Source organism: Pseudomonas sp. NPDC088414, assembly GCF_044753325.1.
GTDB lineage: Bacteria > Pseudomonadota > Gammaproteobacteria > Pseudomonadales > Pseudomonadaceae > Aquipseudomonas.
Genome location: NZ_JBIVMY010000005.1, coordinates 168,282 through 225,952, shown reverse-complemented (window position 1 = coordinate 225,952; position 57,671 = coordinate 168,282). Strand labels below are relative to the sequence as shown.

39 protein-coding genes, 1 tRNA gene and 1 pseudogene (1 of these 41 only partly in view) are annotated in these 57,671 nt (G+C 61.7%); 36 read left to right on the top strand and 5 right to left on the bottom strand.

Features of this window, described 5'->3' with window-relative positions; translation table 11 throughout:
• Positions 1 to 15,663, bottom strand: the 5' portion of a protein-coding gene (locus ACIP8I_RS08600) for a LapA family giant adhesin (protein ID WP_400760216.1). 573 nt of this gene lie to the left of the window's left edge; only the first 15,663 of its 16,236 coding nucleotides appear in the window; the start codon lies at positions 15,661 to 15,663; its stop codon lies beyond the left edge, outside the window.
• A gap of 357 nt (positions 15,664 to 16,020) precedes the next feature.
• Here ACIP8I_RS08600 and ACIP8I_RS08595 point away from each other — a divergent pair, with 357 nt between their 5' ends.
• The 12 genes from ACIP8I_RS08595 (at position 16,021) to ACIP8I_RS08540 (ending at position 32,291) form a co-directional block, all read left to right on the top strand.
• On the top strand, positions 16,021 to 17,373 hold the full coding sequence (locus ACIP8I_RS08595) for a TolC family outer membrane protein (RefSeq protein WP_007961502.1): 1,353 nt from the start codon (positions 16,021 to 16,023) through the stop codon (positions 17,371 to 17,373).
• A 42-nt stretch (positions 17,374 to 17,415) separates the two neighbouring features.
• A complete protein-coding gene (locus ACIP8I_RS08590) occupies positions 17,416 to 19,572 on the top strand; it encodes a type I secretion system permease/ATPase (RefSeq protein WP_135294692.1) in 2,157 nt (718 codons plus the stop codon).
• Positions 19,562 to 20,929, top strand: coding sequence for an HlyD family type I secretion periplasmic adaptor subunit (locus tag ACIP8I_RS08585; RefSeq protein WP_027611115.1), 1,368 nt, complete (start codon positions 19,562 to 19,564; stop codon positions 20,927 to 20,929). Before ACIP8I_RS08590 ends, ACIP8I_RS08585 begins: the two co-directional genes overlap by 11 nt.
• A gap of 370 nt (positions 20,930 to 21,299) precedes the next feature.
• Complete coding sequence (locus ACIP8I_RS08580) at positions 21,300 to 22,196, top strand: TauD/TfdA dioxygenase family protein (RefSeq protein WP_400760214.1); 897 nt, start codon at positions 21,300 to 21,302, stop codon at positions 22,194 to 22,196.
• 18 nt (positions 22,197 to 22,214) lie between these two features.
• A complete protein-coding gene (locus tag ACIP8I_RS08575; protein ID WP_400760211.1) occupies positions 22,215 to 23,240 on the top strand; it encodes an ABC transporter substrate-binding protein in 1,026 nt (341 codons plus the stop codon).
• A gap of 5 nt (positions 23,241 to 23,245) precedes the next feature.
• On the top strand, positions 23,246 to 24,106 hold the full coding sequence (locus ACIP8I_RS08570; protein WP_367082346.1) for an ABC transporter ATP-binding protein: 861 nt from the start codon (positions 23,246 to 23,248) through the stop codon (positions 24,104 to 24,106).
• Positions 24,107 to 24,126: 20 nt separating this feature from the next.
• Positions 24,127 to 24,993, top strand: coding sequence for an ABC transporter permease (locus ACIP8I_RS08565; protein WP_400760209.1), 867 nt, complete (start codon positions 24,127 to 24,129; stop codon positions 24,991 to 24,993).
• 196 nt (positions 24,994 to 25,189) lie between these two features.
• Positions 25,190 to 26,107 carry a LysR family transcriptional regulator gene (locus tag ACIP8I_RS08560; protein WP_400760207.1) on the top strand — a complete coding sequence of 306 codons (918 nt, stop codon included), beginning with the start codon at positions 25,190 to 25,192 and terminating at the stop codon, positions 26,105 to 26,107.
• A gap of 220 nt (positions 26,108 to 26,327) precedes the next feature.
• Positions 26,328 to 27,866, top strand: coding sequence for an MFS transporter (locus ACIP8I_RS08555; RefSeq protein ID WP_400760204.1), 1,539 nt, complete (start codon positions 26,328 to 26,330; stop codon positions 27,864 to 27,866).
• Positions 27,867 to 27,892: 26 nt separating this feature from the next.
• Positions 27,893 to 28,963 (top strand): HlyD family secretion protein, encoded by a 1,071-nt coding sequence (locus ACIP8I_RS08550; RefSeq protein ID WP_400760202.1) that lies wholly within the window; start codon positions 27,893 to 27,895, stop codon positions 28,961 to 28,963.
• Positions 28,960 to 30,534 (top strand): efflux transporter outer membrane subunit, encoded by a 1,575-nt coding sequence (locus tag ACIP8I_RS08545; protein WP_400760201.1) that lies wholly within the window; start codon positions 28,960 to 28,962, stop codon positions 30,532 to 30,534. Before ACIP8I_RS08550 ends, ACIP8I_RS08545 begins: the two co-directional genes overlap by 4 nt.
• Positions 30,535 to 30,695: 161 nt before the next feature.
• On the top strand, positions 30,696 to 32,291 hold the full coding sequence (locus ACIP8I_RS08540; RefSeq protein WP_183784471.1) for a glycosyltransferase family 39 protein: 1,596 nt from the start codon (positions 30,696 to 30,698) through the stop codon (positions 32,289 to 32,291).
• An 8-nt stretch (positions 32,292 to 32,299) separates the two neighbouring features.
• Here the strand turns inward: ACIP8I_RS08540 and ACIP8I_RS08535 are convergent, their stop codons facing one another.
• Together ACIP8I_RS08535 and ACIP8I_RS08530 are read right to left on the bottom strand one after the other, a co-directional pair.
• The gene (locus tag ACIP8I_RS08535; protein ID WP_003220464.1) at positions 32,300 to 33,058 is read right to left on the bottom strand and encodes a slipin family protein; all 759 of its coding nucleotides are present in this window, start codon (positions 33,056 to 33,058) and stop codon (positions 32,300 to 32,302) included.
• Between the two features lie 2 nt (positions 33,059 to 33,060).
• Positions 33,061 to 33,612: an NfeD family protein gene (locus tag ACIP8I_RS08530; RefSeq protein ID WP_400760197.1), complete on the bottom strand. Its 552-nt coding sequence runs from the start codon at positions 33,610 to 33,612 to the stop codon at positions 33,061 to 33,063.
• 154 nt (positions 33,613 to 33,766) lie between these two features.
• On the opposite strand from ACIP8I_RS08530, the gene ACIP8I_RS08525 reads away from it, so the two are divergent.
• The 15 genes from ACIP8I_RS08525 to pgaD all read left to right on the top strand — a co-directional run bounded on the left by ACIP8I_RS08525 (position 33,767) and on the right by pgaD (position 49,566).
• Positions 33,767 to 34,228: an aminoacyl-tRNA deacylase gene (locus tag ACIP8I_RS08525; protein WP_027611126.1), complete on the top strand. Its 462-nt coding sequence runs from the start codon at positions 33,767 to 33,769 to the stop codon at positions 34,226 to 34,228.
• Between the two features lie 127 nt (positions 34,229 to 34,355).
• Positions 34,356 to 34,601, top strand: a complete 246-nt coding sequence (locus tag ACIP8I_RS08520; RefSeq protein ID WP_400760194.1) for a DUF2789 domain-containing protein — start codon at positions 34,356 to 34,358, stop codon at positions 34,599 to 34,601.
• 93 nt (positions 34,602 to 34,694) lie between these two features.
• On the top strand, positions 34,695 to 34,940 hold the full coding sequence (locus ACIP8I_RS08515; RefSeq protein WP_204894228.1) for a type II toxin-antitoxin system Phd/YefM family antitoxin: 246 nt from the start codon (positions 34,695 to 34,697) through the stop codon (positions 34,938 to 34,940).
• Positions 34,930 to 35,211 (top strand): type II toxin-antitoxin system RelE/ParE family toxin, encoded by a 282-nt coding sequence (locus ACIP8I_RS08510; RefSeq protein WP_007961475.1) that lies wholly within the window; start codon positions 34,930 to 34,932, stop codon positions 35,209 to 35,211. The genes ACIP8I_RS08515 and ACIP8I_RS08510 overlap by 11 nt, the downstream gene beginning before the upstream one ends.
• Positions 35,212 to 35,355: 144 nt before the next feature.
• On the top strand, positions 35,356 to 35,784 hold the full coding sequence (locus ACIP8I_RS08505) for a MarR family winged helix-turn-helix transcriptional regulator (RefSeq protein ID WP_007961473.1): 429 nt from the start codon (positions 35,356 to 35,358) through the stop codon (positions 35,782 to 35,784).
• Positions 35,781 to 37,844 carry an FUSC family protein gene (locus ACIP8I_RS08500; protein ID WP_400760191.1) on the top strand — a complete coding sequence of 688 codons (2,064 nt, stop codon included), beginning with the start codon at positions 35,781 to 35,783 and terminating at the stop codon, positions 37,842 to 37,844. Before ACIP8I_RS08505 ends, ACIP8I_RS08500 begins: the two co-directional genes overlap by 4 nt.
• Positions 37,841 to 38,050 (top strand): DUF1656 domain-containing protein, encoded by a 210-nt coding sequence (locus ACIP8I_RS08495; protein ID WP_007957657.1) that lies wholly within the window; start codon positions 37,841 to 37,843, stop codon positions 38,048 to 38,050. Before ACIP8I_RS08500 ends, ACIP8I_RS08495 begins: the two co-directional genes overlap by 4 nt.
• Positions 38,047 to 38,949 carry an HlyD family secretion protein gene (locus ACIP8I_RS08490; protein ID WP_108591736.1) on the top strand — a complete coding sequence of 301 codons (903 nt, stop codon included), beginning with the start codon at positions 38,047 to 38,049 and terminating at the stop codon, positions 38,947 to 38,949. The genes ACIP8I_RS08495 and ACIP8I_RS08490 overlap by 4 nt, the downstream gene beginning before the upstream one ends.
• Positions 38,946 to 40,388 (top strand): efflux transporter outer membrane subunit, encoded by a 1,443-nt coding sequence (locus tag ACIP8I_RS08485; RefSeq protein WP_400760188.1) that lies wholly within the window; start codon positions 38,946 to 38,948, stop codon positions 40,386 to 40,388. The genes ACIP8I_RS08490 and ACIP8I_RS08485 overlap by 4 nt, the downstream gene beginning before the upstream one ends.
• A gap of 93 nt (positions 40,389 to 40,481) precedes the next feature.
• Positions 40,482 to 41,117: a hypothetical protein gene (locus ACIP8I_RS08480; protein ID WP_025113416.1), complete on the top strand. Its 636-nt coding sequence runs from the start codon at positions 40,482 to 40,484 to the stop codon at positions 41,115 to 41,117.
• A gap of 315 nt (positions 41,118 to 41,432) precedes the next feature.
• Entirely contained in the window at positions 41,433 to 42,938 is a 1,506-nt protein-coding gene (locus ACIP8I_RS08475; RefSeq protein WP_400760186.1) for a YdgA family protein, read from the top strand.
• Positions 42,939 to 43,185: 247 nt separating this feature from the next.
• Entirely contained in the window at positions 43,186 to 45,669 is a 2,484-nt protein-coding gene (pgaA, locus tag ACIP8I_RS08470) for a poly-beta-1,6 N-acetyl-D-glucosamine export porin PgaA (protein WP_400760184.1), read from the top strand.
• Between the two features lie 12 nt (positions 45,670 to 45,681).
• Complete coding sequence (gene pgaB, locus ACIP8I_RS08465) at positions 45,682 to 47,679, top strand: poly-beta-1,6-N-acetyl-D-glucosamine N-deacetylase PgaB (RefSeq protein ID WP_400760182.1); 1,998 nt, start codon at positions 45,682 to 45,684, stop codon at positions 47,677 to 47,679.
• Position 47,680: 1 nt separating this feature from the next.
• Complete coding sequence (gene pgaC / locus ACIP8I_RS08460) at positions 47,681 to 49,036, top strand: poly-beta-1,6-N-acetyl-D-glucosamine synthase (protein WP_007961454.1); 1,356 nt, start codon at positions 47,681 to 47,683, stop codon at positions 49,034 to 49,036.
• On the top strand, positions 49,033 to 49,566 hold the full coding sequence (gene pgaD / locus ACIP8I_RS08455) for a poly-beta-1,6-N-acetyl-D-glucosamine biosynthesis protein PgaD (RefSeq protein ID WP_400760179.1): 534 nt from the start codon (positions 49,033 to 49,035) through the stop codon (positions 49,564 to 49,566). Before pgaC ends, pgaD begins: the two co-directional genes overlap by 4 nt.
• Positions 49,567 to 49,668: 102 nt before the next feature.
• Here pgaD and ACIP8I_RS08450 read toward each other — a convergent pair whose 3' ends face one another.
• On the bottom strand, positions 49,669 to 51,192 hold the full coding sequence (locus ACIP8I_RS08450; RefSeq protein WP_400760177.1) for an FAD-dependent oxidoreductase: 1,524 nt from the start codon (positions 51,190 to 51,192) through the stop codon (positions 49,669 to 49,671).
• A 139-nt stretch (positions 51,193 to 51,331) separates the two neighbouring features.
• On the opposite strand from ACIP8I_RS08450, the gene ACIP8I_RS08445 reads away from it, so the two are divergent.
• The 5 genes from ACIP8I_RS08445 to ACIP8I_RS08425 all read left to right on the top strand — a co-directional run bounded on the left by ACIP8I_RS08445 (position 51,332) and on the right by ACIP8I_RS08425 (position 55,160).
• On the top strand, positions 51,332 to 51,892 hold the full coding sequence (locus ACIP8I_RS08445) for a YbhB/YbcL family Raf kinase inhibitor-like protein (protein WP_103367783.1): 561 nt from the start codon (positions 51,332 to 51,334) through the stop codon (positions 51,890 to 51,892).
• A gap of 88 nt (positions 51,893 to 51,980) precedes the next feature.
• Complete coding sequence (locus ACIP8I_RS08440; protein ID WP_400760175.1) at positions 51,981 to 53,666, top strand: von Willebrand factor type A domain-containing protein; 1,686 nt, start codon at positions 51,981 to 51,983, stop codon at positions 53,664 to 53,666.
• A 29-nt stretch (positions 53,667 to 53,695) separates the two neighbouring features.
• Complete coding sequence (locus tag ACIP8I_RS08435) at positions 53,696 to 54,277, top strand: RNA polymerase sigma factor (RefSeq protein WP_400760243.1); 582 nt, start codon at positions 53,696 to 53,698, stop codon at positions 54,275 to 54,277.
• Positions 54,274 to 54,873, top strand: a complete 600-nt coding sequence (locus ACIP8I_RS08430; protein ID WP_400760172.1) for a hypothetical protein — start codon at positions 54,274 to 54,276, stop codon at positions 54,871 to 54,873. The genes ACIP8I_RS08435 and ACIP8I_RS08430 overlap by 4 nt, the downstream gene beginning before the upstream one ends.
• A 56-nt stretch (positions 54,874 to 54,929) precedes the next feature.
• Complete coding sequence (locus ACIP8I_RS08425) at positions 54,930 to 55,160, top strand: hypothetical protein (RefSeq protein ID WP_177416184.1); 231 nt, start codon at positions 54,930 to 54,932, stop codon at positions 55,158 to 55,160.
• A gap of 76 nt (positions 55,161 to 55,236) precedes the next feature.
• Here the strand turns inward: ACIP8I_RS08425 and ACIP8I_RS08420 are convergent.
• Positions 55,237 to 55,313: transfer RNA gene (locus tag ACIP8I_RS08420), tRNA-Arg, on the bottom strand.
• A 198-nt stretch (positions 55,314 to 55,511) separates the two neighbouring features.
• On the opposite strand from ACIP8I_RS08420, the gene ACIP8I_RS08415 reads away from it, so the two are divergent.
• From ACIP8I_RS08415 to ACIP8I_RS08400, 4 genes and pseudogenes are all read left to right on the top strand, one after another.
• Positions 55,512 to 55,739, top strand: coding sequence for a RebB family R body protein (locus tag ACIP8I_RS08415; protein WP_400760168.1), 228 nt, complete (start codon positions 55,512 to 55,514; stop codon positions 55,737 to 55,739).
• Positions 55,736 to 56,278: a hypothetical protein gene (locus ACIP8I_RS08410; protein ID WP_367082401.1), complete on the top strand. Its 543-nt coding sequence runs from the start codon at positions 55,736 to 55,738 to the stop codon at positions 56,276 to 56,278. Before ACIP8I_RS08415 ends, ACIP8I_RS08410 begins: the two co-directional genes overlap by 4 nt.
• Before the next feature lie 43 nt (positions 56,279 to 56,321).
• Positions 56,322 to 56,606, top strand: coding sequence for a RebB family R body protein (locus ACIP8I_RS08405; RefSeq protein WP_367082402.1), 285 nt, complete (start codon positions 56,322 to 56,324; stop codon positions 56,604 to 56,606).
• Positions 56,607 to 56,923: 317 nt separating this feature from the next.
• Positions 56,924 to 57,671: pseudogene (locus ACIP8I_RS08400) on the top strand (aldehyde dehydrogenase family protein); the annotation flags it as partial.

Here is a 57,671-nt window from a genome sequence, read left to right as displayed (position 1 = left end):
GTCGACGCCGGTCTGCTGCGCCACGAACGCCTGCATCGCCTGATAACCCTCGCCGGCAATGCCGTTGAAGCTCACCAGATCGCCGAACAGGATGTCGTTGCCGTCGCCACCGCTGACAGTGTCGTTGCCCGGCATTGTCGCTTCGGTGTGGCCGATGATCGAGTTCGCCAGATCCTTCGGATCGATGTTGGTTTGCGGCGAGTGATCCGAGTCATACGGTTTCAGGTCGTTGAGACTGACGCCGCTGTTGATGCCGATTGCCTCGACATTCGACAGACCGCTGAGCAAGGCGAAGCTGCTGGTCGAGTTGTCGGTGGTGGCCGAGCTGGTGCTGCTGCCGCTGCCCGCCAGGCTCGACAGCTCATAAGTGCCGTCGCCCTGGGCGTGAACGGTACCCAGGTTGCTCCAGTTCCAGCTGCCGTTTTTATACGTTTGCAGAACAGCAGCACCGGCGGCACTGATGCTCAGGTAATGCGTGCTGTCGATGTAAGTGCTGAAGGTATCGCCCAGCTTGTAGTTGCTGGTCGTCACCACACTGTCGAACTTCACGCTGCCATACAGCGTCGGGTTGGTCTGCTCGCCGCTCTGGTAGTAGGTCGGCTGGCCGTCGGTAATGAAGTACGTGAGGTTCTTCGCCCCGGTGTTGGCCAGCGCTTCCGTGCTCTGGAAGAAGTTGGCCGTGGTCTTGAACACGTCCTCGTAGTTGGTGCCGCCGCCAGAGGTCATCGAGTCGAGCACGGCTTTGAGCTTGGTCAGCGCGTTCGAGTCGTTGAGGTTCACCGACACCGACTTGTTGACCTGGGTATCGAAGTCCACCAGGAAGATGTTCACCGTGCCCGAGTTGCTGCCGCCCAGGCTCTGCTTGAGGGTGTTGAACACCGACGTCAGCGAGTCCTTGGCCGCGTTGATCGACGAGGTGCTCATGCTGCCCGAGCTGTCGACCATGAACGCGATGTTGTAGTTGGTGCCCGGCACCACGGTCAGACCGCCGATGTCGGCGACCATGATGTCGTTGCCATCGGTGCCGTTGAAGGTGTCGTCGCCAGAGGTACCAACCACGGCGTTGTACACCGCCGGCACCACAGTGACCGGAATCGTTGCGGTGCTGCTGGCCGAGCCGCCGACCATCTCGGTGGAGGTCGAGGTCACGGTCAGGTTGAACTGGCCGTTGTAGTAGGTCGGCGGGGTCACGGTCAGGCTGCCGAGGTTCCAGCCGGTGACGTTGGCTTCGCCGTTGCTTGCGGTGACTGTGAAGGTGTGGCCATGGCCGTCGGAGAGAACCGAGCCGACCGGCGCACCGCTGATCTTCACGCTCAGGGTTTCCGAACCGTCGGTGTCGGTCAGCGCAGTGTTGATCGCCGACAGTTTCACCGTGGTGCCTTCGGCGCCAGTGTTGAGCTTGTAGCCGTCGTAATAGCCTTCGCCGTTCGTGCCGTGCAGGTCGGAGACGGTCACACCGGCATTCACCAGATCCTGCACGCCGGTGTAGATCGGCACGCCGGCGCTGCTCAGGTCGATCGGCGTGCTGCCGTTGACCGACAGGTTGACGTCGTAGCTGCCCGGGCCGCTCTGATTGTGGTGGTAGATGTCCAGAGTGTAGTAACCGCTGGTGGTCGGGGTGAACGAACCACTGATCGCACCGCCCGCGCCCCAGGTACCCGACGCCACGCTCTTGCCGCCAATGGTGATCAGCAGGCTGTCGTCAGCCACGCCGCTGAAGCTGTAGGTCTTGCCGGCTTCCAGATAGATCAGGCCCGAGGTTTTCGACGCGGTGCCGGCGGTCACACTGCCGTCGGACTGCACGTTGGTCACGTTGGTGCTGGAGTTCGGGGTGCCGGCGCCGTCGATCACGTTTTTCAACGTAGTCGAGTCAGCGCCGTTGCCGCTGGTGCCCAGGCCCGACAGGCCGGTCCAGACTTCCTTGACCAGTCCGGTGGACTTCACGCTGTTATCGGCCACGCTCACGGTCGGTGCATCCGCCACTGGCGTGATGTCGATCTTCACGGTGCCGGTGTTGCCCAGCAGCTGGCCGTCGGTTGGCTGGAACTTGATCTGCGCGTAATCGGCCTGGTTGTTGCCCATGCCGGTGCCGCCGTAACCGTTGACGCCCGACTCGTTGGCATCCGGCATGAAGCGCAGCTTGCCGGCGTCGATGTCAGCCTTGCTGAAGGTCTGGTTGTTGGCGACGTCTTTCCAGGTCGAACCGTCCAGATACTGCAGTTTGCCTTCGCCCGGCAGCTGGGTGATTTTGATCCCCAGGCTGCTGGCCGGGCTGTCGACGTCGGTCACACCGAAGGTCGACCAGCCGAGGATCAGCGGCGTGTCTTCGGTGCCGGTGACGTTGACTGGCGCTGCAACCGGCGCATCGTTGACCGCCACCACGTTGACCGTGGTGGTCGCGGTGTTGGAGTAGTTGCCGCCATCGGTCACGGTCACGGTGATGATCCGCGGCACGGTGCTCGGGTCTTCACTGCTGTTGGTGAAGGTGATGTTTTTGATGGCCTGCATGTAGTCGGCCAGCGTCGCGTTGCCCGACAGGGTCAGGGTCACGGTGCCGTTGGTGCTGTTGGCATTGATGGTGATGCCGTTGACGCTGTTGCCGAGGTTCAGCGCATCGCCGTCCTGACGGTTGGTCAGGACGATGGTCGCGCCGGTCAGCATGGTGCTGTCCGGATCGGTGATCGTCAGGTCAGTGTCGGCAATCGACACGCCTGCGCCCGGGGTGTTTTCGGTGAACGTCACCTTGTAGTCGGCACCAGTGGCGCCGCTGGAGTTGTTGGCATCCAGGTCGATGACCGGTGGCGCATCGTTGTCGATGATCGAGGTGCTGACGCTGCCGTTGGTGCTGCTGACGGCCAGATTCTCGAAGTTGCCACCGGTGGCCGAATCGATCTTGACCACGAAGTTCTCGGTGCCTTCGGTGATCTTGTCATCGATGGTGGCGACGTTGAACTGCGCGCTGCTGGCGCCCGCCGGGATCTTCACGGTGTACACGCCGGTGAAGTCCGAACCGTCGGCGGCGGTGCCGCTGTAGACGATTTTCAGGGTCACGTCGGTTTGTGCCGGGTGGGTCAGGCTGACGGTGTAGCTGGCGGTCTGGCCTTCGGTCACCGAGGTGCTGCCGGTGATGCTGACGGTGGTGGTGTCGATGGTATCGGCGACGTTGGTCACGGCCGGTGTCGTGCTCGGTACCAGGTTCTCGAAGTTGCCACCGCTGGCGTTGGTAATGGTCGCCTGCACGCTGCCGGCGTCTTTGTAGACGTCGTCAGCTGGCGCTGGAACGGTCACGGTGCCAGTGGTTTTGCCGGCGTCGATGGTGATCACCGAACCGTTGCTCAGGGTCACGGTCACCGGCGAGCCGGCGGCGTTGCTCAGGGTTGCGGTGTAAGTGATCTGGCCACCCTCGTTCACCGCCGGGGTCGCGGACAGCGACAGGTTGGTGGTGTCGATGGTGTCGGTCACGGTGGTGCTGACCGGTGTTTTGTCGGCTACGAGGTTTTCGTAGTTGCCGCCGGTCACGTTGCTGATCGAGTTGGTCAACGGCGCGTGGCCGGTCAGCGCGTCATTCGGCGCGATGCTGGTCACGGTGCCGGTGGTTTTGCCGATGTCGATGGTGATGGTCTGGCCGTTGGCCAGAGTCACCACGACTGGCGAACCAGTGACCGGTGCGCCGACGGTGGCGGTGTAGGTGACGGTGCCACCTTCGGCCACGGTGCCCGTGGCGGTGAGTTTCACGCCAGTGGTGTCGATGGTGTCGGTGACGCTGGTCACGGCTGGCGTGGTGCTTGGCACCAGGTTTTCGAAGCTGCCACCGGTCGCGGACTTGATCGTTGCCTGCACGGTGCCGGCGTCTTTGTAGACGTCGTCGGCTGGGGCAGGGACGGTCACGGTACCGGTGGTTTTACCGGCGTCGATGGTGATCACGGCGCCGTTCGACAGAGTCACGGTGACTGGCGAACCAGCGGCGTTGGTCAGGGTGGCGGTGTAAACGATCGATCCACCTTCGGCCACGGTGCCGGTCGCGGACAGCGACAGGTTGGTGGTGTCGATGGTGTCGGTGATCGTGGTGCTGACCGGGGTCTTGTCGGCCACCAGGTTTTCGTAATTGCCGCCGCTGACGTTGGTGATGGTGTTGGTCAGCGGTGCATGGCCGGTCAGTGCATCGTTCGGTGCGGTGGTGGTTGCCGTGCCGGTGGTTTTGCCGATGTCGATGGTGATGGTCTGGCCGTTGGCCAGAGTTACCACGACTGGCGAACCTGTGACTGGCGCACCGACGGTGGCGGTGTAGACGACGTTGCCGCCTTCAGCCGCTGTACCGGTGGCAGACAACTTCACGGTAGTGGTGTCGATGGTGTCGGTGACACTGGTCACGGCCGGCACGGTACTCGGCACCAGATTTTCGAAGTTGCCACCGTTGGCGTTGGTGATCGTGGCCTGAACGGTGCCGGCGTCCTTGTAGACGTCGTCGGCCGGAGCAGGGACGGTCACGGTGCCGGTGGTTTTGCCCGCGTCGATGGTGATCACGGCGCCGTTCGACAGAGTCACGGTGACTGGCGAACCAGCAGCGTTGGTCAGGGTCGCGGTGTAGATGATCGAACCGCCCTCGGCGACCGTGTTGGTGGCGCTCAGGGTCAGGTTGGTGGTGTCGACGGTATCGGTCACGGTGGTGCTGACCGGAGTCTTGTCGGCCACCAGATTTTCGTAGTTGCCGCCGGTCACGTTGGTGATCGAGTTGGTCAACGGTGCATGGCCGGTCAGCGCATCGTTCGGTGCGATGCTGGTCACGGTGCCGGTGGTTTTACCGATGTCGATGGTGATGGTCTGGCCGTTGGCCAGGGTCACGACGACAGGCGAGCCGGTCACAGGCGCACCGACAGTCGCGGTGTAGGTGACGGTGCCACCCTCGGCCACGGTGCCCGTGGCGGTGAGTTTCACGCCAGTGGTGTCGATGGTGTCGGTGACGCTGGTCACGGCTGGCGTGGTGCTTGGCACCAGGTTCTCGAAGCTGCCACCCGTGGCGGATTTGATCGTTGCCTGCACGGTGCCGGCGTCTTTGTAGACGTCATCGGCTGGCGCTGGAACGGTCACGGTGCCCGTGGTTTTGCCCGCGTCGATGGTGATCACGGCGCCGTTGCTCAACGTCACGGTAACCGGCGAGCCGGCAGCGTTGGTCAGCGTTGCGGTGTAAATAATCGAGCCACCTTCGGCCACGGTGCCTGTCGCGCTCAGGGACAGGTTGGTGGTGTCGATGGTGTCGGTCACGGTGGTGCTGACCGGAGTCTTGTCGGCCACCAGATTTTCGTAGTTGCCGCCGCTGACGTTGGTGATGGCGTTGGTCAGTGGCGCATGACCGGTCAACACGTCGTTCGGTGCGGCGGTGGTCACGGTGCCGGTGGTTTTGCCCACTTCGATGGTGATGTTCTGGCCGTTGGCCAGAGTCACGGTCACTGGCGAACCGGTTACCGGCGCACCAACGGTCGCGGTGTAGGTGACGGTGCCACCTTCAGCAGCAGACTCGGTCGCGGTCAGTTTGACCGTGGTGGTGTCGATGGTGTCGGTGACGCTGGTCACGGCCGGGGTGTTGCTGGTCACCAGGTTTTCGAAATTGCCGCCAGTCGCGGTCTTGATCGTGGCCTCAACGGTGCCCGCGTCTTTGTAGACGTCATCAGCCGGTGCCGGAACGGTCACGGTGCCGGTGGTTTTACCGGCGTCGATGGTGATCACGGCGCCGTTGCTCAACGTCACGGTAACCGGCGAGCCGGCAGCGTTGGTCAGCGTCGCGGTGTAAACGATCGAGCCGCCTTCAGCCACAGTACCGGTCGCGGACAGCGACAGGTTGGTGGTGTCGACGGTATCGGTGACCGTGGTATTGACCGGGGTCTTGTCGGCAACGAGGTTTTCGTAGTTGCCACCGCTGACGTTGGTGATGGCGTTGGTCAAAGGCGCATGGCCGGTCAGCGCATCGTTCGGTGCAGTGGTAGTGACGGTGCCGGTGGTTTTGCCGACTTCGATGGTGATGTTCTGACCATTAGCCAGAGTTACCACGACTGGCGAGCCAGTCACTGGCGCACCAACGGTCGCGGTGTAGGTGACGGTGCCACCTTCGGCAGCAGACTCGGTCGCGGTCAGCTTGACCGTGGTGGTATCGATGGTGTCGGTGACCTGAGTCACAGCCGGCACGGTGCTCGGGACCAGGTTTTCGAAGTTGCCACCGGTAGCGTTGGTGATCGTTGCCTGAACGGTGCCGGCGTCTTTGTACACGTCATCGGCAGGTGCCGGAACGGTCACGGTGCCAGTGGTTTTACCGGCTTCGATGGTGATCACGGCGCCGTTCGACAGAGTTACGGTGACTGGCGAGCCAGCGGCGTTGGTCAAGGTCGCGGTGTAGATGATCGAACCACCCTCGGCCACCGAGTTGGTAGCGCTCAGGGACAGGTTGGTGGTGTCGACTGTATCGGTAACGTTGGTCGAAACCGGGGTTTTGTCGGCGACCAGATTCTCGTAGTTGCCACCGGTCACGTTAGTGATGGCGTTGGTCAACGGCGCATGGCCGGTCAGCGCATCGTTCGGTGCGATGGTGGTTACGGTGCCGGTGGTTTTACCCACTTCGATGGTGATGTTCTGACCGTTGGCCAGAGTCACGGTCACTGGCGAACCGGTTACCGGTGCACCGACGGTTGCGGTGTAGGTGACGGTGCCACCTTCGGCAGCAGACTCGGTCGCGGTCAGTTTGACCGTGGTGGTGTCGATGGTGTCGGTGACGTTGGTGACGGCTGGAACGGTACTCGGCACCAGGTTTTCGAAGTTGCCACCGGTGGCGGTCGAAATGGTCGCTTCGACTTTGCCAGCGTCTTTGTAAACGTCGTCCGCCGGCGCTGGAACAGTCACGGTGCCGGTGGTTTTACCCGCGTCGATGGTGATCACCGCGCCATTGCTCAAGGTCACGGTGACTGGTGAGCCTGCAGCGTTGGTCAGGGTCGCGGTGTAAACGATCGAGCCGCCTTCGGCCACGGTGCCGGTCGCGGACAGCGACAGGTTGGTGGTGTCGACGGTGTCGGTGACGTTAGTGCTGACCGGGGTTTTGTCAGCCACGAGGTTTTCGTAGTTGCCACCAGTCACACCGGTGATCGAGTTGGTCAGCGGCGCATGACCGGTCAGCGCATCGTTCGGTGCGGTGGTGGTCACGGTGCCAGTGGTCTTGCCGACTTCGATGGTGATGTTCTGGCCGTTGGCCAGGGTCACCACGACCGGCGAACCGGTGACTGGTGCGCCAACAGTGGCGGTATAGGTGACGGTGCCGCCTTCGGTCACCGAGGTATCGGCAGTCAGCTTGACGGTCGAGGTGTCGATGGTGTCGGTGACTTCGGTGACAGCCGGCACGGTACTCGGCACCAGGTTTTCGAAGTTGCCACCGGTGGCGGTGGAGATGGTTGTCTCGACTTTACCGGCATCTTTGTAAACGTCGTCCGCCGGAGCTGGAACAGTCACGGTGCCGGTGGTTTTGCCGGCCTCGATGGTGATGACTGCGCCGTTGCTCAACGTCACGGTAACCGGCGAACCGGCAGCGTTGGTCAGAGTCGCGGTGTAAACGATAGAGCCACCTTCGGCCACGGTGCCGGTCGCGGACAGCGACAGGTTAGTGGTGTCGACGGTGTCGGTGACATTGGTCGAAACCGGCGTTTTATCCGCCACGAGGTTTTCGTAGTTGCCGCCGCTGACTTCGGTGATGGCGTTGGTCAGCGGTGCATGACCGGTCAGCGCATCGTTCGGTGCGGTGGTGGTCACGGTGCCGGTGGTTTTGCCGACTTCGATGGTGATGTTCTGACCGTTGGCCAGGGTCACGACCACAGGCGAACCGGTTACCGGAGCACCGACAGTCGCGGTGTAGGTGACGGTGCCACCTTCCGCAGCAGACTCGGTCGCGGTCAGTTTCACTGTGGTGGTGTCGATGGTATCGGTAACGTTGGTGACGGCCGGAACAGTGCTCGGCACCAGGTTTTCGAAGTTGCCACCGGTAGCGCTGGAAATGGTCGCTTCGACTTTGCCGGCATCTTTGTACACGTCATCGGCAGGGGCCGGCACGGTCACGGTGCCAGTGGTTTTACCCGCTTCAATAGTGATCACCGCGCCGTTGGACAGGGTCACGGTAACGGGTGAGCCTGCAGCGTTGGTCAGGGTCGCGGTGTAAACAATCGAGCCGCCCTCAGCCACGGTGCCGGTCGCGCTCAGCGACAGGTTGGTGGTGTCGACGGTATCGGTGACATTGGTCGAAACCGGTGTTTTATCCGCCACGAGGTTTTCGTAGTTGCCGCCAGTGACACCGGTGATCGCGTTGGTCAGCGGAGCATGGCCGGTCAGCGCATCGTTTGGTGCGGTGGTGGTCACGGTGCCGGTGGTTTTGCCGACTTCGATGGTAATGTTCTGACCGTTCGCCAAAGTCACTACGACCGGCGAGCCGGTCACTGGCGCGCCGACAGTTGCGGTGTAAGTGACGGTGCCACCTTCAGCGGCGGACTCTGTCGCGGTCAGTTTGACCGTGGTGGTGTCGATGGTGTCGGTCACGTTGGTGACGGCCGGAACAGTGCTCGGCACCAGGTTTTCGAAGTTGCCACCGGTAGCGGTGGAAATGGTCGCTTCGACTTTACCCGCGTCTTTGTACACGTCGTCAGCCGGAGCTGGAACGGTCACGGTGCCCGAGGTTTTACCGGCTTCGATGGTGATCACCGCGCCGTTGGACAGAGTCACGGTTACCGGAGTGCCGGCCGGGTTGGTCAGGGTCGCGGTGTAAACGATCGAACCACCTTCCGCCACCGAGTCGCTGGCGGTCAGGTTCAGGTTGGTGGTGTCGACGGTGTCCGACACCGAGGTGTTTGCCGGTGTCTTGTCGGCCACCAGGTTTTCATAGTTGCCGCCGGCAACCTTGTCGATTGCAACGCTCAGCGAGCTGCCGCCCGCCAATGGGCTGTTCGGTGCAACGAAATTCACGCTGCCGGTGGTTTCACCGACGGCGATGGTGATGGTCTGGCCGTTGGACAGGGTGACCACAACTGGCGAGCCAGTAACTGGTGCGGTCACGCTCGCGGTGTAAACCACGGTTTCGCCTTCGGCGACGTTAGCGGTGGCAGTCAGCGACACGGTGGAGGTGTCGATGGTGTCGTTGACGCTGGTCACCGCCGGAGTGTTGCTGGTCACCAGGTTTTCGAAGTCGCCACCGGTCGCGCCCTTGATGGTCGCTTCAACGGTGCCGGCGTCCTTGTAGACGTCATCCTTCGGCGCATCGACGGTCACGGTGCCGGAAGTTTTGCCGGCCTCGATGGTGATCACCGCGCCATTGCTCAATGTCACGGTCACCGGGGTGCCGGCAGCGTTGGTCAGTGTCGCGGTGTAGGTGATCTGGCCGCCTTCGTTCACCGCCGGCGTCGCGCTCAGCGACAGGTTGGTGGTGTCGACGGTGTCGGTCACGGTGGTGCTGACCGGCGTCTTGTCGGCGACGAGGTTTTCGTAGTTGCCGCCGCTGACATTGGTGATCGAGTTGTTCAGCGGCTCATGACCGTTCAGCGCATCGTTCGGTGCGGTGGTAGTGACGGTGCCGGTGGTCTTGCCGATGTCGATGGTGATGGTCTGGCCGTTGGCCAGGGTCACAATAACAGGTGCGCCAGTCACTGGAGCGCCAACAGTCGCGGTGTAAGTGACAGTGCCGCCTTCAGCCACCGAAGTATCGGCGCTCAACTTCACGGTCGAGGTATCGATGGTGTCAGTGACTTCAGTGACCGCAGGAACGGTGCTCGGAACAAGGTTCTCGAAGTTGCCGCCCGCTGCGTCCTTGATCGTGACTTCGACTTTGCCGGCGTCTTTGTAGACGTCATCGGCTGGCGCTGGAACGGTCACGGTGCCGGTAAATTTGCCGGCGTCGATGGTGATCACTGCGCCGTTGCTCAGGGTCACGGTCACTGGCGAGCCAGCGGCGTTAGTCAGGGTTGCGGTGTAAACGATCGAGCCGCCTTCGGCCACGGTGCCGGTCGCGCTCAGCGACAGGTTGGTGGTGTCGACAGTGTCAGTCACGGTGGTGCTGACCGGGGTTTTGTCGGCAACCAGATTCTCGTAATTGCCGCCGCTCACGTCGGTGATGGCGTTGGTCAACGGCGCATGACCGGTCAGCGCATCGTTCGGTGCGGTGGTGGTCACGGTGCCGGTGGTCTTGCCGACTTCGATGGTGATGTTCTGACCGTTGGCCAGGGTCACGACCACAGGCGAACCGGTTACCGGAGCGCCGACGGTGGCGGTGTAGGTGACCGTGCCACCTTCAGCCGCGGACTCGGTTGCGGTCAATTTCACCGAGGTGGTGTCGATGGTGTCGGTGACTTCAGTCACTGCCGGAACAGTGCTCGGAACGAGGTTCTCGAAGTTGCCGCCGGTTGCACCGTTGATGGTGACTTCGACTTTGCCGGCATCTTTGTAGACGTCATCGGCAGGCGCTGGAACAGTCACGGTGCCGGTGGTTTTGCCGGCCTCGATGGTAATCACCGAACCGTTGGACAGCGTCACGGTGACTGGCGAGCCGGCAGCGTTGGTCAGGGTGGCGGTGTAGGTGATCGAACCACCCTCGGCGACCGAGTTGGTGGCGCTGAGCGACAGATTCGTCGTGTCCACGGTGTCAGTGACGGTGGTGCTGACCGGGGTTTTGTCAGCGACCAGATTTTCGTAGTTGCCACCGGTGACGCCGGTAATCGAGTTGGTCAGCGGTTCGTGACCCGTCAGCGCGTCGTTTGGCGCAGTGGTGGTCACGGTGCCGGTGGTTTTGCCGACTTCGATGGTGATGTTCTGACCATTGGCCAGGGTCACGACCACAGGCGAGCCGGTTACCGGAGCACCGACAGTCGCGGTGTAGGTGACAGTGCCGCCTTCAGCGACCGAAGTATCGGCGGTCAGTTTGACGGTCGAAGTATCGATGGTGTCAGTGACTTCGGTGACAGCCGGAACCGTGCTAGGCACCAGGTTCTCGAAATTGCCGCCTGCGGCGTCTTTGATCGTGACTTCAACCTTGCCAGCGTCCTTGTAAACGTCATCGGCTGGTGCTGGAACGGTCACGGTGCCGGTAGTTTTACCTGCTTCAATGGTGATCACCGAGCCGTTCGACAGGGTCACGGTCACCGGCGTACCGGCCGGATTGGTCAGGGTCGCGGTGTAAACGATCGAACCACCTTCGGCAACGGAGCCAGTGGCGCTCAACGTCAGGTCGGTGGTATCGACGGTGTCGGTAACGGTGGTCGAAACCGGGGTTTTGTCAGCGACCAGATTTTCGTAGTTGCCACCGGTGACGCCGGTAATCGAGTTGGTCAGCGGTTCGTGACCGTTCAGCGCATCGTTTGGCGCGGTGGTGGTCACGGTGCCGGTGGTTTTGCCCACTTCGATGGTGATGTTCTGACCATTGGCCAAGGTCACAACAACCGGCGAGCCGGTTACCGGTGCGCCGACGGTGGCGGTGTAAGTGACAGTCCCGCCTTCAGCTACCGAAGTGTCGGCGGTGAGTTTGACCGTCGACGTATCGATGGTATCGGTAACTTCGGTAACAGCCGGAACGGTGCTCGGCACCAGGTTCTCGAAATTGCCGCCTGCGGCGTCTTTGATCGTGACTTCAACCTTGCCAGCGTCTTTGTAAACATCATCGGCTGGTGCTGGAACGGTCACGGTGCCGGTAGTTTTACCGGCTTCGATAGTGATCACCGAGCCGTTGGACAAGGTCACGGTCACCGGAGTACCGGCCGGATTGGTCAAGGTCGCGGTGTAGACGATCGAACCACCTTCAGCGACGGAACCTGTGGCGCTCAACGTCAGGTTGGTGGTGTCGACGGTGTCGGTCACGGTGGTGCTGACTGGCGTCTTGTCGGCGACGAGGTTTTCGTAGTTGCCGCCCGTTACGGCGGTAATCGAGTTGCTCAGCGGCTCATGACCATTCAACGCATCATTTGGCGCGGTGGTGGTTACGGTGCCAGTGGTTTTGCCGACTTCGATGGTGATGTTCTGGCCATTGGCCAAGGTGACAACAACCGGCGAGCCGGTTACCGGTGCGCCGACGGTGGCGGTGTAAGTGACAGTCCCGCCTTCAGCTACCGAAGTGTCGGCGGTGAGTTTGACCGTCGACGTATCGATGGTATCGGTAACTTCGGTAACAGCCGGAACGGTGCTCGGCACCAGGTTCTCGAAATTGCCGCCTGCGGCGTCTTTGATCGTGACTTCAACCTTGCCAGCATCTTTGTAAACGTCATCGGCTGGGGCGGGAACGGTCACGGTGCCAGTGGTTTTACCGGCTTCGATGGTGATCACCGAGCCGTTCGACAGGGTCACGGTCACCGGGGTGCCCGCCGGATTGGTCAGGGTCGCGGTGTAGACGATCGAACCGCCTTCCGCCACGGTGCCGGTCGCAGTCAGCGACAGGTTGGTGGTGTCGACGGTATCGGTGACGTTGGTCGAAACCGGAGTTTTGTCGGCCACGAGGTTTTCGTAGTTGCCACCGCTCACGTCAGTGATCGCGTTAGTCAGTGGTTCGTGACCATTCAACGCATCGTTCGGCGCGGTGGTGGTCACGGTGCCAGTGGTCTTGCCGACTTCGATAGTGATGGTCTGGCCGTTGGCCAGAGTCACGACAACCGGCGAGCCAGTCACCGGCGCACCAACCGTAGCGGTGTAAGTGACAGTGCCGCCTTCAGCTACAGAAGTATCGGCAGTCAGTTTGACGGTCGAGGTATCGATGGTGTCGGTGACTTCGGTGACCGCCGGAACGGTGCTCGGCACCAGGTTCTCGAAATTGCCGCCGGTAGTGCCGGTAATGCTGACTTCCACTTTGCCGGCGTCTTTATAGACGTCATCCGCAGGCGCCGGAACGGTCACGGTGCCGGTGGTTTTACCCGCTTCGATGGTGATCACCGAGCCGTTCGACAGGGTCACGGTCACCGGCGTACCGGCCGGATTGGTCAGGGTTGCGGTGTAGACAATCGAGCCGCCTTCAGCGACGGAGCCAGTGGCGCTCAACGTCAGGTTGGTGGTGTCGACGGTGTCGGTCACGGTGGTACTGACCGGCGTCTTGTCGGCGACCAGATTTTCGTAGTTGCCACCGCTCACGCCAGTGATCGAGTTGCTCAGCGGCGCCTGGCCGTTCAGCGCGTCATTCGGTGCGGTGGTGGTGACAGTGCCGGTGGTCTTGCCGACTTCGATGGTGATGGACTGACCATTGGCCAGGGTCACGACAACTGGCGAGCCAGTCACAGGCGCACCAACGGTCGCGGTGTAAGTGACGGTGCCGCCCTCGGCGACCGAGGTGTCAGCGGACAGTTTGACTGTCGAGGTGTCGATGGTATCGGTGACTTCGGTAACTGCAGGAACAGTACTTGGCACCAGATTTTCGAAGTTGCCGCCGGTTGCACCGTTGATGGTGACTTCGACTTTGCCGGCATCTTTGTAGACGTCATCGGCAGGCGCCGGAACGGTCACGGTGCCAGTGGTTTTGCCGGCCTCGATGGTGATCACCGCGCCGTTGGACAGGGTCACGGTGACTGGCGAACCAGCGGCGTTGGTCAAGGTTGCGGTGTAAACGATCGAGCCGCCTTCGGCCACGGTACCGGTCGCGGACAGCGACAGGTTGGTGGTGTCGACGGTATCGGTGACGGTGGTCGAAACCGGGGTTTTGTCGGCGACGAGGTTCTCGTAGTTACCGCCACTGACGTTGGTGATGGCGTTGGTCAGCGGTGGGTTGCCGGTCAACGCATCGTTTGGCGCGGTGGTGGTCACGGTGCCGGTGGTTTTGCCCACTTCGATGGTGATGGACTGACCGTTGGCCAGGGTCACGACAACTGGCGAACCGGTCACAGGTGCGCCGACGGTGGCGGTGTAAGTGACGGTGCCGCCCTCAGCCACTGAGGTATCGGCAGTCAGTTTGACGGTCGAGGTATCGATGGTGTCGGTGACTTCGGTGACCGCCGGAACGGTGCTCGGCACCAGGTTCTCGAAATTGCCGCCGGTAGTGCCGGTAATGCTGACTTCAACCTTGCCGGCATCTTTGTAGACGTCATCGGCAGGCGCCGGAACGGTCACGGTACCGGTGGTTTTGCCAGCTTCGATGGTAATGACGGAGCCGTTGCTCAACGTCACAGTCACCGGGGTACCGGCCGGGTTGGTCAGGGTTGCGGTGTAAACGATCGAGCCGCCTTCAGCGACGGTGCCGGTGGCACTCAGCGACAGGTTGGTGGTGTCGATGGAATCGGTGACGGTGGTGGTCGCCGGCGTCGTGTTCGGCACCAGATTCTCGAAGTTGCCGCCGGTCGCACCGGTAATTGTGGTGCTGACGGTGCCTCCGTTGTTGTAGACGTCGTTCGGCGCAGTCGGCACGTTGACCGTGCCAGTGGTCTGGCCGGCTTCGATGGTGATGGTCGAGCCGTTGGACAGAGTGACGGTGACCGGCGTCTGTGCCGGGTTGGTCAGGGTCGCGGTGTAGGTGATCTGGCCACCTTCGACCACACTGCCAGTGGCGGTCAGGGTCAGGCCGGTTGTGTCGCGCGAATCGACGATGTTCGTTACGGCTGGCGTCGTGTTCGGCACCAGGTTCTCGAAGTTGCCACCGCTGGCGCCGGTAATCGTAGTGGTGACGGTGCTGCCGTTGTTGTAGACGTCATTCGGCGCGGTCGGCACGTTAACGGTGCCGGTAGTCTGGCCGGCTTCGATGGTGATGGTCGAGCCGTTGGACAGGGTGACGGTGACCGGCGTCTGCGCCGGGTTGGTCAGTGTCGCGGTGTAGGTGATCTGGCCGCCTTCGGTGACGCTGTTGCCCGCCGTCAGGGTGACGGTGGTGGTGTCGATGGTGTCGGTGACCTGGGTCGTGGCCGGGGTGGTCGGCGGGGTCACGGTGATGCCGTTGCCGCCGGTGGTGCCGGTGACGGTCACATCGATCTGGGTCGGGTCGTTGTAGACGGTGTCGTTCGGTGCCAGCGGCACGTTGACGGTGCCGGTGGTGGAGCCGGCCGGAATCACGATCACCGAGCCGTTCGACAGGGTGATGGTCAGGTCGGTCAGCGGCGCCTGGGTCAGGGTCGCGGTGTACACCAGCACGCCGCCGGCTTCGGTGATGGTCGGCGTGGCGCTGAGGCTCAGGGTCGATTCACGCAGGGCGTTGGTGGTGGTGTCGGTGGTCTGGCCACCGGTGATGTTCTGTGCCGCTTGTGCGCCGGAGTTGATGCCTGCGGTCGGGAAACCGATGGTCGGGTCGACGCGGCCAGCGGTGGCGTCGAGCATCACGAAACTGTGGCCGCCGCCCGCTGCGCCGCCAGTCCCTGCGGCGGTAGCGCCGGCAGCGGTGGCTTCAAGGGCGGTGGTCGGGTCGGCACCGGCGGCGATGGCCTGCTGCAGCTCGGCTACAGAAGGCGCGGCCTGCGCGGTGGCTTCGGCCAGGTCAGTGCTGGAGTCGGGCGCGTTGGCGCTCCACTGGGTTTCTCGGCCCAGGTCCAGGGTGCGGCCATCCGCCAGTTCCAGCGACACGGCGCCGGAGAGGCCGGTGTCTATCTGGTCGCCGACATACAGGCGATCGCCTTCAACGAGCACGCGGCGTACACCCTCGGGGGAGACCACGAATACCTGACCGACAATGCTTTTGACGATGGCAACAACACTGCTCATTGAAGACTCTCCGGGTGTCACGTTCAGTTGACTTCCATAGCCTGATGGCTTCGGCGCCGATTCAGTCTGGACGTACTTTTAAAATTTGCGAATCAAGATTGACGCTGTTCTTCGTCAATAATTTGGCTAGATTCTTTCGCTATTAACTTTATGCCAAACTATTGACCTTCTGGGTGCCATCCTAAACAATCGCCCCACTAATGTCACATTGATATTTCCGCGGCGACCTGTCCCTCAGCGTGTGATCCAGTTCCTAATTTGAACTTTCCGACATACGGTCATTCCGGTTGCCAATCATCCGACGCAGCAGCACGTTTTGCTGTGATTCAAGACAAGAAGTCCTGGGAAATCTTTACCATGCGTTTGCACTTGTTCAAGGCTCTACCGTTCGCCCTCGCCGCCTCTTTCGTCCAAGCACAATCCTTACCAGAAGCCATGCAGCAGGCACTGGATGTCCATCCGGAAATCCAGGCGGGGGTCAACAGTCGTTTGGCCGCGGATTATCAATTAAAGGCAGCCAAAGGTGGATACCTGCCCAAGGTCGATCTGCTAGGCGGTTATGGCCGTGAGGGCACCGACAGCGTGACCACCCGCGCCAACGGTGGTGGTAACCACTGGGAAACTTTGAACCGTAGCGAGTCAAGTTTACGTCTCTCGCAAATGGTTTTTGACGGTTTTGCCACGTCCAGCGAAGTCGGGCGTCAACAAGCCACCGTCAACTCCCGCGCCTATTCGCTGCTCGGCACTTCCGAGCGCACCGCACTGACCGTCGCCCAGGTCTATCTGGACGTGCTGACCCGCCGCGAATTCGTGCGTCTGGCCGAAGAAAACCTCAAAAGCCACCAGCGCATCTACGACCAGATCCAGCTGCGCACCCAGCGCGGCGTCGGCAGCGGCGCTGACCTCGATCAGGCTGAAGCGCGGATGGCTCAGGCCCGCAACAATCTGATCACCGAACAGACCAACCTCGCCGACTCCGAGACCAACTTCCTCAGTGCCGTCGGCCAGATGCCTGACCAGTTGGAGCGCCCGGCGCCGTTCATGGCGATGATGCCGGCCAACCTCAATGAAGCCCGGACGCAGATGCTGGAAAACAGCCCGATCCTGCGCTCGGCCGAGTCCGATATTGCCGCTGCCGAGAAGCAGTACGAAACCGCCAAGTCGACCTTCTACCCGCGTTTCGACGCCGAGCTGGGTCGCACTGCCGACAACGATCTCGACGGTCAGAACGGCCACAACAACGAATGGCAGGCGATGCTGCGCATGCGCTTCAACCTGTACTCCGGCGGCAGCAACAAGGCCGATCTGGAATCCAAGTCGTACCTGTCGAACCAGGCGCTGGACATCCGCAACAACGCCCTGCGTCAGTTGAACGAAGAACTGGGTCTGGCCTGGAACGCCCTGAACAATGCCAATGCGCAGGTGCCGATCGCTCAGCAGTACGTTGATCACAGCACCGCGGTGCGTACCGCCTACCAGCGTCAGTTCAGCCTCGGCGAGCGCACCCTGCTCGATTTGCTCGACAGCGAAAACGAGTTGTTCACCGCTTCGCGCCGTTTGGCCGAAATCAAGAACATTCAGTTATTTACTCAGTATCGAATCAAGGCGACCATGGGCGAGTTGCTCAAGAGCCAGGGAGTGGTCGCACCGTTGGCATCCGTCGTGCAGAACGATGTGAAGCCGAAGGTCCAACTGCCGGGTATGAATTGAGCAGAACCTTCATTGTTCAATTGTTAGCCAAGAGTGCCGAGCGTGGAATCAGAAGTCAGTCGAGTTCAACTCATTCATGATCCGCGCGCGATGCACGACGATCCCTTACTGGATGGTCTGCTCGCTCTATGCATGTTGCACCAGAAGCCGGCCAGTGCCGCGATGCTCACCACTGGCCTGCCGTTGCCCAAACAACGCCTGAGTGTCGAGTTGCTGCCCCGCGCGGCCGCTCGCGCCGGGCTGCAGGGCCGGGTGCTGCAACGCAAGCTGGAAGAGATTCCGGCGATTGCCATGCCGGCGCTGTTGCTGCTCAAGGATGGCCGCAGTGCGGTCCTGCTTGGCTGGCAAGGCGAGAACGAAGCCCGGGTGCTGCTCAGCGAAAGCGACGGCGGCGAATCGGTGGTCAGCCGCGAATTGCTGGCCGACGACTACACCGGCAAAGTGTTCTTCGCCCAGCCGCAGCACAAATTCGACGTCAACCACGGCACGCTGATCCCGCGTGCGCGCTCGTGGTTTCGCGACACCCTCAAGCGCTCGCGCTGGCTGTATGCCGATGCGATCGCTGCGAGTTTCCTGATCAACATCATCGCCATGGCCGCGCCGCTGTTCGTGATGAACGTCTACGACCGCGTGGTGCCGAACCAGGCCGAAGCGACCCTGTGGGTGCTGGCGCTGGGCATCACTGGTGCCTACATTTTCGACCTGATTCTCAAGAGCCTGCGCAGCCTGTGCCTGGATCTGGCCGGCAAGAAAACCGACCTGATCATCTCCGCGACGTTGTTCGAGCGCATCGTCGGCATGGCGATGAAGTACCGCCCGGCGCGGGTCGGCAGCTTCGCGCAGAACATCCATGAGTTTCAGAGTCTGCGCGACTTCCTCGCCTCGCTGACCCTGACCAGCCTGATCGACCTGCCGTTCACCATTCTGATCTTCATCGTCATCGCGATTCTTGGCGGGCACCTGGTGTGGATTCCGGTGCTGGCGTTCCCGATTGCGCTGCTGATCGGCTACGCGTTGCAGAAGCCGCTGGTAGCGACCATGGAACGCACCATGGCCCTCGGTGCCGAGCGTCAGTCGAGCCTGATCGAAACCCTCGCCGGCCTCGATGCGGTCAAGGTCAACAACGCCGAAAGCGAACGCCAGTACCAGTGGGAACAGACCATCGGCACCCTCAGCCGCCTCGAGCTACGGGTGAAAATGCTCTCCGGTCTGGCGATGAACATCACCTTGCTGATTCAGCAACTGGCCGGGGTGATCATGATCGTCTTCGGCGTGTACCAGATCATCGCCGGCAACCTGAGCATGGGCGGTCTGATCGCCTGCTACATGCTCAGCGGCCGCGCGCTCAGCCCGCTGGCGTCGCTGTCCGGGCTGCTGACCCGCTACCAGCAGGCGCGCGTGACCATGACCTCGGTTGACCAGATGATGGAGCTGCCGCAGGAGCGCAATTTCGAAGAGCGCCCGCTGAGCCGCAAGGTGTTGCAGGGCGCGATCGAGTGCCGTCAGTTGAACTTCACCTACCCGGAACAGCAGAACCCGGCGCTGAAGAACATCAACCTGGTGATCCGTCCCGGCGAGAAGATCGGCATCATCGGTCGCAGTGGTTCGGGCAAGAGTTCGCTGGCGAAACTGCTGGTGGGCCTGTATCAGCCGGACGACGGCGCGTTGCTGGTGGACGGTGTGGATATCCGCCAGATCGACGTCAGCGAGCTGCGCTACAACATCGGCTACGTGCCCCAGGACATCCAGCTGCTGGCCGGTACCCTGCGTGACAATCTTGTCTCCGGCGCGCGCTATGTAGAAGACGAGCTGGTGCTGCAAGCCGCCGAACTGGCCGGCGTGCATGAGTTCGCCCGTCTGCATCCTCAGGGTTATGAGCTGCAGGTCGGCGAGCGCGGGCAGAACCTGTCCGGTGGCCAACGACAGAACGTTGCACTGGCGCGGGCGCTGCTGCTCAACCCGCCGATCCTGCTGCTCGACGAACCGACCAGCGCCATGGACAACACTGGCGAAGAACGCCTCAAGCAACGTCTGGCCGCCGTGGTTGAAAACAAGACCGTGGTGCTGGTGACGCACCGGGCCTCGCTGCTGTCGCTGGTCGACCGCCTGCTGGTGGTCGACCGTGGACAGATTCTCGCCGATGGCCCGAAAGCCGCCGTGATGGAAGCGTTGAAGAAGGGGCAGATCAGTGTTGCTTAAGTCGGGTGTCAAAGAGTCGATCCGTCGCTACTTCAAGGGTTCTGCCTCGCTGCAGGGCCAGCCGCTGCCGGAGGTCAACAAGGCGCTGATCGAGGACGCCCCGCGCGTCGTGCGCCTGACCATCTGGGCAATCATCGGCTTCTTCCTGTTCCTGCTGCTGTGGGCCAACTTCGCCGTGATCGACGAAGTGACCAAGGGTGACGGCAAGGCGATTCCGTCGTCGAAGATCCAGAAAATCCAGAACCTGGAGGGCGGGATCGTTTCGGAAATGTTCGTCAAGGAAGGTCAGATCGTCGAGGCCGGCGCACCGCTGATTCGTCTGGACGATACGCGGTTTGCCTCCAACGTCGGCGAAACCGAAGCTGATCGACTGTCGATGCTGTTGCGCGTCGAACGCCTGAGCGCCGAGGTCGATGACCGTCCACTGAATTTCCCGGAAGACGTGCTCAAAGCCGTGCCGGGTCAGGCGAAAAGCGAAGAATCGTTGTACATCAGCCGGCGTCAGCAACTGCACGACGAGATCGGTGGTTTGCAGGAGCAGTTGATCCAGCGTCAGCAAGAGCTGCGCGAGTTCAGCTCCAAGCAGGCGCAATACCGCCAGCAACTGGGCCTGCAACGCCAGGAAATCAACATGTCCGAGCCGCTGGTGGCGCAGGGCGCGGTATCGCCGGTAGAAGTGCTGCGGCTCAAGCGTGCCGAGGTGGAAACCCGTGGTCAGCTCGACGCCACCACGCTGGCAATCCCGCGCGCTGAATCTGCAATCAAGGAAGTCCAGCGCAAGATCGACGAGACTCGCGGCAAATTCCGCAGCGAGGCGCTGACTCAGCTCAACGAAGCCCGCACCGACCTGAACAAGGCCCAGGCCACCGGCAAGGCGCTGGAAGATCGGGTCAGCCGGACGCTGGTCACCTCGCCGGTACGCGGCATCGTCAACAAGTTGCTGGTCAACACCATCGGCGGCGTGATCCAGCCGGGTAGCGACATGGTGGAGATCGTGCCGCTGGATGACACCTTGCTGGTCGAAGCCAAGATCCGTCCGCAGGACATTGCCTTCCTGCACCCGGGGCAGGAAGCGATCGTCAAATTCACCGCGTACGACTACACCATTTACGGCGGGCTGAAGGCCAAACTGGAGCAGATCGGTGCCGACACCATCACCGACGAAGACAAGAAAACCACCTACTACATCATCAAGGTGCGCACCGAGCGCAGCCACCTCGGCACTGATGAAAAGCCGTTGCTGATCATCCCGGGGATGGTTGCGTCGGTGGATATCATCACCGGCAAGAAATCGGTGCTGAGTTACCTGCTCAAGCCGATCATCCGGGCGCGGGCGGAGGCGTTGCACGAGCGTTGATTCTCTAGCGGTCATCAGGGCCTCATCGCTGGCAAGCCAGCTCCCACAGAGTTTCCGGTTGGAACACGATTGTGTGCTCGACATCGGAAACTGTGGGAGCTGGCTTGCCAGCGAAGGCGCCAGTGAAGTTGCCACATTACGCATAGAAGTGACACAAATCGTCACTCACCATCCAGTCCATTCCTCACCATCCGCCATATCGTTATTCATTAACGGTATTTAATTTCCTTTTCTTATAGCTTTAAAGTCATCCCCCTGCGTACCTGCCGACCAATCGGCGCGCCGCACGACCTGAACCGACACGCAATCCAGCGTGAGTGTCTGATCGACGTGCGCGCCCGTGAGCGCGCCGTGCGTGGGAGATTGAGAGATGTCCGCAGCTACTGCCACCCCAAGCGCCGCGACTGCCGCGCCGCAAAGCTTTGAAATTCGTCCGTTCAGCGGTGCCGTCGGTGCCGAGATCATCGGCCTGGACCTGACCCGGCCGGTCAACGACCAGGACTTCGCCCGCATCCATCGCGCGCACCTGGATCACCACGTCGTGGTCTTCCGCGATCAGCGCATCACTCCGCAACAGCAAATCGATTTCAGCCGCCGTTTCGGCGTGTTGCAGATCCACGTGCTCAAGCAGTTCCTGCTGGCCAATCACCCGGAAATCCTCATCGTTTCCAACATCGTCGAGAACGGCCAGAACATCGGCCTCGGCGATGCCGGCAAGTTCTGGCACTCCGACCTTTCCTATAAAGAGCTGCCGAGCCTTGGCTCGATGCTGCATGCCCAGGAATTACCGTCCGAGGGCGGCGACACCTTGTTTGCCGACATGCACAAAGCCTGGGACAGCCTGCCGCAAGCGTTGCGCAAAGCCGTGGAGGGGCGCTCGGCCGCACATTCCTACACTGCGCGTTACAGCGAGACCAAATTCGAAGGCAACTGGCGCCCGACCCTGACCCCGGAGCAACTGGCGCAGGTCGCCGAAGTGGTGCACCCGATCGTCCGCACTCATCCAGAAAACGGCCGCAAGGCGTTGTTCGTCAGCGAAGGCTTCACCACCCGCATCGTCGGTCTGCCGGAGGACGAGAGCCAACAATTGCTGGCCGAGCTCTACGCCCACAGCGTGCTGCCGCAAAACATCTACCGCCATCAGTGGCAGCCCCACGACATGGTGTTCTGGGACAACCGTTCGCTGATTCACCTTGCCGCCGGCTGCCCTGCGCACCTGCGCCGCAAGCTGTATCGCACGACTATTCAGGGCGACGCGCCTTTCTGATTTGCCGGAGATTCGATCATGTCCAAACGTCTTCCATTTGCACCGCTGGCGGCGGCCATCGGCCTGGGTTTCAGCCTGATTGCCGGCAGCCTGGTGGCGCCGACCGTGGCCCACGCCGAAGGTGAAATCCGCATCGCCGAACAGTTCGGGATTGTCTATTTATTGCTCAACGTGGTGCGCGATCAGGGCCTGATCGAGAAGTACGGCAAGCAGGAAGGCCTCGACATCACGGTCGACTGGACGCAGCTCTCGGGCGGCGCGGCGGTCAACGATGCCCTGTTGTCCGGTTCCATCGACATTGCCGGCGCCGGGGTCGGCCCGTTGCTGACCATCTGGGATCGCACCCACGGCAAGCAGAACGTCAAGGCCGTGGCCTCGCTCGGCAATTTCCCTTACTACCTGGTGAGCAATAATCCCAAGGTCAAAACCATTGCCGATTTCACCGAGAAGGACCGCATTGCGGTGCCGGCGGTGGGCGTGTCGGTGCAGTCGCGTTTCCTCCAATACGCGGCGGCCAAGCAGTGGGGTGACAAGGAATTCAATCGCCTCGACAAATACACCATCGCCGTGCCGCACCCGGATGCGACCGCTGCGTTGATTGCCGGCGGCACCGAACTGACCGGGCATTTCTCCAACCCGCCGTTCCAGGATCAGGCGCTGCAGAATCCGAACGTGCACGTGGTGCTCAACTCCTACGACATCCTCGGCCCGAACTCGCCGACGGTGCTGTTCGCCACCGAGAAATTCCGCAACGACAATCCGAAAACCTACAAAGCCTTCGTCGAAGCGCTGAGCGAGGCCGCGCAATTTGCCCAGAACGATAAGGGCGCGGCGGCGGACACCTACATCCGCGTGACCAAGGCCAGGATCGACCGCGCCGAGCTGCTGAAAATCATCGACAACCCGCAATTCGAATTCAGCGTCACGCCGAAAAATACCTATCCACTGGCCGAATTCCTCTACCGCGTCGGTGCGATCAAGAACAAACCGGAATCGTGGAAGGACTACTTCTTCCAGGACGCCAAACCGCTGCAGGGGAGCTGATCGAGATGAACGCCCCTTTGCAAGGCCACGCGGCCAGCAACCCGATCGCCAGTACGCAAGCGCTGCTGGCGGTGGATAACGTCAGCCTCGAATACCGCACCCCGCAACGGGTGGTGCGCGCCACGCATCAGGTCAGTTTCGAAATCGATCCGGCGGATCGCTTCGTGCTGCTCGGCCCGTCTGGCTGCGGCAAGTCGACTTTGCTCAAGGCGGCCGCTGGTTTCATTGCACCGAGTGAAGGCGAGATTCGCCTGCAAGGTCAGCGGGTCGATGGACCAGGTCCGGACCGGATCGTGGTGTTCCAGGAGTTCGATCAACTGCCGCCGTGGAAAACCGTGAAACAGAACGTGATGTTTCCGCTGCTGGCCTCGCGAACCTTGAACAAAAAAGACGCCGAAGCACGTGCACTGCACTATCTGGACAAGGTCGGTCTGGCGGCGTTCGCCGATGCTTATCCCCACACTTTGTCCGGCGGCATGAAGGCGCGGGTGGCGATTGCCCGGGCGCTGGCGATGCAGCCGAAAATCCTTCTGATGGACGAGCCGTTCGCCGCGCTGGACGCGCTGACCCGGCGCAAGATGCAGGAAGAGTTGCTGCTGCTCTGGGAGGAGGTGCGCTTCACCCTGCTGTTTGTCACCCACTCGATTGAAGAGGCGCTGGTGGTCGGCAATCGCATCCTGCTGCTGTCGCCACATCCGGGGCGGGTACGCGCTGAGGTGCACAGCCATCAATACGATCTGCAAAGCCTCGGCGGCGTAGCGTTTCAAGAATCGGCGCGACGCATTCACCGCTTGCTGTTCGATGAAGGCCAGTCGCCGGAAACCGAGCGTGACCATGACTTCAACGACATTCGTATCGCTTATTGAGCGTTCTGGAGGATTGCCTGATGAGCCAACCATCGTCTGTACGACAAGAGTTTGAAACCGTCCTTGAACCATTGTCCAGCGTGCCGCTTGAGCGCGAATTGCCGTTGGCGCAACGCCTGTGGCAACAGGGCTGGCTGCGTAAAAGCCTGATCCTGATTCTGCTGGCGATCCTCTGGGAAGTGATCGCCCGGGTGCAGAACAACGACCTGTTGCTGCCGAGCTTTCTGCAGACCAGTCATGCGCTGTACGACGGTCTGCTCAGTGGTGAGTTGCTGGGCAAGGTGTGGATATCGCTGGTAGTGCTGATCAAGGGTTACCTGATCGGCATTGTGCTGGCGTTCGCCCTGACCACACTGGCGGTGTCGACGCAGTTTGGCCGGGATCTGCTGAGCACCCTGACCTCGATGTTCAACCCGCTGCCGGCGATTGCCTTGCTGCCGCTGGCCTTGCTCTGGTTCGGGCTGGGGCAGAACAGCCTGATTTTCGTGCTGGTGCATTCGGTGCTGTGGGCGCTGGCGTTGAACACCTACGCCGGTTTTCTCGGTGTCTCGGAAACCCTGCGCATGGCCGGGCGCAACTATGGGCTGAAGGGCATGCGTTTTGTGCTGTTCATCCTGATCCCGGCAGCGCTGCCGTCGATCCTCGCCGGGCTGAAAATCGGCTGGGCGTTTGCCTGGCGCACGCTGATCGCCGCCGAACTGGTGTTCGGTGCGACCAGTGGCAAGGGTGGGTTGGGCTGGTACATTTTTCAGAATCGCAATGAGCTCTACACCGACAAGGTATTTGCCGGGTTGGCGGTGGTGATCCTGATTGGATTGCTGGTGGAGAATCTGGTGTTCGATACGCTGGAGCGGGTGACGGTGAAGCGTTGGGGCATGCAGCGCTGATGTGTATTGACTGAGCTGGCCCCATCGCTGGCAAGCCAGCTCCCACAGGGATTGTGGCGTTCACTCATTCTGTGACCGCCGAAAATCCTGTGGGAGCTGGCTTGCCAGCGATGGCGTCCTGACAGCCGCCGCGAAGTTGAAGGATGTTTGCTAGCATTGCACCCGGATCAATCCAGATCAGCCACGAGTGCTCTGCATGCAACTCCCGGACATGAACCTCCTGGTCGCCCTCGACGCCCTGCTCGACGAAGGCAGTGTGGTCGGGGCCGCACGGCGCATGAACCTCAGCCCCGCCGCCATGAGCCGCACCCTGACGCGCATTCGCGAAGCCATCGGCGATCCGATCCTGGTGCGCGCTGGCCGTGGCCTGGTGCCTACCCCCAAAGCCGTCGAATTGCGCGAGCAGGTGCGCGAGGTGGTCGAGCAGGCGGCGCTGCTGTTTCGCTCCGCCGACAGCGTGGAGCTTGGCACCCTGCGCCGGCGCTTCAGCATCCGCGCCAATGACTTTTTCATCGGCGTGTACGGCGGCAAGCTGTTCGACACCCTTGACCAGCAGGCGCCGCACTGCGAATTGCGCTTCGTCCCCGAGGGCGATGGCGACGATGAGGCGTTGCGCGAAGGGCGGATTGATCTGAGTGTCAGCAACACACGTCCGGTGACCCCGGAAGTCAAAGTGCAGAACCTGTTTTCCACGCATTTCGTCGGTCTGGTGCGGGAGGATCATCCACTGCTCGACGGCGAGATCACCGCCGAGCGCTATGCCGGTTACTCACATATCAGCATGTCACGCCGTGGTATTGCTCGCGGCCCTATTGATACCGCGTTGAATGCCTTGGGCCTGGAGCGGCGGGTGGCGGTGATTGCGCCAAGCTTCCACGCGGCGATGTTTGCCTTGCCCGATTCCGACCTGATCCTGCCGGTGCCCAAGGAAGCGTTGCTCAGCGTGCGCCGACTGGGCCTGAAGCTGCGCTCGTTCAATCTGCCGATCCCGTTGCCGACGCTGATGCTGACCCAGGCCTGGCACCCGCGCTTCGACAAGGACCCGGCGCACCGCTGGCTGCGCGAAACGCTCAAGGCGTGTTGCGACGAGACGTGGCTGGCCGCGCAACCCTGATCCCACAAACCACGCAAATCTCTGTAGGAGTGAGCCTGCTCGCGATAGCGGTGTATCAGTCGCCAAAAGTATCGACTGAAATGGCGCCATCGCGAGCAGGCTCACTCCTACAGGAAAATCGTTGTGTCTGACGCACTTATAACCTGCCAATAAGTCAATTTTCGTCAGCAGTAAGCCTTACTAAAATGCTCCGGTATTTTTCCTTCCGGAGTGTGTATCCATGACATCCCTGTCGGTCCCGGCGCCCCTCGCTGCGGCCAGTCCGGCGACGGCGGCCGCGCCACCGGTGTTCGGGGCGCGGATCATCACGGGCCTGGTCGGCGTGCTGCTTGCGGTATTGGTCTCGGGCCTCAACGAGATGGTGACCAAGGTCGCGCTGGCCGACATCCGTGGCGCGCTGCACATCGGTTACGACGAGGGCACGTGGCTGGTTGCCAGCTACACCGCGACCTCGGTCGCCGCGATGGCATTCGCCCCTTGGTGCTCGGTGACCTTTTCGCTGCGCCGTTTCACCCTCTGCGCGATCAGCCTGTTCACGCTGCTCGGCGTGTTGTGCCCGTTCGCCCCGAATTACGAAAGCCTGCTGCTGATGCGCACCCTGCAAGGGCTGGCGGGCGGTGCGTTGCCGCCGATGCTGATGACGGTCGCCCTGCGTTTTCTACCGGCCAATTTCAAACTCTACGGCCTGGCCGGTTACGCGCTGACCGCAACTTTCGGCCCAGGCCTCGGCACGCCGCTGGCCGGGCTGTGGAGCGAGTACGTCGGCTGGCAATGGACGTTCTGGCAAATCATCGTGCCGTGCCTGATCGCCATGGCGATGGTCGCCTGGGGCATTCCGCAGGATCCGCTGCGCCTGGAACGTCTCAAGACATTCAACTGGAAAGGCCTGCTGCTGGGTTTTCCGGCGATCTGCATGCTGGTGATCGGCTTGCTCCAGGGCAATCGGCTGGACTGGTTCGAATCGAACCTGATCTGCGCGTTGCTCGGCGCTGGCTCGTTGTTGCTGCTGGCGTTTCTGATCAATGAATGGTCGCAGCCGGTTCCGTTTTTCAAGTTGCAGATGCTCGGCATCCGCAACCTGTCGTTCGCGCTGATGACCCTGGCCGGGGTGCTGGTGGTATTGCAGGCGGTGGTGCTGATTCCGTCGAGCTATCTGGCGCAGGTCCAGGGTTATCGTCCGGTGCAGACCGCGCCGATCATGCTGATCGCCGCGCTGCCGCAGTTGATCGCACTGCCTCTGGTGGCGGCGCTGTGCAACCTGCGCTGGGTCGATTGCCGCTGGGTGCTCGGCATCGGTTTGAGCATGTTGACCCTGTCCTGCCTGGGCGGCTCGCTGCTGACCTCGGAGTGGATTCGCGACAATTTCTACGTCCTGCAATGGCTGCAGATTTTCGGTCAGCCGATGTCGGTGCTGCCGTTGTTGATGTTGTCCACCGGCAGCATCCAGCCACAGGATGGGCCGTTCGCTTCGGCGTGGTTCAACACGGTGAAAGGCCTGGCGGCGGTGATCGCCACTGGCGTCATCGAAGCACTGACCACCGCGCGCCTGCATTTCCACTCGACCATGTTGATCGACAGTCTCGGTAATTCACCGTTGGCTGATCGCAGCGATCCAGGCCTTGCCCACCGCCTGCACGAACAGGCCGTGGTGCTGACTTCCTCTGATCTCTATGTGTGCATGGCTGGCGTCGCAGTGGCGCTGATCCTGCTGATTTTCTGGCTGCCGACGCGGATCTTTCCGCCGCGCGCGCCGACCTGATGGCTGTACTGAAACAGAAGGTTTTTATGACGACTCAAGCAAAGCAGAAACTCGCGGTGGCCGTGGCCACCGCACTGGCGGTCGGCGTGCTGGTGTACCTGGCGATGCCCGGTCTGTTCGGCAAACGAACTCAGCAAAACACCAACGATGCGTTCGTCTCTGCCGACTACACCTTGGTGGTGCCGCGTGTGGCCGGGTTCATCAAGGAAGTGCTGGTGGAAGACAACCAGCAGGTCAAGGCCGGGCAATTGCTGGCGTTGATCGATGATCGCGATTTGCGCGCCGCCGCTGAAGCGGCCGATGCGCAAACCCTGGTCGCCCGCGCTCAACTGCAAAACGCCAGGGCGACGCTGGAACGGCAGACCTCGGTGATTGCTCAGGCGCAGGCCTCGGTGGTCTCGGCCAAAGCGGAGATGGCGTTTGCCCAGCAGGAACTAAATCGCTACAACCACCTCGCTGGCGTCGGCGCCGGCACGGTGCAGAACGCGCAACAGGCCCGTACGCGCATCGATCAGGCGAGCGCACGGCTCGATACCGCCAGCGCGAAACTGGCGGCCGAGCGCAAGCAGGTGGAAATCCTCACTGCGCAGCGCGATGCCGCTGAGGGTAATCTGAAGCACGCACAAGCGGCGCTGGAAATCGCCAGTTTCGAGCTGTCCTACACGCGCATCACCGCGCCGCAGGACGGCATGGTCGGCGAGCGCGCGGTGCGTGTCGGCGCTTATGTCACGCCGGGCAGCAAGCTGCTGGCGGTGGTGCCATTGCGTCAGGCGTATGTGATCGCCAACTTTCAGGAAACCCAACTCACCGACGTGCAGCCGGGGCAAGACGTGCAGGTACGCGTCGACAGTCTCGGCGGCGAAACGTTGAGCGGCCGTGTTGAAAGTATCGCCCCGGCGACCGGCGTGACCTTCGCCGCTGTGAAGCCGGACAACGCCACCGGTAATTTCACCAAGGTCGTGCAGCGGATTCCGGTGAAGATCATGCTCGAACCGGGTCAGCCGTTGGCCGAGCGTTTGCGTGTGGGCATGTCGGTGGAGGCGAGCATCGATACCCGCAGTCCGGCGGCGTCGGAGCGTGAGGTAACTCAGCGATGACTCAGCATAAAAACCTGTGGCGAGGGAGCTTGCTCCCGCTGGGTTGCGAAGCGACCGCAAAAATCGCGAGTGCTACGCACTCGAGCGGGACGGTGCGACGATTCGACAAGCTCCCTCGCCACAAAAGTCTGTTTCAGTCACTTGTTGTGGTGAGCTTGTTTGGCCTCAGCGCCTGCACCGTCGGCCCGGATTTTCACAAACCCGAAGCCACGCAGATCGCCGACTGGGCCAAACCCGTGAAGGCCGCCGCTAGTCAGGTGGTCAGCCAACCGCTGAACGAACGCTGGTGGGAGGTTTTCCATGATGCGCAACTCTCGGCCCTCACCCAGCGAGCGATGCACAGCAACCTCGACCTGCAACTGGCCAGCAGCCGCCTGCAACAAAGTCGCGCCGCGCGCCAGGTGATCACCGCGGATCGTTATCCGACCACTGCGACGACCGGCAGCTACGCCCGTCAACGCAACAGCGGCAAAGGCTTGAGCGATCCGTCCGGGCATAACGGCGATTCCGCCTTCAACCTGTGGGACGCCGGTTTCTCCGCTTCGTGGGAGCTGGATTTCTGGGGCCGCGTGCGCCGCGAAACCGAGGCGGCCGACGCCAACCTCGAAGTCGCCGAAAACGACCGTCGCGGCGTGCTGCTCGCGGTCCTCGCCGACACCGCACAGAACTACATTCAGCTACGCGGTGTGCAGAACACTCGTGCGGTCACCGAGCAGAACCTTGACGTCGCCCGGCACAGCCTCAAGCTGTCGCAACTGCGCCTCAACGATGGTGTAGCGACCGATCTCGACGTTGCCGAAGCCGCCGCACAGGTTGCGGCCATCGAATCGCGCCTGCCGGCGCTCGAACAACGCCAGTCGCAACTGATCAATGCGATCAGTCTGTTGATGGGCGAAGCGCCCCAAGCGCTGGCCAAGGAGTTATCCACAGACGGTGCGGTGCCGCAGTCACCGCTGCAAGTCGCCATCGGCCTGCCGTCGCAGCTGGCCGAACGCCGTCCGGACATCCGACAGGCCGAGGCGCGCCTGCACGCCGCCACCGCCAATATTGGCGTGGCCAAGGGCGATTTCTATCCGCGCATCACCCTGTCCGGCAACCTCGGCTCGCAAGCGATGCAACTGAGCGATTTCGGTTCCTGGGGCTCGCGCGCTTTCGGTATCGGCCCGCAATTGAGCCTGCCGCTGTTCGACGGCGGACGCCTGCGAGGCATGCTGCAACTGCGCGAAGCCCAGCAACAGGAAGCGGCCATCGCCTACCAGCAGACCGTGCTGCGCGCCTGGCATGAAATCGACGATCAACTGACGGCCTACAACGCCAGCCAACGCCGCCGCGACAGCCTCGCCGAAGCCGTGCGGCAGAACCAGATCGCCCTGCGCACCGCACAACAGCAATACGTCGAAGGCGTGGTTGATTTCGTCAACGTCCTCACCGTTCAAGGCGCGTTGCTGGCGACTCAGGAGCAGTGGGTGGAAAGCTCGACCGGCGTTTCGCTGGCGATGGTCGGGTTGTACCGAGCGTTGGGCGGGGGCTGGGAGTCGGTGTATCCGGCGGGGGAGGTGGCGCGGCGCTGATGGCCTGAACTGGAAATGCCGAGGGCTGTTTGGGATTGGCCGGGGTGCCGGATGTCGTGAAAGCGCACACCGCCATCGACGGCTCTCCTGTGGCTGACCTAAAGTGACGGGCAGGTTCGGCTCCATCCGTTCGCGATATTCCGGCACAGCAAGAGGATGCAATGGCGGCACACAGAGAAACGCCGGTTGGCGACACGCAGGATCCGCGCGCGGTCCCGGGTGCATGGCTGGTGGCCTTGCGTCTGCTTCGCTGGGCCAGAGAGCACTGGTTGTTACCGATCATGCTGCTCGCGGCGGCGGTGCGTTTTTTCGACCTGACGGCGGCGGCGATCTGGTTCGACGAAGGCTCCAGCGTCCTGCTGAGCCAGTTTCCACTGGCCGAGATCTGGGGGCTAGCGGGCCACGATGTGCACCCACCGCTGTATTTCCTGCTGCTGCACGGCTGGATCGGGCTGTTCGGTGACGGCATCCTGTCCATTCGCTTGATGAGTGCGCTGCCGGGGATCATTACCGTCGGTCTCGGTGTGTGGCTGGTGGATCTGCTCGCCACCCGTCGCGCTGCGTTGCTGGCCGGGCTGTTGCTGGCGTTGTTGCCCACGGCCGTGCGCTACAGCCAGGAAGTGCGCATGTATTCGCTGCTCGGCATGTGGCTGATCGGCGCGACGATCGCGCTGGTCTACTGGGTGCGCCAGCCGCGTCGGCATCGCTATCTGGTGGCCTATGCGCTGCTGATGACGGCAGCGTTCTACACCCACTACTTCACCGTTCTGTGCGTGATCAGCCACTGGCTGTATCTGACAGCGGTGCGCGTGCAGCCGGGGTATCGGCTGCGGCATATACAGCGTCCGGCCTGGTGGCTGGCCAACTTGAGCATCGCGTTGCTGTACATGCCGTGGGTGCCCAACCTGCTTGATCTGCTGCAGCACATCCCGGAACTCAAGGCCAGCAATGACATAGGCTGGGAAGATCCGGTGACCGTCAGCTCATTGCCGTCGATGGTCTGGTCGTTGCTGATCCAGGACGACGGCATGACCTTGCCGGGGTGGCTGTTTTTGCTTTTGCCATTGGCGCTGGTAGCCGTGATTGCCGTTGCCCTGCATCGTGATCGCAGCGTATTTCGCGGCAGCTTGTTGTTGCTGTGCTACAGCGTGATGCCGATTCTGCTGGTGTTTGGCGTGTCGTTCATCTCGCCGGTGTTCATCGAGCGGTATTTGACGGCCTATGCGTTGGGGTTGCCGATGCTGGTGGCGCTGGCGATTGATCGGCTGTACATAGGTTCTCGCGTTCTGGCGCTGGCGATTCTGGTGCTGTTCGTCGGGGTCGAACTGGTGGGTGTGAAGAACAACGCCACGGTCGACAGCAATGATCAGTTCAGCGTGCTGGTCGACTACGTCAATCGACACTTCACCGAGGGTGACCGGATCGTCACCAGCGACATGATGTGGTACCTCAGCTACATCTACTACAACCGCACTGACGCGCAGATCCGTCTGTATACGCCACCAGCGGCGGATGGGCGTTCCACGCGTCCCAATGCCTACGGATTTGGCACTTTGGTCGGCGAGGAGGTTTTCCTCGATCAGCTTGGCGACGTGTCCAAGGGCAGCACGCGGATGTGGTTGATCGGCACGCTGGATGAACCCGATGAGTTTGCCGCGTTGCCTGAAGGCTGGCAGCGGCAGAGCGATGTCCATGCAGGCGGCGCATTTGCACGTTTGTACGTGAGGGAGCCGAGCGCCGATAAACCGGGCGGGTGATCGCAGGCTCAGGATTTGCCCGACAAATCCGCCATCCCCTTGAGCAATTCGATCGGCAACGGAAAGACGATCGTCGAGCTCTTGTCGCCGGCAATCGAACTCAAGGTCTGCATGTAGCGCAACTGCATGGCGCCGGGCTGGCGGCCAAGCATTTCGGCGGCCTGCATGAGTTTTTCCGAAGCCTGCAGTTCGCCTTCGGCGTGGATCACCTTGGCCCGGCGTTCGCGTTCGGCTTCGGCCTGTTTGGCAATCGCACGCACCATCGACTCGTTGAGGTCAACGTGCTTGATCTCGACGTTGGCGACCTTGATGCCCCAGGCATCGGTCTGGGCGTCGAGCACCTGCTGGATGTCGATGTTCAACTGCTCGCGTTCGGCCAGCAGTTCATCCAGCTCATGTTTGCCGAGCACCGCGCGCAGGGTGGTCTGCGCCAGTTGGCTGGTGGCCGAAAGAAAGTCTTCGACCTGAATGATTGCCTTCTGCGGGTCGAGCACGCGGAAGTACAGCACCGCGTTGACCTTCACCGAGACGTTGTCGCGGGTGATCACGTCCTGCGGCGGCACGTCGAGCACCACGGTGCGCAGATCGACGCGGACCATCTGCTGCACCACGGGAATCAGCAGGATCAGCCCCGGGCCCTTGACTTGCCAGAAACGTCCGAGCTGGAACACCACGCCGCGTTCGTATTCACGCAGGATGCGGAACGTCGACCCGGCGAGGGCGATCACCAACAGCAGCAGTGCAACAAAACCGATTTGCAGACCCATGATCACTCTCCGTGTCGCACCGCGTCAGTCGCGGCGACTTTCAGCAATAAGCCATTTCGCCCGACCACGCGCACCGATTGCCCGGTGTGCAGCGGTGTCGCGCTGTGCACTTGCCAGTGTTCACCCTGCAATTGCACCCAGCCGCTGCAGGCGTTTTGCGCTTGCACGGTGGTCACCGCTGTCACGCTGCCGACCAGCCCGGCATCGCCGCTGACGGCGCGGCGGGGGCGGGTTTTCAAGGCACGGACGATCAATCCGATCAGCAGCAGGGCGCTGAGCAGGCCGAGGCCGATGATCATCGGCACCGGCAACTCGGCGTTGCCCAGAATCAGCGCGCCGATGACGAACATGATGATCCCGCCGAGGCCGATCACCCCGTAGTTGGGCAGCGCCGCTTCGGCGATCAGAAAGGCAATGCCGAGGGTGATCAGCCACAGGCCGATCGGATTGACCGCCGTCAGCGGGACGTCAGCCGCAAGGACCGAGGCGCTGGCCAGCAGTATCAGGAAAAACAAACAACATCGGCTGTTCACGTGACCCTCCGGGAGAGTCATGGGGGTGTTTCCTTAAGTCTAGTTGAGCTTGGCGCTGGATGAATTCTGCTCAATGAGCAGATGTGTCCAGTGAGCGGATTTCCCTTCGCCAATGCCTTGCCGGACTAGACTCAGCAGAACAGTCATAACGTTCAGCGGGACACCGAGGTGCAGCATGCGTATGGCAAAAAAAGTGCAGAGCAGCCTGAATCGGGCGCACTGCGAATATGACATCGTGGCCCACCGCCACTCGGCCAGCAGCCTGGAAACCGCGCGGGTTTCCGGGGTGCCCGCCGAACGCGTGGCCAAATCGGTGATCCTCGACGACCACCACGGGCATTACCTGATGGCCGTGCTGCCGGCCAGTCGGCATCTGGACTTGAGTAAAGTGCGCATTCGCGGCGAATGGCAGATCACCCGGGAGAGCAACCTGGCGCATATCTTCGATGACTGCGAACGCGGCGCGGTGCCACCGCTCGGTGATTCCTACGGCCTGGACATGGTCATCGACCCGCTGCTGACCCGGCAGAAAGACATCTACCTGGAAGCCGGCAACCACAACTACCTGCTGCACATGAGCATGCCCGAGTTTCTGAAAATGGTGCCGCATGCCGAGGTGCGGGAGTTGAGTCATTAGGTTCTGTAGCGCTTTCGCGGACGCCTTCGCGAGCAGGCTCGCTCCCACAGGTTGATCGCGTTCCCCTGTGGGAGCGAGCCTGCTCGCGAATAATCTCCCACCCACCGCATTCTTGAAGGAGTCCTCCATGGAGCAGCCAACCCACAGCCTGCCGTCCCTCTTCGAGCAGCTCGGCCTGAGTAGCGACCCGGTGAGCATCGAACAATTCATCGCCACCCATTCCCCGCTCAAACCCGAACTGCACCTGGCGGACGCGTTTTTCTGGAGCAAAAGTCAGGCGGATTTCTTGCGCGGCGAGATTCTCGATGATGCGGATTGGGCGGAGGTGGTGGATCAACTGAATGTGCTGTTGCGCAAGGGGCGGGAGGGATGACTATGTGGCAACCATTTAGCGGCTGATCGTTTTTGCGATTGTCTGAAAGTTCTAAATAGACCAATATCACGACCTCAACTGAGGTCTTTTATTATGCAAAGTGTTCTTGCCGATATGGCGGTCAGTGTTTCCGAATTGAAGAAAAATCCATCAGCAGTGTTGAGTGGCGCACAGGGTGGTGCTGTTGCTGTGCTGAACCATAATCGCGTCATGGGTTACATGGTGCCAGCCGATGTTTACGAAGCCATGATGGAGCGGCTTGATGATTTGGAACTGGCCGAGATCGTCCGTTCCCGCAGTCATGAAACACCCATTTCGGTAAGCCTGGATGACCTATAAGCTCGAATTTCTGCCATCTGCTCATAAGGAGTGGAACAAGCTGGGTCATACGTTGCGAGATCAATTCAAGAAAAAGCTCGCTGAAAGGTTATCGCTACCAAGGGTATCGGCTGATGCGCTTCATGGAATGCCTGACTGCTACAAAATCAAACTGAAGGCTTCTGGTTACCGTCTGGTCTATCAAGTGATAGATGAGCGAATCGTCGTTTCGGTAGTCGCTGTGGGAAAACGCGAGCGCAGCAGTGTGTATGAGAAAGCCAAAAAACGCTGAGTCGTCCAGACCTCGGCGTTTTTTTCTCCTCTGACAACCTATTTGTTTCAAAACTTGACTGAAATTCCCCGTCAATGCGATATTGATAGTTAGCAAACTAACAGTGTGCATTTTCCCGTGCCCGATTCCCTCGACGCTCTCCAGATGAACATCAGCAGTGCCATGGTGGTGGCCGCCAGGCATTGGCGGAAGATCTGCCAGACCACGCTGGTCAACTATGGAATATCCGAAGCCTGCGCCGTGCCGTTGTTGATGATCGGGCGGTTGGGCGAGGGTGTGCGTCAGGTGCAAGTGGCGCAGGCGGCCGGGATGGAGAGTCCGTCGCTGGTGCGCCTGCTCGATCAGTTGTGCCACGCCGGCTACGTGTGCCGCACCGAAGATGCGCAGGATCGTCGGGCCAAGTGCCTGAGCCTGACCGACACCGGCCGTGAACTGGTGCAAGCGGTGGAGATCGAACTGGTGCGTCTGCGTCATGAAGTGCTCGAAGGCATCGACCAGAGTGATCTGGAAGCTACGCTTCGGGTACTGCGAGCTTTTGAGGCGGCCAATCCGCCTGTGGTGATCAATTCTTGAACGGTTTTTTCTCCGGCATTCCTCCGGCCCGGGACTGGTTCTACGGGGTCCGTACCTTTGCAGCGTCGATGATCGCGCTGTACATCGCCTTGCTCATGCAAATGCCGCGTCCGTATTGGGCGATGGCCACGGTGTATATCGTCTCCAGTCCGTTTCTCGGCCCGACCAGTTCCAAGGCTTTGTACCGCGCCATCGGCACCTTCCTCGGCGCGGCGGCGGCGGTGCTGTTCGTGCCGATGTTCGTGCAGAGTCCGTATGTGTTGGTGGTGGTGATTGCCTTGTGGACGGGGATTCTGCTGTTCCTGTCGCTGCACCTGCGCACCGCCAATAATTACGCGCTGATGCTGGCCGGCTACACATTGCCGCTGATTGCCTTGCCGACCGTGGATAATCCGCTGGCGGTGTGGGACGTGGCGGAGGCGCGTACCGAAGAGATTTTTCTCGGTATCGCCGTGGCGGCGGTGATCGGTGCGATGTTCTGGCCACGGCGTCTGGCGCCGGTGTTCAACGACGCGGTGGGCAAGTGGTTCGCTGACGCCACCACCTACAGCCTGAAGTTTCTCAGTCGCGACGTGCAGCCTGAACAGATCACCGCGCTGCGCATGGCCATGGTCGCCAATTTCAACAGCCTTGAATTGATGATCGGCCAGTTGCCCCACGAAGGCGCCCGGCCGCAAACCGTGCGCAACACCAAGGAGCTGCGCGGGCGGATGATCCACCTGTTGCCGGTGATCGACGCTCTGGAAGACTCGCTCTACGCCCTTGAGCGACGCACGCCGGAACTGGTGGAAAAGTTTACCCCGCTGCTGACCGCAACCCAGCAATGGCTCGGCCATAACGACGCCGATCTGGCGCGTTGGCAGGCGCTCAAGGATCAGCTCCAGACCCTGCAGCCAAGCTGCGAGGCGCTGGAAGATCGCAAGCAATTGCTGTTCTCCAACGCAATTTATCGCCTCGGTGAATTCATCGATTTGTGGCAGGACTGCCGCAGCCTGCAGGACGCGATTCTCTGCGAGCGTCAGGACAGCTGGCGCGCGGTGTACCGGCACTGGCGCCTCGGGCGGCTGACGCCATTCCTTGATCGCGGGATGATGCTGTATTCGGTGGCCTCGACCATTCTGGCGATCATCGTCGCTTCGGTGCTGTGGATTCTGCTCGGCTGGCCGGACGGCGGCAGCGCGGTGATTCTGGCGGCGGTAGCGTGCAGTTTCTTCGCCTCGATGGACGACCCGGCGCCGCAGATCTACCGGTTCTTTTTCTGGACCGGAATGTCGGTGCTGTTCGCCAGTCTCTACCTGTTTCTGATTCTGCCGAACCTGCACGATTTTCCGATGCTGGTGCTGGCCTTTGCGATTCCGTTCATCTGCGTCGGCACCCTGACGGTACAGCCGCGGTTCTACCTCGGCATGCTCCTGACGCTGGTCAACACCTCGTCGTTCATCAGCATTCAGGGCGCCTACGACGCGGACTTCTTCGCCTTTGTGAACTCCAACCTGGCCGGCCCGATGGGTTTGCTGTTCGCGTTCATCTGGACTTTGATCGCCCGTCCGTTCGGCGTCGAGCTGGCCGCCAAGCGCCTGACCCGTTTCAGCTGGAAAGACATCGTGCACATGACCGAGCCGGCCAACCTCGCCGAGCACCGGCAACTGGGCGTGCAATTGCTTGACCGTCTGATGCAGCACCTGCCGCGTCTGGCCATGACCGGCCAGGACACCGGCATTGCCATGCGTGAAGTGCGCGTCGGTCTCAACCTGCTCGATCTGCTGGCCTACACCCCGCGGGTGGAAGGCGCGCCGAATGCCCTGCTGCAACAAGTGGTGGTTGAGGTTGGCGAGTATTTCCGCGCCTGCCTCAAGGCCGGCGAACGCTTGCCGGCACCGAGCCCGCTACTGATGACCATGGACCGTGCGCGCCGCGCCCTCAAAGGCCACGGCGACGAAGAAACCCGGCTAAACCTGTTGCATGCCCTGAGCGGTTTGCGTCTGGCGCTGTTGCCCGGCGTGGAATTTGTCAGCACGGGCGATGCCGAAGAACCGCTGCCCGATGGAGCGCCCCTATGATCGGTGATCTGGATATCAGCGGCATTTTCCTGCCGACCCTGCTGGTGTTGATGGGCATCACCTATGTGTTGTTTGTGCTGGTGCATGGCGTGCTCACGCGCCTGCACTTTTACCGTCTGGTCTGGCACCGGGCATTGTTCAACGTGGCTCTCTACGCCGTGATGCTGTACGGCGTGGACTCACTCAGTCGATACCTGATGACATGAAAAAACCGTTTCTGACCATCGGTCGCGTGGTGCTGACCCTGCTGATCGTGACTTTTGCCGTCGTCCTCGTCTGGCGCATGGTGATGTATTACATGTTTGCACCGTGGACCCGCGACGGCCACATCCGCGCCGACATCATCCAGATCGCTCCGGATGTGTCCGGGCTGATCCAGCAGGTCGAGGTCAAGGACAACCAGTTGATCAAACGCGGTCAGGTGCTGTTCAGCATCGATCAGGATCGCTTCAAACTGGCCCTGCGTCAGGCTAAAGCGGCGGTCGCCGATCGCGAGGAAACCCTGGCTCAAGCCCAGCGCGAAGCCAAGCGTAACCGTGGCCTGGGCAATCTGGTGCCGGCCGAACAACTGGAAGAAAGCCAGTCGAAAGTCGCCCGGGCGCAATCGGCCCTGGCCGAAGCGCTGGTGACGGTGGACAGCGCGCAGCTCAATCTTGATCGCTCGGTGATCCGAAGCCCGGTGGACGGTTACGTCAACGACCGTGCGCCGCGAGTGCAGGAATTCGTTACCGCCGGGCGTCCGGTGTTGTCGGTGGTGGACAGCAACTCGTTCCACATCGACGGCTATTTCGAAGAAACCAAACTCGACGGCATCCATGTCGGCCAGTCGGTGGATATCCGCGTAATCGGTGATAAAGCCAGGCTGCGCGGGCATGTCGAAAGCATCGTCGCCGGTATCGAAGACCGCGACCGCACCAGCGGCAACAACCTGCTGCCGAACGTCAACCCGGCGTTCAGTTGGGTGCGCCTGGCGCAGCGGATTCCGGTGCGCATCGCTTTTGACGAGGTGCCGGAAGACTTCCGCATGATCGCCGGGCGGACCGCGACCGTGTCGATCATCGACGATCAGCCCCGCGACGACCGCAAACAGGAGCCCGCGCAATGAACAGGCTCCTGATGATCGCCGGGTTGGGCGTGATGCTCTCGGCGTGTCAGATGGTCGGGCCGGACTATCACCTGCCCGCTGACGCGGCGGTGCAGCGCAAGGATTTTCAGGGCGAGTTGGCGGTGGAAGGCAAACCGGTGGTGTCGGCGCCGGTGCCGGCGGACTGGTGGCGTTTGTATCAAGACCCGCGTCTGGACCAACTGGTGCAGCAGGCCATGGCTTCCAATACGGATTTGCGCGTGGCGGCGGCGAACCTGTCGCGGGCCCGTGCGCAGGTTGATGAAGCCGAAGCGGCCGGTGGCTGGAGCGGCGGCGTGAAGATGGGCGCCCAGCGTTTGCAGGAGTCCGGTCAGGCGTTCCTGTTGCCGGAAAAAGTGCCGGTGGCCAACGTCGCTGACATCGGTATCAGCGCGTCTTATCAGTTCGATCTGTGGGGCACGTTGCAACGCGGGATCGAAGCGGCGAAGGCCAACGCCGATGCCACACAAGCGGCGGCCGACACCGCGCGCATCACCCTGGTGGCGGACGTGGTGCGCGCCTACACCCAGGTGTGTGCTGCCAACGAAGAACGGGAAATCGCCCAGCACTCTCTCGACCTGCAATCGCAAGGCACCACGCTGATCCAGCGCCTGCGCGATGCCGGGCGTGGCGATGAAACCCAAGTCACCCGTTCGCAAACCCAATTCAAGTCGTTGCGCGCCGACATGCCGCGCTACGAAGCGGCGCGCCAGGCCGGGTTGTTCCGCTTGTCGATGCTGCTGGCGAAACCGGTCGATCAACTGCCGGCCGGCACTGCCACCTGCGCCGAACTGCCGAAAATCGCCCAACTGGTGCCAGTGGGCGACGGTGCGGCGCTGCTCAAGCGCCGTCCCGATGTGCGGCAGGCCGAGCGTCGTCTTGCCGCCGCGACCGCCGGGATCGGCATTGCCACGGGCGAGCTGTACCCGGACATCAGCATTGGTGCGACCATCGGCACCGTCGGCATCGTTTCCGACCTTGGCGATCCGTCGACCAACCGCTGGGGCTTCGGCCCGTCGTTGAGCTGGAAGGTGCCGACCAACGGCGCCCGTGCGCGGATCCGCGAAGCCGAAGCCAACACCCAAGGCGCACTGGCGCATTTCGACGGCGTGGTGCTCAACGCCATCCGCGAAACCCAGACCGGCCTGGCCCAGTACAGCGCGCTGCTGCAACGCCGCGACGCCCTGGCCGATGCCGAGCAGTCGGCGAAACTGGCGGCGGACCAGACCCACCGCTTCTTCCAGGCCGGGCGCGAGTCGTTCCTGGCCGACCTGCAGGCGACCCGCACCTACACCGACGTCACCGCGCAACTGGCCGCCGCCAACACCCAGGTCGCCATGAGCCAGATCGATTTGTTCCTTGCCCTGGGCGGCGGTTGGGAAAGCGGACGAACGCACGCTCCAACCGCCAGCAAACCCTGAGGCCGTTGCTATGCTTTGAAGTGTTGGAAGGGCGCCCCGAGCAAGGCGCCCTTTCAACGCACATTGCTAGCGCTGGTCTAGGGGAAACCAATAATGAAAAACCCTTACGCTCTCGGCTTCTGGTGCGCCCTGGTAGCGCTGGTGCTGCTATCGGCCACCTATTTCTACGGCATCATGCTGGCCCATCAGATCGACAAGGCCATGGTCTTCCTCGACAGCGCCACGGCGTTGATCGCGGTGATGGCAATTGTCGTGGTGGCCTGGGCGTCGATCCAGGTGCAGCGAGTCAAGAAGAGACAACTTGAACAAGGCAAGACCCTGGTGCTGATCTGGGACACCAAAGTCGCTCTGCGTCGGGTCGAAACCGTGTTCGATCGCTACTTCTGGGGCAGCTACTGGCAACCGGGACGGACCTTCGCCGAAGTCATGGGCGAACTGACCGGCACGCCGCTGGAAAAAAGCCTCGAAGCCTTGAAAAAACAGTGTCTGGAACTCGACAAGCAGATTGCCGATGAAGGCTGGCACTGGCTCAACAATGCCCGCGAACTGTCGGATGTCGCCACGGCCATGGCCCGCGAACGCTATCAGCTGGATTTCTGCGACCCCCGGGCGGATGGGCCGGGCGGGGCGGTGATCGACCGCGACTTTGAAGTGCTGGTGTATACCTGGACGGCGCGGTTGAAGAGCTTCGATCATCAACTCGATGAGATCGAGGTTCAGTATTCCTGATCTTCTGGGAGTCCTCTGGCCCCATCGCTGGCAAGCCAGCTCCCACAGTTTTTGTGGTGTTCTCGGATTTTGTGAACACAACCAATCCTGTGGGAGCTGGCTTGCCAGCGATAGCGTCTTCAAAAACACTGCAACTCTCCCGGCCTGTCAGCTGTCCACACTCCCCATAGACACTCTTTAACCTTTAAACATTGGGCCGCCTCGTGCTGCCAGTGCTAATCTCCACCGCTAATTTCAGCGGAGTCGAGCCGCGACCCGGTCACGGGTTCAGGGAAGACGACCACCTTTCAGCCACGGACATTGATCGGGTCATTCATGAATAAATCAGCAGGCGTGCTTCTCGGGATTGTTGTTGCCATCGGTGCGATCAGCGCCGGCGGGGCCTGGTACACCGGGACCAAGATCGAAGGCGTGCTGAACAACGCCGTCAGCAACGCCAACAAAGAGCTGCAGACCGCGATGGCCGGCTCCAATGGCACCGCGTCGCTGGAGCTGGTGTCGCTGGAGCGTCACACCTTCACCAGCACCGCGCACTACCGTCTCAAGGGTGAGGGCGAGATGTTCGGCGACCAGCCGGTCGAGCTGCTGTTCGTCGACCACATCGAGCACGGCCCGCTGCCGTTCTCGCGTCTGGTGTCGCTGAAGTGGCTGCCGGTCATGGCCACCAGCAATTACGAGCTGGAAAAGAGCCCGGCCACCGAAAAGTGGTTTGCCGCCACCAAGGGCGCCGCGCCGCTCAAGGGCGTGACCAACATCGGCTACGACGAATCCACCACCAGCAGCATCGAGCTGCTGCCGCTGGAAACCGCGCTGGACGAGCAGTCGAGCCTGAAATTCTCCGGCCTGACCATGAACATCTCCGCCAGTGCCCAGGCGCAGAAGGTCAAGGCTGACGGCTACATGGACAGCCTGAAACTGGTCACCGTGTCGCAGGATCAGGCGCCGGTGCAGGTCGAACTCAACGGTCTGACCCTGGCCAGCAACCTCGCCAAGAGCAGCTTCGGCTACTACACCGGGGAAAACACCCTGGAGCTGACCAACAGCAAAACCACCTTCGGTCCCAAGCAGTCGGTGCTCGGCGTGAAGAACTTCGAAATGAAGAACCTCACCGAAGAGAGCGGCAGCAATGCCTCGGGCCGCGCTGACTACAAGGTCGGCGAGGTCACCCTCAACGACAAGAAAATCGGTTCCGCCAGCATGGCGATGAGCCTGAAGAACCTCGACATCCCGTCGACAATGTCGCTGATGCAGATCTACCAGACCAAATTGCAGCCGTACGAGAAAGAAGCTGCCGCCGCTGCCGAAGCCGGCCTGCCGGCACCGGAGCTGAACCTGACCGAAGCCGAGTCGGCACAGGTCAAGGCTGACCTGCAGAAACTGCTGGCCGCCAGTCCACAGATCGCCTTGGAAAACCTGTCGCTGAAAACCGCCAACGGTGAAAGCCGCGCCAGCCTGGTGATTGATCTGACCAAGCCACAGTCGATGGATCTGCCGCCGGATCAACTGGGTAAACAGTTGGTCGCGCTGCTGGACCTGAACATTCAAGTGTCCAAGCCGATGCTGATCGATCTGCTCAGCGTGCAGGCGCAGCTTGACGGCCAGACCGACGCCAAAGCCATCGTCGACCAGGCCAGCGCCGGTGCCGACATGTTCTCTGGCATGGCAGTCGGTTCGCAGTTGGCGACGGTCGATGGCACCAATGTCGTGACCAAGCTGCATTACGCCGCCAATCAGGTGGAGTTCAACGGCCAGAAGATGACCGTCGAGCAGTTCGTCGGCTTCCTGATGAGCAAGTTCGCTGGCGTCACGCAAGTGCAGTAATCCTGCGCTCTTAATAGCAACGCCCGGCCTCTGATCCCCAGACGCCGGGCGTTTTGCTGTCTGGTGTGCGGGTTTTCGTCTGAGCCGGCGCCGCGATTCTGAACAATTATTGCGTTCTGGATATTCGACTACGCTTGCATGCAAGACTGCCTGACTAAGCTTGGCTGAGTCTCTTTTGACTCGGTCTCCGTTACGAATGGGCAAGGGGGGCATTGCGACCCGGCTGGCCATGTAAGGATGCTGACGAATGCCGCGTATTGATGGTCCTGTTTTACATCGTGGTTTACGCCCGTTGTTTCGCGTTGCGCTGTGCAGCCAGTTGCTCTGGCCGGCGCTGGCGTTTGCCGATACACCCTATGATCAGATGGTGCGTGACGCCCGGGCCGGGCATACCACGCCGGCGCTGAACGTGCTGCGCCAGGTGCCGCCCGGGCAGTCCACCACCGGGCAGATCAGCGATCACCTGCAAATCGCCAGTTGGGCGGGCCTCGACGCGGAGGTGGTGCAGGTCTATGAAACCCAGGGCCGTGACCGGGTGCTGCCGGTGCAGGCACTGACAGCCACCGCACGCGCCTATCGCAACCTCAAGCGTTGGGATCTGGCGATCCAGGTCTACAACAAGGCCCTGGCGCTGGAGCCGGACAACGCCGACCTGCAACTGGGCTTGGCCCTGACCCAGGCGGACTCGGGCAAACCCGACGAAGCCGTGACCCGCGCCAAGGCGCTGGTCGCCGCCAAACCGGATGACCCTTCGCGCCGCCTCGCACTGGGCTACGCCCTGACCCGTGCCGGCAAGCAGTACGATGCGCTGTTCGAATACGATCAGGCGTTCATCCGTGCTGGCAGCAAGCCGGATGTCGCCCGTGAATACGTGGTCGCCTTGCAAAAGGCGCGGCTGCCGGAACCGGCACTGCGTCTGGCCAATCAACGTCCCGGGCTGATCGACCCGGTCACCCTGCGCCGCCTCGAAGGCGATCTGGCTGCCGAGCGTGTGCGTCTCGCCGAATTTGCCACCCGCAGTGAAAAAGAACGCTACGTGATCGCCGACCGCGCGTTGGCCGATTACGACAAACTGCTCGCCACCTGGACCCCCGACGCCAGCGCCCACGATGACGTGGTGCGCTGGCGCATCGACCGCATGGGCGCGCTCAAGGCCCGGGCGCGTACTGCCGAGGTCATCAGCGAATATCAAAAGCTGCAGGCTGAAGGGGTGAAGATTCCGACCTACGCCCTGCGCTGGGTGGCGGCGTCCTACCTGGATCAGCGCCAGCCGGAAATCTCCACCGATCTGTATCGCCAGGTGCTGTCGGCACCGGATGCCGATGCCGGTGATCGCCTCGAAGACACCACCGCGTTGTATTACTCGCTGCTGGAAAGCGACCGCGCCGATGAAGCGCGCAAAGTCGCCGAGGATCTGGCCAAGAGCCAGAAGCCGCGGATCGAACTCAAGGGCCTGCCCATCGGCAACCCCAACGACGAATGGATGGACGCCCAGCAGCTCGCGGCGCAGGCCGGCACCTACGGCTCCGACTTGCCGCATGGCGAGGAGCGCCTGCAGGCCCTGGTCGATCAGGCGCCGGGCAACGTCGGCCTGCGTCTGGCCCAGGCTGATCTGTACCTGGCCCGCCAATGGCCACGCCGCGCCGAAAACCAGCTCAAGGAAACCGAGAGCATGGTGCCCCGCGACATGGGTCTGGAACTGGCTCAGGCGCGCACCGCGATGACCCTGCAGGAGTGGCGACAGATGGATGCGCTGACCGATGACGTGGTCGAGCGTTTCCCGGATAACCGTCAGGTTCAGCGCGCGGCCCGTGAGCGCGAAGTACATGACATGTCCGAGCTGCGCGTCGAAGCCTACGGCGGCAAGGCCAACGGAGGCGGCGGCAGCGGTGGTGCGGGCGCGGTCAGTGGCAGCCGCGATTTCGGCATCCAGAGCACCTTGTACAGCCCGCCGATCGATGAGGACTGGCGGGTGTTCGTCGGCGCCGGTTATGCCACCGGCGATTTCGCCGAAGGCACCGGCACCGACCGCTTCCAGCGCGTCGGCCTGGAACGGCGTACTCGCGACATGAGCCTGGAAGCCGAAGTTTCCAATCACGATTACGGTTACGGCGCCAAACAGGGCGCACGCATCGCGATCGCCCGGGACATCAACGACAACTGGCAGTACGGCGGCAGCTTCGCCTATCTGTCGGCCGAGACGCCATTGCGCGCCCTCAACAGCGACATCAAGGCCAACGGTGGCAACGCGTTCATCCGCTGGCGCGCCAACGAAAGTCGCGAGTGGAAACTGTCGGTCAGCCCGTCGCACTTCAGCGACGGCAACAACCGTGTCGAAGCCTTGCTCACCGGACGCGAGGGCGTCTACAGCGCGCCGAACGTGCAGGTGGATGCCGGTCTGGAAGTCGGCACCAGCCACAACTCCAACTCCGAGGATGTGCCGTACTTCAACCCGAAGTCGGACTTCAGCGTGATGCCGACGGTCAACGTCAACCATGTGCTCTACCACCGCTACGAAACCTCCTGGAGCCAGCAATTCCAGGCAGGGGCGGGGACGTACAGTCAGCGTGACCACGGCACCGGCGGCATGGCGATGCTCGGCTACGGCCAGCGTTATGCCTGGAACGACGTGTTCGAGGTGGGCGGTTTGTTCAGTGTGATCAACCGGCCCTACGACGGTGATCGGGAGACCGATCTGCGTCTGCTCGTCGACCTCACTTTCCGCTTCTAGAAGAGTTTGAAGATGCCTTTGATGACGCGTTTCATCCTTCTGCTGGGAGTGCTGCTGATCAGCGCCTGCGCCCAGCAAGCCCCGGCCTTCGCGCCGCCGTCGCAACGTCCGCTGGCGGCCAGTGAAAAACCGTGGCCGAAAAACCACGTGCTGGGCATCGCCTATCACGATATCGAAGACCGCGACCCCGATCAGGCCGTGGTAGCGGTGCGCACCGAGCGCATGATCGAACAGCTGGCCTGGCTACGCGAGAACGGCTACCAGCCGGTCACCGTCGATCAGATCATGGCCGCGCGCAAGGGCGGCCCGGAATTGCCGGCCAAAGCGATCCTGCTCAGCTTCGACGACGGTTACTCAAGCTTCTATACTCGCGTGCTGCCGGTGCTGCGCGCCTACAACTGGCACGCGTTGCTGGCACCGGTCGGCGTGTGGATCGATACGCCGCTCAATCAACCGGTGGATTTTGCCGGTGCACCCCGCGCACGCTCGGACTTCCTCACCTGGGACCAGGTGCGGGAAATCTCGCAATCGGGGCTGGTGGAAATCGCCGCCCACACCGACGCCAGCCACAAAGGCATCCTCGCCAACCCGCAGGGCAACATGCAGCCGGCGGCGGCCACGCGGCGTTACGACCCGGTGACCAAACGCTACGAATCCGAGGCCGATTTCCAGGCGCGGATCCGCAACGACGTCGCCACCATTTCAGAGAAGATCCGCAAGGTCACTGGCAAGAAGCCGCGAGTCTGGGTGTGGCCCTACGGCACGGCGGACGGTACTTCGCTGACCGTGGTCGGCGAGCAGGGCTACGAGATGGCCCTGACCCTGGATGACGGTCTGGACGCCCTCGACAATCTGATGAGCAGCCCGCGCTTTCTGGTCGCCTCCGATCCTGATGGCGAGCATTTCGCCAACAGCGTCGTCGCCGTGCAATCGGACTTCGCCATGCGCGTGGTGCATGTCGATCTGGATAACGTTTACGACCCGGATCCGGCGCAACAGGAAATCAACCTAGGCAAGCTGATCCAGCGCATGGCCGACATGGGCGCCAATACCGTGTTCCTGCAGGCCTTCGCCGATCCGAAGGGCGACGGGCTGGTGCACTCGCTGTACTTCCCTAATCGTCATCTGCCGGTGCGCGCCGATATCTTCGACCGCGTTGCCTGGCAGTTGCGTACTCGGGCACACGTGAAGGTGTTCGCGTGGATGCCGGTGCTGAGTTTTGGCCTCGATGCGAAGCTGCCGCGGGTGACTCGCTGGGATCCGAAGACTGGCACCACTGCGGTCGATCCGGATCAGTATCAGCGCTTGTCGCCGTTCGATCCGCAAGTACGGCGGATCATCGGTGAAATCTACGAAGACGTGGCGCGCCTGACCTCGGTCGACGGCATTCTCTATCACGACGACGCGGTGCTGTCGGACTTCGAAGACGCCAGCCCCGAGGCCCTGAAGGCGTATGCCGCGCACGGATTGCCGGGGTCCATTGCTGCGCTTCGCGATGATCCGTCAGCCATGCAGCGCTGGACGCGGTTCAAGAGTAAATACCTGATCGACTTCACCAATGAGCTAACCGCCAAGGTGCGTGCGATCCGTGGCCCGCAAGTGCTGACCGCACGCAACATCTTCGCCGAGCCGGTACTCAATCCTGAGAGCGAAACCTGGTTTGCGCAGAACCTCGACGACTTCCTCGTGACCTACGACTGGACCGCGCCGATGGCCATGCCGCTGATGGAAAAACAGACCCACGCGCAATCCGGCCCGTGGCTCGAAGAACTGGTGGCGAAGATCAAGCAGCGCCCCGGCGCGCTGGATCGCACGGTGTTCGAGCTGCAGGCCCGCGACTGGACGAAAAAGGATCAGGCCGACATCGACGGCGCCCAACTGGCCGACTGGATGGGCCGGCTCAAGCGTCAGGGTGCGACCAGTTTCGGTTACTACCCGGACAACTTCCTCGACAACCTGCCGGACCTGAAAACCGTAAGGCCTGCGCTCTCCAACAAATGGAACCCATGACATGCTGGATAGACTGTTAGCCCTGCTTGTTCTGGCGCTCGTCCTCGGCGTGCCGCTGGGATTGATCTTCCTGGTCACCGGGCAGTTCCTGATGGACTTCGTGTTCTTCTACCCGTTGTTCATGTCCGGCCTGTGGATTGCCGGCGGCCTGTATTTCTGGCTGCACTGGGAACGCCACTGGCCATGGAAGGACGACACCCTGCCACCGCCACTGGAAGGCGAGCCGCTGATCTCGATCCTGATCCCTTGCTACAACGAAGGCGAAAACGCTGCCGACACGATTCACGCGGCGCTGGCTCAGCACTACCCGAACATCGAAGTCATCGCGATCAACGACGGCTCCAAGGACAACACCGCCGAAGTGCTCGACCGACTCGCTCAGGAAGACCCACGCCTGCGGGTGCTGCATCTGGCAGAAAACCAGGGCAAAGCTGTGGCCCTGCGTATGGGCGCCATTGCTGCGCGTAGCGAATATCTGGTGTGCATTGACGGCGACGCGTTGCTGGCGCCGAACACAGCGGCCTATCTGGTGGCACCGATGCTCGACAACGCGCGGCTTGGCGCAGTGACCGGCAACCCGCGCATCCGCACACGTTCGACCTTGGTCGGGCGGGTGCAGGTCGGCGAGTTCTCCTCGATCATCGGTCTGATCAAGCGCACGCAACGGGTGTTCGGACGGATCTTCACCGTGTCCGGGGTGATCGTCGCGTTTCGTCGTACCGCGTTGAACCGGGTCGGCTACTGGAGCCCGGACATGATCACCGAAGACATCGACATCAGCTGGAAGCTGCAACTCGATCACTGGAGCATTTTCTACGAGCCGCGCGCGCTGTGCTGGATCCTGATGCCGGAAACCCTGCGCGGCCTGTGGAAGCAGCGCCTGCGCTGGGCCCAGGGCGGTGCCGAGGTGCTGTTCAAGAACATTCGCGGCATCTGGCAGTACCGCCATCGTTACCTGTGGCCGCTGCTGTTCGAATATTGCCTGTCGACCGGGTGGGCCTTCACGTTTCTGTTGTCGGTGATTTTCTGGGGCGTCGGCAAGTTCGTGGTCATGCCGGAATCGATTGCCGTGCATCACCTGATGCCCCCGGCGTTCACCGGGCTGTTACTGGCGTTCGTCTGCCTGGTGCAATTCGCGGTCAGCATCATTATCGACCGGCGCTACGAACCGGGATTGGGCCGAACCATGTTCTGGGTGGTCTGGTACCCGATCGCGTTCTGGCTGGTCAGCCTGCTCACCACGTTGGTCAGTTTCCCCAAAGTGCTGTTTGGTCAGCATCAGAAGCGTGCGCGCTGGGTCAGCCCTGATCGGGGTATCAAACCGGTTGGCGACGACGAAGAGGAGGTTATCAAATGAAAATCATCCGGACCCGCCAGCGGCCCTTCCTGGTGGTGATCGATGTGATCCTCACCGTATTGGCCTGGGTCGGCCTGCTGTTTCTGCTGATTCGCGGACTGTGGCCGTTGATCGAGACCCACGCCGGTGGGCCACGCATCGACAACTCGGCGTTCGAGGCCCTAGGTACGTTGCAGATCTACCTGTGGGTGGCGCTGGTCAACGCAGTGATTCTGATTGGTTGGGCGCGTTATCAGCAGCGCAAAAGCAGAAGTTTCGCCCAGCGCCGATTGCCGGCACCGGTGGTCGATGATGAAGGGTTGACCAAGAGCTTTCGCCTGTGCGACGAGCGCTTGCAGAAGCTGCGCACTCCCGGGGTGATGACCATCCACAACGATCAGGACGGTGACATCAGCCATGTGGTGCTGAACTTTCGTCCGCTGGAGCCTGCCGAGCTGCCGCCACCGCTGGCGCCGCTGGAACATCCCCGGGTGATCTTCCTGCACGCCGAGGACGACGATAATCGCGACCCGATAAATCGCCCCACCTGAACGACGCTCCCCTGTAGGAGCTGCCGAAGGCTGCGATCTTTTGATTCTGATTTGAAAGATCAAAAGATCGCAGCCTTCGGCAGCTCCTACATTATTCAGCATTCAGCCGCGGATCAGCTTCCACGCGTCTTCCATCGTCAGCGGCTGTTTCATTCGTTCGGCGAGCATCGCCATGGCCCGTTCTTCCTCGCATGCCACAGCGGCAACCACCACGCCGTTTTGTCCGAACAGGCCGATGAAGGGCGGATGCCCGGGTTCGCCCTTGAACTCGATTTCATCCCACTGACTCGCGTGACCCAGATAGTCATAGTTCCTGCCGAAGTGCCAGGTCCAGAAAAACGGCACATCCAGATAATGCTCGTCAGCGCCGAGCATGTTGGCTGCAGCGATTCGGGCATGCTGCTGGGCCAGGCGCCAGTGTTCGATGCGCTGTGGCTGGCCGTTCAGGGGGAAGGTGGCGATATCGCCGATTGCCCAAAGTCCGTCGCAAACACGCAGGCCGGCATCGACTCGCAGTGACTGGTCTTTCTCCCTAGGCAGCGACGCAAAAGCCTCGGTGGCCGGGTGCACCCCAACCCCCGCCAAGACCAGATCCGCCGACAGGCGCAAACCGTTGTCCAGCAACACCGCCTCGACCTTGCCGTCGCCAGTGATTTCCCGGGCTTCGTGATCGGTGATGAATTTCACCCCGTGTTGTTCATGCAGCGCACGGATCGCCTTGCCCACCGCTTCGCCGAATTGCGCGGCAAACGGGATGGCGTGGCGGGCGATGACCGTGACGTCGAGGCCGTACTGACGCAGGGCCGAGGCGCATTCGAGGGCGATGAAGCTGTCGCCGATGATCACGGCGCGCTGGTCAGGTTTGGCCTCGCGCATGATCTGTTCGGCCTGGGCTTTCGAGCGCAGGACAAACACCTGCGGCAGGTCGGCGCCGGGCAGTTGCAGCGGGTTGGGCTCGCCGCCGGTGGCGAGCACTGCGGCGTCGTAGGACAGGGATTGGCCGTCGCTCAGATGCAGGGTTTTCGCTGAAGCGTCGAGGGCAGTGATTGCGCCTTGCCGGCGTTCGATGCGTTGCTCTTGATAAAAATCTTCGTCACGCAGAGGCGGAGTTTCCTGCGCCGACATCTCGCCCGCGAGGACAAATTTGCTCAGCACCGTGCGGTCGTAACCGGCGTCCGGCTCACGATCGATCATGATGATCCGGCCGCCAAAACCTTTCTCCCGCAATGCGGCCGTGCACGCCGTGCCGGCTGCACCTGCGCCGACAATCACGAAAGTGCGCGGGTCATCCTCTGGCGGTGTGTGCGCATCGATCAACGGCTGATCATCGACCCAGACATCCTCGCCCCGTACCTCCAGTGGATAACGCTTGAGGCTGTCGAGGGCCGGCGGCTCGCACAACGCGCCGTCTTCGGCGCGAAACGCGGCCTTGTGCCAAGGGCAAATCAGACGTCCGTGACACAACGCACCGTCAGCCAAGGGCGCGCCGGCATGTGGGCATTCGCCCTGAAATGCCCGGAGCTGGCCGTTTGCGCGTAGCAGGACAATCTTGCAGTCGCCGATTTCGACTTGCAGTCCACGGTCTTCGGGGACATCCGCGACAAGGGCGACACGGTGCAGGCTCATGTTCGTGCTCCTGACAGGCATTTCTCTTACGAGTTTGCGTCGCAGTGCGAGGTTCAGCCAATTGCCACTGCCAAGGTACGAACGGTACAGCTATAGTTTGCAGGCCGACGAAGGCCCAACTGCACAAGGTACTCCCGGAATGACCCGATTGACCTCTCTCAACCCTTGGCTGGCGGCCGTCGCCGTCGCCCTTTGCGTGCAGTTTCCGGCGCAGGCGGCCGAGCGCTTTACTCTCGACATCCCCGGTGTCTCGGACAATCGCCTGTTCACCTCGGCCGCAGCCAGCGATGCGGCCGGTTGCGGTGGCAAGAACCAGTCGCCGGCACTGGCGTGGAATGCGGGGCCTGCCGGCACTCTGAGCTACGCGATCGTCATGCACGACCCGGACGGCCAGAAAGGTGCGGGCGTCGATCACTGGATTCACTACGGCATCAAGGCCACCACCCGGCAGATCCCGGCCGGGGTCGGCGCAAAATCCACTCTCGAAGGCGTGGGCGGTACCAACAGCAAAGGCACCACCCATTACATCGGGCCATGCCCGCCGGTTGGCGACAGCGCGCACCACTACATCATTCAGATCTACGCCCTGGATCTGGCCCCGGACGCCTTGCCCGCCGGCCTGACCCGCGCCGAGCTGATGGACAAGATCAAAGGCCACGTACTGCGTAACAGCAGCGTGGTGCGTCGTTATCACCGCTGAAAAAATTTCAGCGGCGCTTAACCCGATCTGAAGGGGCTGTCCGTCTCAGTGGATGAATGGATCATTTTTCATCCCGAGGTCAGCCCCCATGTCCCGCTCCCTGCCTTTTCTGCGACCCGTTGCCGTCGGTGTGTTGTTGACCGTCGCCGGTTGCGGCGTGTCTTCCCATCCCGAATCGGCTGCCGTCCCGGCGCCGGCCCAGCCGCAGACGTCGATTCAGCATGAAGCGCTCGCCGCCGACAGTGTGATGGTCAAGCGCAGCGCACGTGCGATGCCGATTGCCAGTTTCGCGGCGATGCCGGCTTCGGAAAGTTATCCACAAGGCTATCGCGACGAGCAGCGCGAGCAATATCAGGCGCTGGCCGACAACCCGATCCACAGCGTGGCCGAGGCCCCGGTCTCTACTTTCAGCGTTGATGTTGACACGGGTGCCTACGCCAACGTCCGGCGCTTGCTCAATCAGGGACGTTTGCCGCCGGAGGGCGCGGTGCGACTGGAAGAGATGGTCAATTATTTTCCCTATGACTACGCGCTGCCGACCGATGGTTCGCCCTTTGGCGTGACCACCGAACTGGCCGCCACCCCGTGGAATCCGCACACCCGCCTGCTGCGTATCGGCATCAAGGCCTCCGACCGGGCCGTGGCGGAGCTGGCCCCGGCGAATCTGGTGTTTCTGGTGGATGTGTCCGGCTCGATGGATCGCCGCGAAGGGCTGCCGCTGGTCAAAAGCACACTGAAACTGTTGGTCGATCAGTTGCGCGAGCAGGACCGGGTGTCGCTGGTGGTGTACGCCGGCGAGTCCCGCGTTGTGTTGGAGCCGACTTCCGGACGCGAGAAAGCGAAAATTCGCACAGCCATCGAGCAATTGACCGCAGGTGGTTCAACCGCTGGCGCGTCAGGCATCGAACTGGCCTATCAAATAGCGCAGCAGGCGTTCGTCCCCAAAGGCATCAACCGCATCCTGTTGGCCACCGATGGTGACTTCAACGTCGGCATCAGCGACTTCGACAGCCTCAAGCAATTGGCTGTGGATAAACGCAAAACCGGGATTTCCCTGACCACCCTGGGTTTCGGTGTGGATAACTACAATGAACACTTGATGGAACAACTGGCCGACGCCGGCGACGGCAACTACGCCTACATCGACAACCTGCGCGAGGCGCGCAAAGTGCTGGTGGATCAACTCGGTTCGACCCTGGCGGTGGTGGCGAAAAACGTCAAATTGCAGGTGGAGTTCAACCCGGCGCAGGTCAGTGAATATCGCCTGCTCGGCTACGAAAACCGCGCTTTGAAGCGTGAGGATTTCAGCAACGACAAGGTCGATGCCGGTGAAGTCGGCGCAGGACACACGGTGACCGCGTTGTATGAAATTGTCCCGGCAGGCGAGCAGGGCTGGCTGGAACCGTTGCGATACGGTAAATCGCAGGCGCCTGTGGCGACGAACAACGGGGAATTGGCGATGCTGCGTGTGCGTTATCAACAGCCTGAAGGTGGGAAAAGTCTGCTGATCGAGCGGCCGATTACCAATCAGGTCGCGCCGGCCAGTGAGGACCTGCGCTTCGCGGCAGCGGTGGCGGCGTTTTCCCAGCAGCTCAAGGACGCTCGCTACACCGGCGATTTCAGCCTGAAAGACACCGAGGCACTGGCCCGTGGCGCTCGCGGCGACGACCGCTTCGGCTTGCGCAACGAGTTCGTGCAACTGGTGGAACTGGCGCAAAGCCTGCGCACCTCAACCGCATCGAATGCGATGCCCACTGAGCGACGGATCGAATAGTGAGCCGATTCAAAGGCTTCATCAGTCAGCTGTTCGCTGCGCCAGACAGCCCGGCCGCCAGCAGCGATGAAACGTTGCTGGCGCGTTATCGCCAGGGCGACGGTGCGGCGTTCGAGATTCTGTACGCGCGCCATCGCCAGGGTTTGTATCGGTTCCTGCTCGGGTTGAGTGGCAAGCCGGAATTGGCTGACGAGGTGTTTCAGGACACCTGGCTGAGCCTGATCCGCAGCTCCAGCCAGCCACAAGGACGGGCGACGTTTCGTACATGGCTGTTCCAGATTGCCCGTAATCGCCTGATCGATCACTGGCGCAAACACGGCGCACATCAGCCGCTGCACGACAGCTACGACGAACAGCTTCACGCAGTTGGCGACGAGACCCACGATCCCGAACAACTGCTGAACCTCAGTCGCGACAGCCAGCGCCTGGAAAGCGCCCTGCAAACGTTGCCTGCCGACCAGCGCGAAGTGTTTCTGCTGCGCGCCCACGGCGACCTCGACCTGGCGCAAATCGCCAGCCTCACCGAAACACCGCTGGAAACCGTCAAGAGCCGCTTGCGTTACGCCCAGCAAAAACTGCGTCGGCTGCTGGCCGAGGAGGTACTGACATGACTGACGCTCGCCAGACACCCGAAGATCCCGTGATCAAACATGTGCGTGAACAGCACAATGCTGAACCGCCGGCACACCTTGATGCGTTCGTCCTCAATGCTGCTCACCGCGAAACCCCGGTGCCCAAGCCAGGCCTGTGGCAGCGTTGGCTGCGAGCCTGTCAGAAACCGCGTTGGCAGGTCGCCTTCGCCAGCCTGGTCGGTGTGGCGCTGATGTTGTCGCTGGTGCAACGTGCGCCCGAGCCGCAACCGCAATTCGACTTCGCTCCGGCCGGCAAACCGGCCGCGCCACTGACGCGCAAGCAAGCTCTCGAAGCGCAATCATTGCCCGCTCCGCCCGCTGCCGCCATGTCCGCGCCGGCACCGATGATGGAAATGGCTGCGCCGATGCAAAGCGAAGCCATTCACTCCGACGAAGCCAGACTCGGCAAACGCGCCGCCGCCCCGGCCAACGGCCTCGACACGCAACTGCGCGAAGTTCTGCGCCTGCGCGAATCCGGCCAGTCGCAAGCCGCTGATGCGCTATACAACAACTTGCACAAACGCTACCCCGGCGTGGACCTCGACCTGCGCCTCGAAAAAATCCGCCAGAACTGACCGCTTGTTCACCCAGCCATTTGGCATTGCCCGGCAAAAACGCGCACTATCGGGCCATGGCTGAAGCGCTGGAGAACAAAGTGGCAGCAAAAATCGACCGCATCGCCCAACTCCTCAACTGCCCGCAGAAGGGCGAGGAGATGCGGCGCGCGATTACCGAGGCGCGCAAGGAGTTTCTGCTGAACCAGTCGGAAGAAGACGTCGTGGAAGAGGACGAGGTTTTTGAGGAGGCTGGGGAAGAAGAGGAAGACGACGATTACGACGAGTTTGACTGGACGACGGAGTGACCGTCGTCGCATGAAACACCGCGCCCACAAAAAAGCCCCGGACCATCACAGTCCGGGGCTTTCTCGTTTCAATTCATGGCGCACCAGGCGGGATTCGAACCCACGACCCCTGCCTTCGGAGGGCAGTACTCTATCCAGCTGAGCTACTGGTGCAGCGGGCGACATCATACCTAGGTCGGCTCGGGGCGTCCATGCCGGTTTTTGGCGCTTGTGTCAGCGTCCGTGTCCACGCAAAGCAGCATTCCTCAAGGCGGTAACGTCCTGAAAAACGATCTTTTGGCGCTTTGGCAGGGCTGATCTATCGTTTTCCTGCGGCGGGTACTTTGATCGCTATCCCTTCAGGAGAAATGCATGGCTACCGTCAATCCACAAATCACCGATTCAGTCACCCAATCGAATGTTCAGGTTGTTGGCTCTGCGCCCGCGACGGCGATCGCCACGCTCTCTCAGGTCACCAGCCACGCAGTCAGCCTGGCACTGCAGAACGCGGTCAGTCAGCAGCAGGCGCTGAACATTATCGGTAATGCGACTGTGGCGGCTGCGGTGCAGCAGATTCTGGCGGTTGGAGGGCGGTCATGATGGCGGAGGAACAGGCACAAACGGCGGGGCAGGAGCCGCCGACGGCAGATCCCGCGACTACCACTGCGTCGTTGCTGGAAGCGCTGAACGAGCATTTGCTCAAGCAGGCCGCCGATGGCATCGGCAGCGAGGCATTGAATGCGCAACTGGTCGAGTCGGTGAATTTCCTCAATAGCCAGTTGGCAGCTCAAGCCCCCGCGCTGGCAGCGCTGGGGTCGGAACTCCTGATCCGCCAGGCCAGCGGCCTGGTGGCGCAGTCAGCGGCGAGTTATTTCGATGGGGTGACCAAACTGGCGCTGGCCTCGCAGGGTGTGCTGCTGCGGCAGATGACCGAGAACATTGTCAACGACGATCTCGCTGCCGCGAACGAAAGCGCGTTGGGTGCCCTGCACACGCACTTGCTGGTCGGTGGCGCTGCTGCGGTGGCGGCGGCGAGCGGGGTATTGGATGCGGAAAACGTCGATCAGGCCCTTGAGCGAATCAACCAGAGTATCGCCCGGTTCAGTGGCAGTCTGGCTGAGCGCAAGCCGACGGTATGAACAACATTTGCAACACTCATCGTTCAGCGAAAGGAGTCAGGCAATGGCAACTGTAAATGACCAGATCACCGACGCAGTCACTCAAACCAGCGTAAAGGTTTTAGCTGAAGCGCCGGCCATGGCAATGGGCACCATTTATCAAACAATGGCGCACTCCACCGGCATCCTGTTCGAAAACGCCGTCAGCGCCCAGCAACAGCAAAATACGTTGTCTCAGGCGGCGACCAACCAAGGCGTGATGCAGATATACAGCGTCGATACCACGGCCAGTGCGGCAGCCAGCGAGAAGATTCTGCAGGACCCGGCCAGCAAAACGCCAAAAGGTTGAAATGACGCTCGCAAAAGCCTCCATTGTCGATATCGGTCATGGAAGGCTTTTGCGCGTTGATCTGAAAAATCCAGCAAACACGGGGTTTTTGTTCTTTTTTTCGAACGACCTATTGTCCTTTAACCCCTTTGCTCCTACGATCCGTTTGAGATTTCAAACGCTCTTTGATCGGGTGTTGAAGCGCAGGTGCTGAGAATAACGCACGATCACTGCGCCTCACCCGGTCGATGATTTCCCTGACGGCAGCCTTGCGAGGCGCCTTTCTACAATCATAATTTTGCTCCGCGCAGGCCGCGGTGCTGTTAAGGAAAGCCGACATGCAGCTTAAAGACACCCAGTTGTTCCGCCAGCAAGCCTTCATTGATGGCGCTTGGGTCGATGCGGACAACGGTCAGACGATCAAGGTCAACAACCCGGCTACCGGCGAAATTCTCGGCACCGTGCCGAAGATGGGCGCTGCCGAAACCCGCCGTGCCATTGAAGCCGCCGACAAGGCGTTGCCGGCCTGGCGTGCACTGACCGCCAAAGAGCGTGCCGGCAAGCTGCGTCGCTGGTTCGAACTGATGATCGAGAACCAGGACGACCTCGCGCGCCTGATGACCCTCGAGCAGGGCAAGCCGCTGGCCGAAGCCAAGGGCGAAATCGTTTACGCCGCTTCGTTCATCGAGTGGTTCGCCGAAGAAGCCAAACGCATCTACGGTGACGTGATTCCTGGCCACCAGCCGGACAAACGCCTGATCGTGATCAAGCAGCCGATCGGCGTTACTGCTGCCATCACTCCGTGGAACTTCCCGGCGGCGATGATCACCCGTAAAGCCGGCCCTGCGCTGGCCGCCGGTTGCACCATGGTGCTCAAGCCGGCTTCGCAAACCCCATTCTCCGCGTTCGCCCTGGCGGAACTGGCCCAGCGCGCCGGCATCCCTAAAGGTGTGTTCAGTGTGGTCTCCGGCAGCGCCGGCGACATCGGCAGCGAGCTGACCAGCAACCCGATCGTGCGCAAACTGTCCTTCACCGGTTCGACCGAAAACTGTCGTCAGCTGATGTCGGACTGCGCCAAGGACATCA

Excerpts from the sequence above, each read along its gene's own strand:
- ACIP8I_RS08595 (WP_007961502.1), top strand. The coding sequence starts at position 16,021 with ATGCGTTTGCACTTGTTCAAGGCTCTACCGTTCGCCCTCGCCGCCTCT.
- ACIP8I_RS08580 (WP_400760214.1), top strand. The coding sequence starts at position 21,300 with ATGTCCGCAGCTACTGCCACCCCAAGCGCCGCGACTGCCGCGCCGCAA.
- ACIP8I_RS08575 (WP_400760211.1), top strand. The coding sequence starts at position 22,215 with ATGTCCAAACGTCTTCCATTTGCACCGCTGGCGGCGGCCATCGGCCTG.
- ACIP8I_RS08570 (WP_367082346.1), top strand. The coding sequence starts at position 23,246 with ATGAACGCCCCTTTGCAAGGCCACGCGGCCAGCAACCCGATCGCCAGT.
- ACIP8I_RS08565 (WP_400760209.1), top strand. The coding sequence starts at position 24,127 with ATGAGCCAACCATCGTCTGTACGACAAGAGTTTGAAACCGTCCTTGAA.
- ACIP8I_RS08560 (WP_400760207.1), top strand. The coding sequence starts at position 25,190 with ATGCAACTCCCGGACATGAACCTCCTGGTCGCCCTCGACGCCCTGCTC.
- ACIP8I_RS08555 (WP_400760204.1), top strand. The coding sequence starts at position 26,328 with ATGACATCCCTGTCGGTCCCGGCGCCCCTCGCTGCGGCCAGTCCGGCG.
- ACIP8I_RS08550 (WP_400760202.1), top strand. The coding sequence starts at position 27,893 with ATGACGACTCAAGCAAAGCAGAAACTCGCGGTGGCCGTGGCCACCGCA.
- ACIP8I_RS08545 (WP_400760201.1), top strand. The coding sequence starts at position 28,960 with ATGACTCAGCATAAAAACCTGTGGCGAGGGAGCTTGCTCCCGCTGGGT.
- ACIP8I_RS08540 (WP_183784471.1), top strand. The coding sequence starts at position 30,696 with ATGGCGGCACACAGAGAAACGCCGGTTGGCGACACGCAGGATCCGCGC.
- ACIP8I_RS08535 (WP_003220464.1), bottom strand. The coding sequence starts at position 33,058 with ATGGGTCTGCAAATCGGTTTTGTTGCACTGCTGCTGTTGGTGATCGCC.
- ACIP8I_RS08530 (WP_400760197.1), bottom strand. The coding sequence starts at position 33,612 with ATGACTCTCCCGGAGGGTCACGTGAACAGCCGATGTTGTTTGTTTTTC.
- ACIP8I_RS08525 (WP_027611126.1), top strand. The coding sequence starts at position 33,767 with ATGCGTATGGCAAAAAAAGTGCAGAGCAGCCTGAATCGGGCGCACTGC.
- ACIP8I_RS08520 (WP_400760194.1), top strand. The coding sequence starts at position 34,356 with ATGGAGCAGCCAACCCACAGCCTGCCGTCCCTCTTCGAGCAGCTCGGC.
- ACIP8I_RS08515 (WP_204894228.1), top strand. The coding sequence starts at position 34,695 with ATGCAAAGTGTTCTTGCCGATATGGCGGTCAGTGTTTCCGAATTGAAG.
- ACIP8I_RS08510 (WP_007961475.1), top strand. The coding sequence starts at position 34,930 with ATGACCTATAAGCTCGAATTTCTGCCATCTGCTCATAAGGAGTGGAAC.
- ACIP8I_RS08505 (WP_007961473.1), top strand. The coding sequence starts at position 35,356 with ATGAACATCAGCAGTGCCATGGTGGTGGCCGCCAGGCATTGGCGGAAG.
- ACIP8I_RS08495 (WP_007957657.1), top strand. The coding sequence starts at position 37,841 with ATGATCGGTGATCTGGATATCAGCGGCATTTTCCTGCCGACCCTGCTG.
- ACIP8I_RS08490 (WP_108591736.1), top strand. The coding sequence starts at position 38,047 with ATGAAAAAACCGTTTCTGACCATCGGTCGCGTGGTGCTGACCCTGCTG.
- ACIP8I_RS08485 (WP_400760188.1), top strand. The coding sequence starts at position 38,946 with ATGAACAGGCTCCTGATGATCGCCGGGTTGGGCGTGATGCTCTCGGCG.
- ACIP8I_RS08480 (WP_025113416.1), top strand. The coding sequence starts at position 40,482 with ATGAAAAACCCTTACGCTCTCGGCTTCTGGTGCGCCCTGGTAGCGCTG.
- ACIP8I_RS08475 (WP_400760186.1), top strand. The coding sequence starts at position 41,433 with ATGAATAAATCAGCAGGCGTGCTTCTCGGGATTGTTGTTGCCATCGGT.
- pgaA (WP_400760184.1), top strand. The coding sequence starts at position 43,186 with ATGCCGCGTATTGATGGTCCTGTTTTACATCGTGGTTTACGCCCGTTG.
- pgaB (WP_400760182.1), top strand. The coding sequence starts at position 45,682 with ATGCCTTTGATGACGCGTTTCATCCTTCTGCTGGGAGTGCTGCTGATC.
- pgaC (WP_007961454.1), top strand. The coding sequence starts at position 47,681 with ATGCTGGATAGACTGTTAGCCCTGCTTGTTCTGGCGCTCGTCCTCGGC.
- pgaD (WP_400760179.1), top strand. The coding sequence starts at position 49,033 with ATGAAAATCATCCGGACCCGCCAGCGGCCCTTCCTGGTGGTGATCGAT.
- ACIP8I_RS08450 (WP_400760177.1), bottom strand. The coding sequence starts at position 51,192 with ATGAGCCTGCACCGTGTCGCCCTTGTCGCGGATGTCCCCGAAGACCGT.
- ACIP8I_RS08445 (WP_103367783.1), top strand. The coding sequence starts at position 51,332 with ATGACCCGATTGACCTCTCTCAACCCTTGGCTGGCGGCCGTCGCCGTC.
- ACIP8I_RS08440 (WP_400760175.1), top strand. The coding sequence starts at position 51,981 with ATGTCCCGCTCCCTGCCTTTTCTGCGACCCGTTGCCGTCGGTGTGTTG.
- ACIP8I_RS08430 (WP_400760172.1), top strand. The coding sequence starts at position 54,274 with ATGACTGACGCTCGCCAGACACCCGAAGATCCCGTGATCAAACATGTG.
- ACIP8I_RS08425 (WP_177416184.1), top strand. The coding sequence starts at position 54,930 with ATGGCTGAAGCGCTGGAGAACAAAGTGGCAGCAAAAATCGACCGCATC.
- ACIP8I_RS08415 (WP_400760168.1), top strand. The coding sequence starts at position 55,512 with ATGGCTACCGTCAATCCACAAATCACCGATTCAGTCACCCAATCGAAT.
- ACIP8I_RS08410 (WP_367082401.1), top strand. The coding sequence starts at position 55,736 with ATGATGGCGGAGGAACAGGCACAAACGGCGGGGCAGGAGCCGCCGACG.
- ACIP8I_RS08405 (WP_367082402.1), top strand. The coding sequence starts at position 56,322 with ATGGCAACTGTAAATGACCAGATCACCGACGCAGTCACTCAAACCAGC.